The 57671-nt window shown below is 44.9% G+C and carries 30 protein-coding genes (1 of these 30 running past the window's edge); 15 read left to right on the forward strand and 15 right to left on the reverse strand.

Going from position 1 to position 57671, the window contains the following annotated elements; all coding sequences use genetic code 11:
• Nucleotides 1-168: 168 nt before the first annotated feature.
• Nucleotides 169-2331 carry a TonB-dependent siderophore receptor gene (locus tag F9Y84_RS13195; protein ID WP_147390563.1) on the reverse strand — a complete coding sequence of 721 codons (2163 nt, stop codon included), beginning with the start codon at nucleotides 2329-2331 and terminating at the stop codon, nucleotides 169-171.
• A 239-nt stretch (nucleotides 2332-2570) separates the two neighbouring features.
• Between F9Y84_RS13195 and F9Y84_RS13200 the strand changes: the two genes are divergently transcribed.
• The 7 genes from F9Y84_RS13200 to F9Y84_RS13230 all read left to right on the forward strand — a co-directional run bounded on the left by F9Y84_RS13200 (nucleotide 2571) and on the right by F9Y84_RS13230 (nucleotide 28619).
• Nucleotides 2571-7187: a non-ribosomal peptide synthetase gene (locus tag F9Y84_RS13200; protein WP_147390564.1), complete on the forward strand. Its 4617-nt coding sequence runs from the start codon at nucleotides 2571-2573 to the stop codon at nucleotides 7185-7187.
• 142 nt (nucleotides 7188-7329) lie between these two features.
• Nucleotides 7330-16413, forward strand: a complete 9084-nt coding sequence (locus F9Y84_RS13205) for a non-ribosomal peptide synthetase (RefSeq protein WP_147390565.1) — start codon at nucleotides 7330-7332, stop codon at nucleotides 16411-16413.
• Nucleotides 16414-16654: 241 nt separating this feature from the next.
• On the forward strand, nucleotides 16655-17716 hold the full coding sequence (locus F9Y84_RS13210; protein ID WP_125251333.1) for a TauD/TfdA family dioxygenase: 1062 nt from the start codon (nucleotides 16655-16657) through the stop codon (nucleotides 17714-17716).
• Between the two features lie 15 nt (nucleotides 17717-17731).
• Nucleotides 17732-20842 (forward strand): amino acid adenylation domain-containing protein, encoded by a 3111-nt coding sequence (locus F9Y84_RS13215; RefSeq protein WP_147390566.1) that lies wholly within the window; start codon nucleotides 17732-17734, stop codon nucleotides 20840-20842.
• A gap of 253 nt (nucleotides 20843-21095) precedes the next feature.
• Entirely contained in the window at nucleotides 21096-25052 is a 3957-nt protein-coding gene (locus F9Y84_RS13220) for a non-ribosomal peptide synthetase (protein ID WP_147390830.1), read from the forward strand.
• A gap of 60 nt (nucleotides 25053-25112) precedes the next feature.
• On the forward strand, nucleotides 25113-27200 hold the full coding sequence (locus F9Y84_RS13225) for a TonB-dependent siderophore receptor (protein WP_225740787.1): 2088 nt from the start codon (nucleotides 25113-25115) through the stop codon (nucleotides 27198-27200).
• A 51-nt stretch (nucleotides 27201-27251) separates the two neighbouring features.
• The gene (locus F9Y84_RS13230) at nucleotides 27252-28619 is read left to right on the forward strand and encodes a PepSY-associated TM helix domain-containing protein (RefSeq protein ID WP_128729782.1); all 1368 of its coding nucleotides are present in this window, start codon (nucleotides 27252-27254) and stop codon (nucleotides 28617-28619) included.
• Here the strand turns inward: F9Y84_RS13230 and dhbA are convergent.
• The 6 genes from dhbA to fhuF form a co-directional block, all read right to left on the reverse strand.
• Nucleotides 28594-29358, reverse strand: a complete 765-nt coding sequence (dhbA, locus tag F9Y84_RS13235; protein ID WP_128729781.1) for a 2,3-dihydro-2,3-dihydroxybenzoate dehydrogenase — start codon at nucleotides 29356-29358, stop codon at nucleotides 28594-28596. The two genes, F9Y84_RS13230 and dhbA, sit on opposite strands and share 26 nt — an antisense overlap.
• The gene (locus tag F9Y84_RS13240; protein WP_147390831.1) at nucleotides 29348-30652 is read right to left on the reverse strand and encodes a condensation domain-containing protein; all 1305 of its coding nucleotides are present in this window, start codon (nucleotides 30650-30652) and stop codon (nucleotides 29348-29350) included. The genes dhbA and F9Y84_RS13240 overlap by 11 nt, the downstream gene beginning before the upstream one ends.
• On the reverse strand, nucleotides 30652-31518 hold the full coding sequence (locus tag F9Y84_RS13245) for an isochorismatase family protein (protein WP_128729779.1): 867 nt from the start codon (nucleotides 31516-31518) through the stop codon (nucleotides 30652-30654). Before F9Y84_RS13245 ends, F9Y84_RS13240 begins: the two co-directional genes overlap by 1 nt.
• Before the next feature lie 9 nt (nucleotides 31519-31527).
• Nucleotides 31528-33144, reverse strand: a complete 1617-nt coding sequence (locus F9Y84_RS13250; RefSeq protein ID WP_147390832.1) for a (2,3-dihydroxybenzoyl)adenylate synthase — start codon at nucleotides 33142-33144, stop codon at nucleotides 31528-31530.
• Nucleotides 33131-34345 carry an isochorismate synthase gene (locus tag F9Y84_RS13255; protein ID WP_147390833.1) on the reverse strand — a complete coding sequence of 405 codons (1215 nt, stop codon included), beginning with the start codon at nucleotides 34343-34345 and terminating at the stop codon, nucleotides 33131-33133. The genes F9Y84_RS13250 and F9Y84_RS13255 overlap by 14 nt, the downstream gene beginning before the upstream one ends.
• A 79-nt stretch (nucleotides 34346-34424) precedes the next feature.
• Nucleotides 34425-35183, reverse strand: coding sequence for a siderophore-iron reductase FhuF (gene fhuF, locus F9Y84_RS13260; RefSeq protein WP_147390834.1), 759 nt, complete (start codon nucleotides 35181-35183; stop codon nucleotides 34425-34427).
• Nucleotides 35184-35282: 99 nt separating this feature from the next.
• On the opposite strand from fhuF, the gene F9Y84_RS13265 reads away from it, so the two are divergent.
• The 8 genes from F9Y84_RS13265 (at nucleotide 35283) to F9Y84_RS13300 (ending at nucleotide 47408) form a co-directional block, all read left to right on the forward strand.
• A complete protein-coding gene (locus F9Y84_RS13265; RefSeq protein WP_147390835.1) occupies nucleotides 35283-36917 on the forward strand; it encodes a cyclic peptide export ABC transporter in 1635 nt (544 codons plus the stop codon).
• Between the two features lie 359 nt (nucleotides 36918-37276).
• Complete coding sequence (locus tag F9Y84_RS13270; protein ID WP_147390891.1) at nucleotides 37277-37957, forward strand: DNA-3-methyladenine glycosylase I; 681 nt, start codon at nucleotides 37277-37279, stop codon at nucleotides 37955-37957.
• Nucleotides 37958-37977: 20 nt separating this feature from the next.
• Nucleotides 37978-39399 carry a protein adenylyltransferase SelO gene (locus tag F9Y84_RS13275; RefSeq protein ID WP_128731738.1) on the forward strand — a complete coding sequence of 474 codons (1422 nt, stop codon included), beginning with the start codon at nucleotides 37978-37980 and terminating at the stop codon, nucleotides 39397-39399.
• Nucleotides 39400-41178, forward strand: coding sequence for an ABC transporter ATP-binding protein (locus F9Y84_RS13280; RefSeq protein ID WP_147390890.1), 1779 nt, complete (start codon nucleotides 39400-39402; stop codon nucleotides 41176-41178).
• Between the two features lie 151 nt (nucleotides 41179-41329).
• A complete protein-coding gene (locus F9Y84_RS13285; protein WP_147390893.1) occupies nucleotides 41330-42379 on the forward strand; it encodes an OmpA family protein in 1050 nt (349 codons plus the stop codon).
• Between the two features lie 310 nt (nucleotides 42380-42689).
• Nucleotides 42690-45287, forward strand: a complete 2598-nt coding sequence (gene acnB / locus F9Y84_RS13290; RefSeq protein ID WP_147390889.1) for a bifunctional aconitate hydratase 2/2-methylisocitrate dehydratase — start codon at nucleotides 42690-42692, stop codon at nucleotides 45285-45287.
• A 243-nt stretch (nucleotides 45288-45530) separates the two neighbouring features.
• Nucleotides 45531-46163, forward strand: coding sequence for a 2OG-Fe dioxygenase family protein (locus tag F9Y84_RS13295; protein WP_128731741.1), 633 nt, complete (start codon nucleotides 45531-45533; stop codon nucleotides 46161-46163).
• Between the two features lie 9 nt (nucleotides 46164-46172).
• Complete coding sequence (locus F9Y84_RS13300; RefSeq protein ID WP_125251349.1) at nucleotides 46173-47408, forward strand: cysteine desulfurase-like protein; 1236 nt, start codon at nucleotides 46173-46175, stop codon at nucleotides 47406-47408.
• A 450-nt stretch (nucleotides 47409-47858) separates the two neighbouring features.
• Here the strand turns inward: F9Y84_RS13300 and F9Y84_RS13305 are convergent, their stop codons facing one another.
• From F9Y84_RS13305 to F9Y84_RS13340, 8 genes are all read right to left on the reverse strand, one after another.
• A complete protein-coding gene (locus F9Y84_RS13305; protein ID WP_147390888.1) occupies nucleotides 47859-48320 on the reverse strand; it encodes a Crp/Fnr family transcriptional regulator in 462 nt (153 codons plus the stop codon).
• Between the two features lie 22 nt (nucleotides 48321-48342).
• On the reverse strand, nucleotides 48343-49740 hold the full coding sequence (gene ntrC, locus F9Y84_RS13310) for a nitrogen regulation protein NR(I) (RefSeq protein ID WP_125251351.1): 1398 nt from the start codon (nucleotides 49738-49740) through the stop codon (nucleotides 48343-48345).
• Complete coding sequence (gene glnL / locus F9Y84_RS13315) at nucleotides 49737-50819, reverse strand: nitrogen regulation protein NR(II) (protein ID WP_147390887.1); 1083 nt, start codon at nucleotides 50817-50819, stop codon at nucleotides 49737-49739. The genes ntrC and glnL overlap by 4 nt, the downstream gene beginning before the upstream one ends.
• A 291-nt stretch (nucleotides 50820-51110) precedes the next feature.
• Nucleotides 51111-51608, reverse strand: a complete 498-nt coding sequence (locus F9Y84_RS13320; RefSeq protein WP_225740788.1) for a DUF4124 domain-containing protein — start codon at nucleotides 51606-51608, stop codon at nucleotides 51111-51113.
• Nucleotides 51609-52054: 446 nt separating this feature from the next.
• On the reverse strand, nucleotides 52055-53461 hold the full coding sequence (gene glnA, locus F9Y84_RS13325) for a glutamate--ammonia ligase (protein ID WP_128731747.1): 1407 nt from the start codon (nucleotides 53459-53461) through the stop codon (nucleotides 52055-52057).
• A 931-nt stretch (nucleotides 53462-54392) separates the two neighbouring features.
• A complete protein-coding gene (locus F9Y84_RS13330) occupies nucleotides 54393-55115 on the reverse strand; it encodes an ABC transporter ATP-binding protein (RefSeq protein WP_147390087.1) in 723 nt (240 codons plus the stop codon).
• A gap of 26 nt (nucleotides 55116-55141) precedes the next feature.
• Nucleotides 55142-56392 (reverse strand): efflux RND transporter periplasmic adaptor subunit, encoded by a 1251-nt coding sequence (locus F9Y84_RS13335; protein ID WP_225740789.1) that lies wholly within the window; start codon nucleotides 56390-56392, stop codon nucleotides 55142-55144.
• Nucleotides 56393-56542: 150 nt separating this feature from the next.
• A protein-coding gene (locus F9Y84_RS13340; RefSeq protein ID WP_147390088.1) for a sensor histidine kinase crosses the window boundary here: on the reverse strand, nucleotides 56543-57671 show its 3' portion. It continues 167 nt past the right edge of the window; only the last 1129 of its 1296 coding nucleotides appear in the window; its start codon lies off the right edge, out of view; the stop codon is at nucleotides 56543-56545.

Genomic DNA, 57671 nt, shown 5'->3' on the forward strand with positions numbered 1-57671 from the left:
AACGCGTGCTTTCTTCAAAAGCTGAATGAAGAGCTTGTTCTATATTCACAAAAAATCCGTAGTTAGTTGCCTAGCTACGGATTGTGCATGATCATTTTGATCGGTCAACCGATCAACTTCTTAACTGGTCAGCATTAGGCTGTTAGCCCCTTTTTTGGTCAACCGATATTAAAAGCGGTATTTTACGCTGAAGTTATACGCGCGAGGTTCACTATATTTCTTCGGTACGAAGCCGTAAGTATCGTAGAAGCTTTCATCAGTTAAGTTACTGACATTAAGTTTAAAGCTAAGCTGTTTTGAGTAATCATACTTAATATGAGCATTGAGCAAGGTCTGGCTGTCTTGCTCTGCACGCACAGCACCACGACGACCACCTGCTGGAAGGCCAAGGTCAACACCCGGTACGTTAAGAATGTCTACTTTTCTGTCGGTATCCCATGTCGCGTTTAAGCCAAAGCTCCAAGCTTCATATGTATACTTAGTGCTGACATTGAGTGTTTGTCTTGGTGCATATAGGTTAATGTCTTCGCCGTTTTCGTCAACGACATCAAAATCACTGTAGCCAAGGTTAACTTGCCAGTTATCAGTAATATCCGCATTTAGTTCGATTTCAAAGCCATCTGCTTCTGCGCCATCAACAGGACGATATCTTGCCGGTCTTTGATCCGCATATTCAGGAATAACGACACCAAAGTCTTCTTTTAAGCTATCAAAATAAGCCACGTTTAGGCGTAAACGGTCATCAAGTAGATTCGTTTTCACGCCTACTTCGATATTGCGTGCGGTGATTGGATCAAGTTGCTTTAAGTTTACGTCAACTTTGTCTAGCTGAGGTTCATAAGCATCTGTGTAACTAACATATGTACTGACTTGTTCGTTGATGTCATACACAAAGCCTAGGTATAAGCTTTCACCACTTTCATCTCCTTTATCGCTAGAGAAGCCGCTCCACGCAAAGTCACGCTCATTGGTGCGTTCATAATCGAAGAACTTGATACCTGCGATTGCATGTAGATCATCAGTCAGGACCAACTTACTGCTGATAGCCAAGCTTTGTTCTTTTGTTGATTTATCCCAATAACCAATAAATTGCTTGTCTGTTGTGGTCAAGTGTGAAGCTGGGTGGCGGTTATTAATTGACTGAAGTGGATAATAAATAGTGCGGTTGTTTGCGTCTAACTCTTCATAACGATCATCTGTTGAGTCGAAGTCAGCATTGAGATAAGTCACATTGACCTGATGCGAGCGGTCGAATAGCTCAAAGCGGCCCACTAAACCTAAAATAAAGTTGGTACCATCTACTGTTTCTACCCAGCGACGATCACCACCTTGTAAGCCCAACCCTGTTTGCTTGTCAGGGTTACCACTAAAGTAGGTCATGGTAATATCAGCTTCTGTTTTGCTGTACTGCGCACCAAAGTTAAGCGCCCAGTCTAAGTTGAGCTGATGCGATAATTTAAAGTGGTAACTTTGATGAGTATTGCCATTGAAGCTATCCGGTGAAGATAGATTGGTTTTTTTGTCAATTTCCACCGATGAGCCATCAGAATAAAAAATAGGTAGTCCCCAAGGTGACAGCTTTAGTTCACTATCTTGGTAATGTACGGTGAATGACGCTTCAGTATCATCAGAAAAATAATGGTGTAGCTGAGTGTAAGCAACGATTTTGTTGCTATTTTCTTTGTCTACAAAGCTGTCTTTATCTTCATAAGCAAGAATAAGGCGGCCAGCAAGCGCTTTATCATCTGTTAACGCACCAGTTGCATCAAGATGCGAGCGCACTTTATTCCAAGAGCCAACCTCAGCACCGACTTCAACAAAACCATCTCTGTCGGGTTGTTTAGTGATCACATTTAAGGTCGCGGATGGCTGTCCTGCTCCAGCCATTAAGCCTGCAGCACCTCTTAGTACTTCTACGCGGTCATAAACAATGGTATCCAAACGGCTTTCTTGAGGGCCTGCAATAGAGGTTGGTAAGCCATCCTTTACCAAGGCATTGATAAGATAACCGCGAGAGGTAAATTCGGTATTATCACCGGCACCAAACTTATATCGAGAAATACCAGTTGCTTGAACTAAGACATCTTCCAGATCATCAAGCTCAAAATCGTCGATAAAGTCATGGCTTAATACCGTGACAGACTGTGGAGTTTCTTTAATGGTAAGGTCCAAACCTGTTGGGCCTGAGTTACGTTTAATTGGTTGACCAACCACATCAATCCGTTCGATGTTTTTGGTGCTGTTCTGCGTGTTGGCTAAAGTAGTAGGTGAGAAGTATATCAGTGACAGCATAAGAGATAATGCTGCTGATTGATGAGCTTTGCTTCGCATGGGTTTTTTCATTCCTGATTTTGTTATTTTGGCCAGTTATGCCATTTTGACTTAATAGTTTATTAAGCAAATTGATATAAAGCGCACTTTTAGCTAGCGCGCACCCGTAGGACGAAAAATCGAAACAAAAATTTAGTAAAAGGAATCATTTTTATTTGCGACTGTTTTTTTCATTTTTTCACTCGTCTATTTGCCAAGTAAAAATGGCAGTTGCATTGTCCTAAACTGGAGACAAGAAAGTGGAAGCACCAACGAGAAAGCGCCAACGAAAATCACGGCTACACTCGACATCAACCCAACAGCTAAATGACCTAATAAAACAAAGAGCAAATGCGGCTCAGGTTAGCTTGTTAAGTCGCTCAGAGATACAAGAACAAGCTCCCTTGACTGCGGCTCAGCAGCGCCTTTGGTATGCTTGGAAAGTTGCTCCGCATGATAAAGCCTATAATTTAGCTGGCTCTTTATATTTTGATGGACAATTAGATGCGGAGTTGGTCAAACGCAGTTTTGACGTGTTGCAGGGACGCCATGGAGCACTACAGATCCAGTTCTGCGAAACCGAAACTGGGGTGTATCAGCAGCAAAATCCACAACTTAACTTTGAATTTTCAGTGGTCTCAATGGCACAAACAAATGCCAATCAACCAGCTGATAAGTTAAGCCATGCAATGCGTCCATTCGATCTATTATCAGAGCCGCTATTGCGGGTAGTATTGGTGAATCACGACAACCGCTGTGAATTGCTGATTGTGATGCACCACATCATCACTGATGGCACTTCGATGCAAATTTTATTTGATGAGTTTGTGGATGTTTACCAAACATATACGCTTGGAAAAGTGCCTGCGACACAAAAACAAGTCGACTTTATCGATTATGCCCGCTGGCAAGCGACACAAGACAACAGTACAAAGCTCGCGCAGCAAAAGCGCAATTGGGTAACGCAGCTACCGACACAAATAGAGGCCATTACGTTGCCAGCTGCGGAGTCAGCAAGGCGTCTTGAGACTTATACGATGGCGACGCATAGCGCCACATTGACAGAGAACATAGTGCAGGTGGTGAGTAGTACCGCTGAGCGCTTTGGCACCACGCCTTACTTGGTGATGCTGACCGTTTTTCAAATGACACTACAGCGCTTTTGTGGTCAACGAGATGTCTTGGTCGGTGTCCCCGTGGCAAATCGTCATATAGCAGAGACCTTAGGGGTAATAGGCTTTTTTGTGAATACGCAAGTGAGTGCGCTACGTGTTACTGAACACGATAGTTTTTCGACACTCATAACGCAAGCTAAGCAGCATCACCATTTTGCGCAGTCTAACCAAGATTTACCCTTTGAGCAGCTCATCGATGCACTGGCGGTTGAACGAGTGAACGGCACCCACCCTATCTTTCAAGTTATGTTCAACTATCTGCGTCGTGATAAGCAGCGCGCCAAACAGTTACGCGACGCGACGCTCAGCCATGCACAGGCTCATCGATTTACCATGCCTTTTGACTTACATTTGGATGTGATCGATGTACAAAATGAGGAGGTTCAGTGCCACTTTTATTTTGCAGAAGAGCTTTATCAAGAGTCATTTATCGCGCAGTTCCAGAGAGCATTTTTTACCGCACTCAACCACCTGACTTCATGTTCGACGACGCCAATTACACAAGCAAGTTTGTGGCAAAGTGATACAGCAAGCCGTTTGCCCATCGGTGAGTCGACTCAACCGGGCGAGGATCTGCTCGCACAGTTACAATACTATGGTGAACAACAGCCTGAGCAGGTGGCTGTAGTAGGTAAATCCGGTGTACTGACTTATGGTGAACTGGTGCAGCTTAGCGATAAAGTGGCTGCAATACTACAGAGTAAAGGAATACTTGCACAGCGCCGTGTGGGTCTGCGAATGTCGCGCGATATTACCGCACTGGTAAGTATTTTTGGTGTGCTAAAAGCGGGCATGGCATATGTTCCTATTGATGCCTCACTTCCTGAATCGCGACAACGGTATTTGATAGAGAACAGTGAAGTTGCATTGGTTATTTCGGATCTTGAAACGACGCTAGCGATACAATGTGAGCAGGTGCCGTATCAACAGTTAATGGCACAAACGCCTGCGCCATTAACGCCGCCATTACGTCATAGTAAACAACTGGCTTATGTACTTTATACATCAGGCTCAACTGGGCTGCCAAAAGGGGTGGCGGTGACCTTTGTCGGACTAAATAATTACTTAGCCGATACCAGCGAGCGCTACATGGCAACATGCTCACGATCCGTGGTCAGTTCAACGTTGTCATTTGATGCCACAATCACCAGTTTACTAGTACCTATTTATGCAGGTAAACGTGTTGATATGATTGCGCAAGATGACGGACTGCTGGAGCAAGTTGCAGAGTGTATTCAACAGGCAACAGACAATACATTGTTTAAACTCACTCCCGCACACCTTGATGGGTTGCTGAGCTTAGGTCGTCATATCACTTCTTCGCTGCATCATTGCTTTGTTATCGGTGGAGATAAACTGATGTCGGGGACAGTGGCGAAGTTGCAACGTCATCTAATCAATAGTCGCTTTATTAACGAGTATGGGCCAACGGAAACAGTGGTGGGGTGCTCCGCATTTTTAGTGACCCCACAATCCTGTGCCGCGCATACGGTGCAACCTATTTCTAACGCACTGAACAATACCGCGCTGTTTGTTTTAGATGAATATCTTAACTATTGCCCTGCGAATGCGGTTGGCGAGTTATACATTGCTGGCGCTGGCTTGGCACAAGGTTATCTAGGTCGTGCTGACTTAACCGCAGAGCGTTTTATTGCCAACCCTTTTAGTGACGACGGTAGTCGGCTCTATCGGACAGGCGATATAGTGCGTTATGAGGCCGATGGCACTTTGCTTTACCTTGGTCGCAGTGACAACCAAGTGAAAATTCGAGGCTATCGTATTGAGCTGGCAGAAATTGAAGCCCAGCTATGCACGCTACCAAACGTTGACGAGGCGGTGGCGATAGTAGAGGAAGGGGCGACCCACTCTCGGATCATTGGCTATGTGGTTGCAAGCGAAATTGATGTGCCTGCGGCGCTTAGCCATCTCGAAAAGCATTTACCCCAATATATGCTCCCTGCGCATATTATCGCCTTAGACAGCATCCCGCTAACCGTCAATGGCAAGGTAGATAAAACCGCGTTACCTAAAGCCAGCCTCCAAGTAACCCGCGACTATATTGCTCCAGAGGGGAAAATGGAACAGCTGATAGCCACACTTTGGCAAGCGCAGCTTGGCCTTGAGCAGATAAGTCGCCACGATAGCTTCTTTAAACTCGGTGGCGATTCTATTATCGCTTTGCGGTTTATCGCTGCTTTGGGTAAAGCGCTTGGCTATGCTGTACCGCTTAAGACCTTATTGCTGAATCCGGTGCTGGAGCAATTTGCTGACGCGATTAATCAGCCGCAGAGTACGATACTGCCACTGGAAAAAAGGCCGCAAAATATACCTGCTTTGGCATCCCCTGGACAAAGAAGCCTGTGGGTTGCACACCAGTTGGCGTTGAATAAAGGCGAAGCGATGAGTTACAACATGTTCGGAGGGGTGGATCTGCACGGCGAACTTGAGGTAACAAAGCTGCAGCTGGCATTAGATAAGCTTGTTGAGCAACAATCTGCACTACGTACGTGGTTTGCTGAAGTGGATGGTGAAATTAGGCTGAACGCCGCGGCGCACACACGCATCGTCATCGAAGAGTTCGATTTCAGTGCCTTAGATGATGAGGCTAAAGCCAAAGCGCTGGCACATCAGCAACAGCAGTTGTCGTTACATCAATTTGACTTGGCCGCCCCCCCACTTGTGAAAGTGGACGCGGTTTGGCTTGCACCAAAACACCTGCGCTTGTTAGTTAATATGCACCATATTATTTCAGATGGTTGGTCGATTGCGATCTTCATTGAGTCTTTGAGCAATTTGTATGGTGATAGCCATCAAGACAAGGATGCTGAACTGGCATTTGAGTATGCCGACTTTGCACATTGGCAACAGCAGCGCTTACAGAGTGAGGAAGCAAAAACGCAGCAAAGTTATTGGCGTAATACATTACGTGATGCTCCGACTTTGTCATTATTTCCTGCACACAAACCACTGTCAGAGCAATCCAGTGATGTTGGAGCAGAGCTAAGCTTGGTGTTCTCTGAAGCGCAAAGCCAGCAATTACGGCAATTTGCACAATCACAGCATGTCTCGCTAAATTCAGTCATGATGACCGCTTATTTACTGTTTTTGCAGTACGTAACTAAACAGCAAGATTTAGTGGTAGGGACCGACTTAGCGGGCAGAGAGATCCCTGAGTTAGAAAAAATCATTGGTTATTTTGTGAAAGTGCTGCCAGTTAGAACACAGCTATCAACAGCGACCTCAATGGCGAACGCGGTAAAAACTGTGCACCATACACTTGCAACGACGATGGAGCATCAATTACTGAGTTTGGATGAAATCATTAAACAGGTAAATCCACCTCGGGATCAGTTTAATGCGCCAATTTTACAGCAGTTATTTGTGATGCAAAACGCACCCAAAGCGAGCTGGCAAGCACAAGGCGTGTCGTTTACGCCTGCGGTGATCGACTTACCCAAGTATAGTAAGTTTGCGAATGCATTATTTGTCACCCCTAATGATGAGATTGAATGTACTTGGCTTTATAGAAAAGCATTGTATGACGGGTCAGCGATGCGTCTGTGGTTGCAGCAGTGGCGCACATTATTGTTGTCATTGATTGCTCACCCAGATATGGCCATCAGCGAGCACTATCGAACACTTTTGGCTGTCAGTGGACATAAACCCAAGTCAAATAAGTTTGCTAAATTTAAAGCTAAGTAATACCTGCTATAGCACAACAGTAAAAGCCAAGCCTAGCGCTTGGCTTTTATGACAAAAAAGTAAATTTCAACTGCTTTGTACCGTCTTACTGATACTTTGGCCGCCTCGCGGTGTCAACTTTAAAGATAGGCATGGTGTAAATATGCAAGATGATTTTTTAGCGGATATTGATAGTGATATATTGAGTTTACTACTGGAGCAGGCTCCCTCTGATGGGATCCCTCGTACATCCGGCAATGCCGCCCCTTTGTCATACTTACAGCAGCAACTATGGACACTGCAAGCACTTGATGAGTCAAACACCAGTTATCTGATGCCTGTGGTTTTTTCAGTAACGGGTCAGATTGAGCCAAGTAAGCTAGAGCAAGCACTGCAAGCTGTTATTGCCAATCACGGAATATTTAGAACACAATTTGTCACCACTGATGATACACCTGCACAGGTCGAGCTTGATGAGGTCAGCTTTTCTTTAGCGCAAGTACATAGTGATATGACAAGGACCGACTATCTTGCTAGCGAAGCATTAAATCAGTGGCTGTTAGCAGCAAAAGACTTATCACAGGCACCACAACTCAAAGCACAGCTCATCACCTGTGCTGAACAAAAGCAAATATTAGCGCTGAGCTATCATCACCTCGTGTCAGATGGGTGGTCTAATAATCTGATTTTAGCGGATTTAAAAAGTGCGTATCGGGGGCTGGCACTCTCAATGCCAGCGCTGCGCTACCTTGACTTTGCACATTGGCAGCGTCACGCGTTATCACAACAGCATCCTGCGGTGGCATTTTGGCAGCAATACCTTGAAGCGCCGCGACAACCCTTGCGGTTGCATCAGCAGCACACAACCACCACTAAGTTGAAGTCGGTAGGTGGGCGTCAGCAGTTTACGCTTTCAGCGCCTTTATGTGCCAGTCTTGGCGACTTTTGCAAGCGCAATCAGGTTACTCCATTTGCCTCTTTATTGGCAATATGGCAGCTATTGCTATCGCGTCATCATGGTAATGAGCAGTTTGTAGTGGGCGTGCCAAATGCGGGTCGCTCAGAGGAGCAGGTGCAAGATATTGTTGGCTGCTTTATCACCACACAGGCTTATCGCTGCGAAGCGCATTGTGGACGCTCCTTTATAGAAACGGTAAAACAAATACAGCGTCATGCACTGACTTGTACACAATACAGTGATGTACCGTTTGAATACGTGTTGTCGGTGTTACCTGAGCATCGCGGCGATCTGCGCCAAGGTGGCTTTTTTCAAGTTGGGTTTGATTGTCAGCCGCAATTACAAGGGCAGCTCGACTTTGGAGATTTCTCACTCGCTCCAGTAGCAGGTGGCAGTATGCAGAGTAAATTTGCGATTGCGCTATCGGCACAAACCAGTGAAACGAGTGTTATCTGTGAGATAGAATACGATTGCGCACAGTTTGATACACCATACATTGAAGTGCTGCAACGAGAGTTTTGCCAACTACTGACACTGGCACTTGGGCATGATGCTGAAAAAATCGGGAATTGGCTTGATGTCGCCTACGAAAACCAGCCTGCGTATCTTCCTGAAAGCCGCGCGAGTAAAGGAAAGCAACTCGCACCAGAAACGCGATTAACGCATGAGTTAGTTCGCCAGCAAGCGCTTAGTTCACCGACGGACACTGCGCTTATCTTCCAAGACCACCACTTTGATTATCAATGGTTAGAGGCGCACAGTAATTATATTGCGGCACAACTGCAACGTCATCATGTCAAAGAGGGAGAGGTGGTTGGTATTGCCTTGCCACGTACCCCATATTTGATTGCTAGCTTGTTGGCGTGCTTTAAATCAGGTGTGGCGTATTTACCCCTTGATCCTAAGTTGCCACAAGACAAGCTCACGCACATGATAGAAGATAGTCAGTGTGCGCTCATCGTCGGTGAGCAATTGCCTGCGTCTTCATGCGCGGTGATTGCAGAGGCTGAATTAATATGCCCAGACTTATCTGTTTGGTGCCAGCAAGACGCCGCGCTTGCTGTACATCCTGAGCATATTGCGTATCTAAATTATACCTCAGGCTCGACAGGAAAAGCCAAAGGGGTGGCGGTGCCACATGGGGCGCTGAGCCGTTATATTTTTACCGCAGCGGATTTCATTTCGCTTACCCAACATGATGTCGTATTACAGTTTGCAACAGCAAATTTTGATGCGTTTGTAGAGCAAGTTTTTCCTACTTTGGTTGTCGGTGCCGCTTTAGTGATGCGAGATGACACGTTGTGGGACGCGCAAACCCTGTATGAGCAAGCCAGCAAGCACAGTATTAGTGTGATGGACTTAAGTGCGGCCTATTGGCGACAAATTGCCGAAGATTGGTCGTATTTAATGCCAAAGCATCAATGGCAATTACCCGCGCTTAGGCAAGTGCACTCAGGCGGTGAAGCCATGTCAAAACAGGCCATTAGTGCATGGCGAGCAGCAGGGCTTGAAAAGGTGAAGTTGGTCAATACTTATGGCCCGACAGAAATCGTAGTTGAAGCGGCTATTTTTGACTGTAGTGCACTGGATGTTGAGCGTATCAACTCTGTTCCCATAGGTAGCGCGATTGCTGAACGGCAACTGTATGTGCTAGATGAACAGCTCAATCTGTTGCCACATGGGCAGGTTGGCGAGTTGTATGTTGGTGGTGAAATTTTAGCGCAAGGTTATTTAAGACGCCCAGGACAAACTGCGGCGAGCTTTGTCGCTGATCCGTTTAGCGATAGTGGTCAACGTCTATATCGCACCGGTGATTTAGTGAGATGGAATGCTCAAGCGCAACTTGAGTTTATCGGTCGAGTAGACAACCAAGTTAAAATTCGCGGCTTCCGTGTTGAAGTTGAAGAGGTTGAGCTTAAGTTACGTGCAATCGAAGGCGTCAATGATGTTGCTGTGATTGCACAGCAACACGCAGAGTCAACCCGGTTGTTGGCCTACCTTTGTTCAACCCGTGATGTACATGATATTCAAGCAGATACTCGAACTATACTGCCAGAATATATGGTGCCTTCAGTATTTATGCTTTTGGACAGCCTACCGCTTAACGCCAATGGCAAGGTCGACAGAGCTGCCTTGCCAACCCCAGCGGCATCACCGCAGGAGACACAAATAACAGCATGTATTGGTGAAGTGGAAACATTGATCGCTGAGATTTGGTGTAAGTTATTTAGCGTTGAGCAAGTTGGTCGTGATGATAACTTTTTTGCCTTAGGTGGTGACTCTATTATTTGCCTGCAAATGGTGTCACTAAGCCGACAAGCTGGATGGGAAATCAAGCCAGCGGATGTTTTTGAAGCGCAAACTATTATGGCGATTGCACCTTTGGCCACTCGATTGGAAGAGGTCAATAGCAGTGAGGTCGAGCATGTTGCCGGTAGTGCCCCTCTGCTGCCTATTCAGCAGGCTTTTTTCGCGCAGCGCGGACACGCTCCAAACCACTATAACCAAGCCGTGATGCTGCATGTATCGCAAACGATAGACTGTTCAGCGCTACAACAAGTGGTCACACAATTAGTGCAACATCATGACGCCTTAAGGCTGCGCTTTTGCCGCGATAGTGAAGGCAACTGGCAGCAATCTTTTACTGAATATAGTGCGTCAATGTTGGCGCAGATATTTACATTACATGAAGTTGAAAACGCCCAGATAACCGCGTTGGCAGACGATATTCAACGTAGTCTGGATATTCAAAATGGGCCAGTGATGCGGGTCGCGGTGATGCAAGTGGCAGATGGCAGTTACCGCGTCTTACTGGTTGTACATCATTTGGTGATTGATGGCGTGTCATGGCGAATTTTACTGGATGATTTAGCAGCAGGGTATGAGCAGCTTATTGCTGGTAAGACGTGGCAGCCAATTGCTAAATCCAGCAGTGTCAAAAAGTGGGCTGAAGCCTTGCAGCAATACGATGCGCACTTTGCTGATGAAGCTGAGTTTTGGCAAACACAAACCGCCGCCAGATTGCCGTTGCCGTATCAAGATAAAACTGCCAGTGCAGCAGAAACTGAGTTAGCTACCGTTGAGCTGTATTGTCCACAAGCACTCACAACGCAGTTGCTGACACAAGCTAGCCGACCATACCGCACGCAAGTCAACGACTTATTGTTAAGTGCACTGAGTGAAGCACTTTACCGCTGGTTAGGGGCGGATGAATATGTGCTGCATCTAGAAGGGCATGGTCGCGAACCTTGGCAGCCATCTATTGATTTGAGTCGCACCATAGGGTGGTTTACGGCGATGTTCCCGCTGAAATTATCACGCCAAGATAACTGGCAAGAAACGATTCTTGCGACCAAAGAAATGCTGCGTGCTATCCCAAACAAAGGCATTGGCTATGGCGCTCTCAAATATAACAGCGCGAAACCTACAAGTAGCGCACCAGAACTGGCAGATATTGAGTTTAACTATCTTGGGCAACTCGACAATAACTTTAGCAGTGATGGTATATGGCAGCCTGCGCGTGAAGACAGTGGCGCGAATACCAACCATGCAGCAACGGTTGCAAGTGAGTTGTCGATACAAGCCCAAGTCTTGGGTGGGCAATTACAAATACGCACCAGTTTTGTCGCTACGCGATTGAGTAGAGAGACAATTGAGACGTTCACTCAGTTATTCCAGCAGTGCTTGGAAGAGTTAGTGGCGCACTGTGCGTCGACAACGGCAACATTCAGTGCCTCAGATGTCCCGCTAGCCCAATTACCAAAAGATACCTTAAGACAATTAGACGCGACACAGATAAGTAAAGTGTATCCGCTTTCTGCGATGCAAGAAGGTATGCTTTTTCATGCTCAATATAGCGACAACAGTGCGTATGTGAACCAAATGCAGTTTGCGGCTACAGGCCTAGATGTAGTGGCGTTTAGCGAAGCATGGCAGCATGTTACGGATCGCCATGAAGTGCTGAGAACGGGGTTACTCACTAAAGAAAGCCCAGCGCACCAGTTTGTAGTACATACGCATGCGGCAGACATAACGGTACTGGATTGGTCTTCTGAGGGAGGCGACGTAGAAGCAAAACTTGAACAACTTGCAAAACAGCAGGTGTTATTGGGCTTTGATCTAGATAAAGACATAGGTTTTAACCGCGTGCTTATCATCAAGCTAGATACGCACCAACACCGCGTGATATGGACAAACCATCACCTATTTACTGATGGTTGGAGTGCCTCACGCATGATGGGTGAATTATTAAGTGTATATCAAGGCCACACGTTAATGCCTGCGACAGGTCAGTATGAGCAGTATATTGGCTTTTTACAGGCGCAAGATCACACTCAAAATCGTGATTATTGGCAGCAACAGCTGCGCCAATTAGATGAGCCTTGTACTTTGTTTGCGCAACAAAACACGCAACAGACGTCGCAAAATGGTGCGGGACATACCCGTTGGGTCATGGCGCCTGAGCAGACCGAGCATCTTGTCTCGTTCTGTCGCAGTCAGCAAATTACGGTAAACACCTTAATTCAAGCTGCATGGTCATTGGTGTTGAAAGCCAGCATAGGGCACAAAGCCGTGTGCTTTGGCTCAGTAACGTCAGGAAGGCCACCAGAACTTGCTCATAGTGACAGCATGCTTGGCTTATTTATTAATACACTACCGACCATTGTGACCGTGAATCCTGAAGTCAGTGTTGCAATATGGTTACAGCAACTACAGCGCCAAAGTCTGCGGGCTCGTGAGCATGAATATACGCCTCTTAGTGAGGTGCAAAAATGGGCTCGAGAAGGGGGAATAGATTGTCCAAGTGGGTTATTTGACACACTCGTGGTATTTGAAAACTATCCAATTGCTGAAGCGCTTCAGCAAGCAGATAAAGCTACCACACAATTTGAGTTACTGGCCAGCCGAGAAGAAACCGATTATCCACTCACGGTTTCCATTTCGCAACAAGAAACGCTGGACATCGCATTCGATTATCAGCGAGCTGCCTTGAGTGATGCTGAAGCCGAACAATTGCTCGCACGCTTTTTATTGATATTGTCGCAATTACAAGAGCAAGTTACACAACCTGTGGCGCATATTACAGGTCTAAATGATGCACAAACCGCTTCACTGATTGAACTGGGAGCAACAAAATACCATGGTGCAGCGCAGCAGCAGGACATATTAGCGTGTTTATATCAGCAGGCAAGAGTACATAAAGACAGTGTTCGACTCTTCTGTGATACACAGTTTCAAAGTTACCAAGCGCTACTGGCACGCAGTGAAAAAATTGCAGTTGGCTTGCAATTACAAGGAGTAACCAGTCAACAGAGAGTCGCGCTTTATATGTGCACAGAGCTGGATACGCTGGCTTGTATTCTTGCGATTTGGCAGCTAGGTGCTGTCTATGTGCCGCTTGATGTAGAATCACCGGAATCGCGTTTAAATGACATACTTGCAGTAAGTAGCCCACAATTGGTACTGCACCAAGAGCGCGCGCTAACGCACTGTACAATGCAGCAAATATCGCTTCAATGTCTGATAAGTGAGGTGGGTGAGCAGCTATTGCAACGACCAACACCTAACCCTCAGCAGCTCGCTTATTTGGTGTTTACTTCTGGCTCTACAGGCAAGCCAAAAGGGGTGGCGGTAACACAAGAAGCATTATTAAGTCACTGTTTGGCGATTGCTGATGCGTATCATTATGGTACTGAAGACCACGCATTGGCATTTGCATCTTTGGTTTTTGACGCTGGGCTTGAGCAGGTATTCGTCCCCTTATTGGCCGGTGCGAAGCTGACCATGGTGAATGGTAAAGCATTACTACCGGAGCAATGCAGCGAGCTGGTTGTGGCGAATCAAATTAATATCGTTGATTTACCTCGTACTTATTTACAGCATTTGCCCAATCTGGACGGCGTTCGTTTATGTATTGTGAGAGACGAAGCTTGGCCAACAAAAGAGTTATTGCAATGGCGTAAGCGCGCGCCTCAGACGCGTTTTATTAATGCCTATGGTGCGACAGAAACCGTGATCACACCGACTATCTGGGAAGATGATCACAATGTCGAGATAGACAGCTTGTATGTGCCCATAGGGGCGGTGGTTGGGCATCGTCATGCTTATGTGTTAACGGAAGAACTTAACCTAGTACCCGAAGGTGGATTCGGTGAGCTATATATTGCAGGCACTTTGGCGCAGGGTTATTTTGGCCGTGCTGACCTTACGGCTGAACGATTTATTGCTAATCCATTTAGTGACAAAGGAGAGCGTTTATATCGTACTGGTGATTTGGTGCGCTTTAATGAACAAGGACAGCTTGTATATCAAGGTCGTGCAAATCAGCAGGTAAAAATACGTCGCTCTCGGATTGAATTTGCTGAGATAGAAAAACGCATCATGGCGATGGCGGAGATAAATAGCGTATTGGTGCGACTACAGCATACAGAACAAGGGGCACAGTTGATAGCCTATGTGATCGGTGAGAATGTGGATCTGGCTGCGCTGCAAACATGTGCACAGCAGCAGCTACCCGATTATATGCAGCCTGCCCATTGGCTAACATTGACGCAATTGCCATTGACCATCAATGGTAAGGTCGATGTCAATGCGTTGCCAAAGCCGGCGCTACCCAAAGCGGAGACTAAGCATCAAGAGATGAACGCGCAGGCGCGCCAGCTTAGCGTAATATGGAAAACATTACTTGGTATTGACGCAACACCGCAGAGTCAGTTCTTTTATGACGGTGGCGACTCCATTTTAGCGATGCGATTAACGTCACAAATCAACCAAACGTTTGGCTTGCAGTTGAAAGTTAGAGATATTTTTGAGCATAGTGAGTTTAGTGCGCTGGCTCAATACATCACAGCGCAGCGACAAAGCACAGATGATCACCACAGTATTACTTTACAAGCGCAGCCATTCGCTCAGCAAATACCGGTATCAGCAGAGCAGCGCAGTTTATGGGTCACTGACAAACTGAGTGAAGCAAAAGACCGAGCCGCGTATAACATCACCACGAGTGTTAATCTCTTTGGGGCACTTGAACCCCACAGCTTACAGTGCGCTTTTACGCAGTTACTGGCTTACCACAGTACGTTTAGTTATCGCTTTGTTGAACAAGAAGGTGACGTGGTCGCGGTGTATAGTGAGGACAATGAATTACAGTGGCAGTATGTTCAACTTGATGATGACTTAGCGCAAAACACTGCAGCAGCTGCGAAGCTCCGTGAGCATTTTGAGGTGACACCATTTAATTTAGCTGAGGATGTGTTATTGCGTGTGTTGTTGGTGGAAATTGCACCTGAGCACCATCAACTTACCATTAATATGCACCACATAGTGAGTGATGGTTGGTCTATGGGGAACTTGGTACATCAGGTCGGTGAGTTTTATTTGGCGCAAATTGAGCAGCGCCAAGCCCAACTGCCGCCACTGCAAGTGCAATATGGTGACTATGCACAGTGGCAACAGCAGCGTTTAGCAAGCCAAGAAGCAAAGGATGTTGCTCAGTTTTGGCGTACGAAGCTTGCAGATGCTCCAGCGCAAAGCGTGATCCCGTTACATTCTCCACGTCCTGAGCGCACCGATACGCAAGGCGATGTAATAGATTTTCAGATAGCGGCAACAACTCGAGAGGCCATTGAGCAACTTGCGCAGCAACAAAAATGCTCTGTGTTTAGCGTGCTATTGGCAAGTTATGCTGCTTGGCTGTTTGAAACAACAGGGCAGCAAGATATAGTATTAGGTACGGATCTATCAGGTCGAGAACATGCGGATCTTGAACCTCTGATCGGATATTTTATCCGTGTCTTGCCGCTACGAGTTCGTCTTAATGGCGCAGTCGGGTTCACCCAGCTATGTGAACAGGTTCAGCAAACGCTATTGGATGTTCAAAGTAATCAGCTGCTTACACTAGATAGCGTGATAAATGAGGTAGGCGTGCAAAGAACAGCGGGCTTGTCACCGTTATTCCAGCAGCTTTTCGTTATGCAAAATACGCCAAAACCAGATTGGCCTATCGATGGGCTGGAAATGGAAGGTGTCGCTTCGGTGGATACGTCAAGTAAATTTGACTCGGCAATTTTTATTGATGCGCAAGAGCAGGCTTATCATGGTCGCTGTTACTTTAAAACGGCGCTATATCGCCGTGATAAAATCCAAGTCGCACTTGATAGGTGGATGCAATTGTTAACTCAGCTGGTGGAAAGCCCAACAGTTGGCATTGCGACATTGAAACCACACACGCCAAAGCAGGCTGGTCAAAGCAAGTTTAAGTCCAGCAAATTTGCTAAGTTTAAAAAATAGTCAATCCGAGTGCGACTTAAGCCAGCGCTGAACTCCCTTCATTTATTCGACAATAAAGAGACGCATTGAGCGTCTCTTTATTGATTCAAATCAAGTAAATCTTCGACTTTGTAGTAAAGAAAGTACGACTTGCCACGTCATATCGCTAAGCAGACCAACTCAAGGTAGCAGGGCGATGATCTATTGGAGGTCCGATAGAGCATTACCGCGGATTGGTATGAGTCTATGACAGGAGAAAACGATGACGTCCACTGTGCGAAAAGGTAAATTTTCATCTCTTAAAAAAGGGGTAAAACCCACGGCTAGCGCTACTCAAGCCGCAACTTCAACAACATTCTTCAAAGGTGCGCAAGGGTTTCCAGCCGTTATCCAGCCAACCAGTAAAGATTTAGACCCGTATGTATGGGCTGAAACAAATCGAGACTTTATAGAAAGCAACTTACTTAAGTATGCGGGCTTGGTTTTCCGTGGCTTTGGGTTAAAGACCCCACAGGAATTTGAGCAGTTTGCCAATGCAATTCAGCCAGGCTTATATGGCAACTATGGCGATCTGCCTAAAAAAGAGGGTGGTAAAAAGACTTATAAGTCTACGCCTTATCCTGAAAACAAAATGATCCTTTATCATAATGAAAGTTCACATCTAGAGCAGTGGCCGCGTAAACAGTGGTTTTTCTGTGAATTACCTTCTCCTGTTGGCGGTACGACACCCATAGTAGATTGTCGTCGAATGTTATCAGTTTTGCCCAGTGAATTGGTGCAAAAAATAGAAGAAAAAGGCTTGCTGTACCTACGTAATTTCCATAAGAGTGTTGACGTAAGCTGGCAGCATTTCTACAAAACTGACAGTAAAACTGAAGTGGAAGCGAGGCTGAATGCAGCAAATATTGAATATCAATGGCTAGAGAATGACGGCCTCCAAACAAAAACCAAAACCCATGGCGTTATTGTTCACCCAGTGACAAAGGAAAGGTCGTTTTTCAATCAAGTGCAACTGCATCATATTGCCTGTCTAGAGCCGGAAGTCAAAGAGAGTTTGATCGAGTTAGTGGGAGAGCAGCGTTTGCCTCGACACGTGTATTTTGGTGACGGCTCTGCTATCAGTGATGAAGAAATGGCCATTATTGGTGCTGCATATGAAACATGTGCGGTGCGTTTTGAGTGGCAGCAAGGTGACGTAGTGATGCTGGATAATATGCTCGCTGCACATGCCAGAGATCCATTTGAGGGTCCAAGAAAAATTGTAGTTGCTATGGGTGATATCTATACGCAACAAGATCTAAAACAAGCAAATCAAGCACAGTAAAAGGTAGTGCATATCATGATCCAAGAATATATCTCTGCTTATCCACAAGGCCTGTCATTGAGTGAGCAGCAGCAATGTCTAGGTAATACACTGGAGCCATTGGCATATAATAGCGTGCTGGCGCGCATGTCAGAGCAACACAGCACAGAACATCTCCAAGCTAGACTTAATGAAATCATTGATGACAATATCATTTTGAGCTTTACGTTTAGCGAGGTGTCAGGCTTTCGCGGTTTAAGACAGGTACCTCACTTAAGTACCAAGCCCGTCATTGCCACCATGACGTTGGAAGCCGATGCCAGCATTAACTTAGCAACACTTGATAGCTTGCAACCTGTGTCTTTGAACCCTGCTGCGGGTCAAAATTTACAAGTGATCAAAATTAGCCACCAAGATGAAGCATACCTGTTGGTGCGTACCCATGCGCTATGCGTTGATTTGGCCAGTACAGAGAAAATTGCACAGCGCTTGTTAGATCTTAATTTAGCTGTTGAAGAAAGTGTCCAATACCCTGATTTTCTCGCGTGGCTTGAAGAGCTGACTAGCAGCGAAGATTCACTTCAAGGTAAAGCTTATTGGCAGCAGTATATTAGCCAGCTTAATAATGCAAAAAATCACTTTGCATTACCGTATCACAAAGCGCCAGAGCAAGGGGCGTTACAAAACCTACAGTGCGTTGATGAAGCATTAGCTGAGTCTACGACAGAAGCGATCACAGCGCTTAGCGCACAATTAGAGGTAGATGCACAAAGCATATACTTATCATTATGGTGGTTATTACTAGCGCGTGTTTCAGGGCAAAGCTTTGTGACCAGTGTAGGTTATGATCCGCGCCAAATGAGCGAAGAGTTGGCTGATGCACTTGGTGTGTATACGCAGGCATTACCGGTTCAAGTACCACAAGCTAAACAGCAGGTATTAGCAGAGTGGATTAATCAGTTTGCCTTTACCTTGTCTCAGCACATGGAGTGGGCGGAATGTTTTGAGCGCCCTGAAACGCTTGCCAATAGTAGTGTAGTTGCACACTTTGCATCAGAGGTAGTGAGCACAGAAGCAACCGTCGCGATTGCCGATAACGCAGAGTTATCCTTAACTATTGCCGATGACAGAGTGCGACTGCAATTTAATAGCTCAGCTTATTCACATCAAGCCGCAAGTATCTTGTTACAGCAATTTGTTCATTTATTGGCACAAGCCCCGCAATATTTGGCAACAGCCGTGGCTGATATTACCCTTGTTACTGCGCAAGAACAGCAGTGCTTTCTCGCGTTAAATGCAGATCAAGGGCTAACCGCTACCCACGTGCTGGCACAACTTGAATATTTTGCAGACGCTAAAAGTGAGCACATTGCATTGGTAGATGCTGCACACTCACTTAACTACAGCCAACTTACTGTTTTGGTCAATAAGACAGCGCAAGCTCTACAAGCCCATGGAGTAAAGCAAGGCTGTGTTGTGCTGTTATCGCTACCTCGCAGTTGGCAGCAAGTGGTCATGTTACTGGCGGTGATGCGTGCCGGTGCAGCATATTGCCCAATTGACCCAAGTTGGCCAGAGCCGCGCAAACAGCGTGTGATGGACGCGTCTGGTGCAATGCTTCATATAGATGAGCATAATTTTGAGCAGTGGCTACTAGAGGCGCAACAGCTAGAGTTAGACAGTAGTGTGCTACCTGAGTATCAGTTAGCAGACACCGCTTATGTATTGTTTACTTCGGGTTCCACGGGAGTGCCAAAAGGTGTGCCTATTGCACATCAACAACTTGCACAATACTGTACTGCGTCTTCACACGCACTTGAGCTACAGCAAAACCAGCGCTTTGGTCTCACCTCTACCGTTGCCGCAGATATTGGTAATACTACGCTATTCAATGCTTTTTATAATGGTGCCACGCTTATTGTTGCCAGTGAGCAGCAAATGCTCGATGGCGACGCATTTGGTCGCTTTGTGGCCGAGCACGCGGTCGACTGCGTCAAGATAGTACCCTCTCATTTACAAGCATTATTGGAAGTCATGCCAGCCAGTCTGCCAACTAAGCTGATCTTAGGTGGCGAGGCGGCCAAGCCTGCATTAATTCAAAAGGTACATAAGTTAGCGCCGCAAACACAGGTGTTTAACCACTATGGGCCGACAGAAGCAACCGTGGGTGTGATGTCACATTCATATGAAAACAACGCACGCTTTGATGCCGCAGTGCCAAGACTTAGCCAAGTCTTTTCTGGCTCACAAATCTTTATCTTAACTCCACAAGATGGCTTGTGTGCAACTGGTGAGCAAGGCGAATTATGTATTGCGGGTAAGCAATTGTCAGCAGGATACATTAATGCTGATTCCAGCGGTGTTTTTGTCGATAACAGTCAATGGTCTGAGCGCCTTTACCGTACAGGTGACGTAGCTCGTTATTTACCTGATGGCTCTATTAGTTTATCTGGTCGTAAGGATGACCAAGTGCAGATCCGTGGTTTTAGAGTAGAGCCCAATGAAGTGGCACTGGCTATTACACAGCACTTAGACAACGTAGATTGTTTTGTGGCGGTACAACAGTATGGCAATGAAGCTGTTTTGGTTGCTTTCTTAGCTCAGTATTTAGATAAACAAACCGTAGCAAATGAGCTGTTAACTGGAGAGGAAAACCTTACGTTACAGACGCAGTTACGCGATGTATTGCCAGATGCCATGGTGCCTGCTTTCTTTGTCAGTGTGACAGAGTTACCACTGCTTGCTAACGGTAAAGTGGATCGTCAAAGTTTGCCTAAAATTGCCGAGTTGACTTTATCTACTTATGTTGCGCCTAGCAGTCAATTAGAAACCTTACTTGCGTCCACGTTGGCGGATATTTTAGAGGTAGAAAGAGTAAGTTGTGATGCCAGCTTCTTCGATTTAGGTGGGCACTCTCTGTCTGCTATCAAGTTTGCTACACGCATAAAGAAATTACTCTTATTGAATATTGAACCGGGCGTTGTGTTTGATAACCCAAGCATTCAATCTTTGGCTCAAGCACTAAATAACTTAAGTGGTGATCCGTCTAGATTGGAGAAATTAGCATTGACGCAAATTAAGTTGGCGACACTGACGCCAGAACAGCAGGCGGCATTGCGCGAAAAAATGGGTCTGAAAGCCACATAGGTATCAGGGTAAGGGATAACCCAAGATAATTTTGAGACGATAATACCAATTATCTTAATTAAGAGGTCTATTTTGAGGCGGGAAAATCTTGTCGATTACTAGGCAAAAAAAATTTTGCTATTTAGTTGTTCTAAATAAGAAATTTTTAACGCCGTTAGCGTCAGATTTACTCCTTCAAATTGAGCAAGTATTAAGTCTAATTGGTATAAAGTGGGAGCCTGAGGCTCCCACTTTTATTTGAATGGGTATGGGTATGTCAAATAATGAGTTAGCGGATGAACTGGTCGATGGTCTAGATTTGGACTTGTTGGCACAATTATGGAGTGAGCCCGAAGCACAAAGCGACACGACAACTATCGTCGCCACTGAGCACAGCTCAGGTACGCTTTCGTTTCAGCAAAAGCGCTTGTGGCTACTTCAGCAAATTGATCCAACCAGTAACGCCTATGATGTATTACGTGCATATCGTGCGCCTGATGCGTTAGATTTGTTACAGCTCCAGTGCGCACTGGATGCTCTCGTTGAATGCCATGATATTTTCCGCACTTATTATCAGTTTGACGGCGCGGCAACTCAGGTGGTCGCGTCGCAGTGTCAGGTGCCATTAACCCTCATTGAAGTAGACACTGAGCTTGATGGTGATGCGCTTTTTGCACAACAAGAGGTCAAAGCATGGTGTGATAAGCCATTTAATTTAAGCCAAGTGCCGCTATTAAAAGCTGCATGGGTGCGCACGGTTCAAGGCGGATATTTATTATTACGCAATCATCATATTGTGAGTGACGCATGGTCAAAAACCTTGATCTTAAAAGACTTGCTAGCGGCATATCAGGGACAAGCGCTGACTAAACCATCATGTCGTTACCTAGATTATGCGACGTGGCAAAGTGAGTACTTGCTTAATGAAGAGGCCAACAATATTTTAGATTATTGGCAAGGTTATGTGGGTGCAGCACCGCAGCCGATTGCGCTACCTATGGTGGAGCCAGAAACCGAACACCAAGCTCATGCGCTGACATTAAGTTGTCAGTTATCCCGTGTTCAAGTTCAGCAAGTTAACGCTTTTTGCCAGCGCCACGGAAATACTGCCGCAGCGTTATTTATGACGTTATTGCAAGCGACATTGAGCCGCTTTAGTAGTACCGCGCACTTTTTGATAGGCTCGCCTACCGCAGCTCGTAATCTGCCAGAGCTTGCTGATGTGGTTGGGTGTTTTATGAATACCCAGCTGTACAGAAATGAAGTACAAGATGGTGTCACTTTTCTTGATGCGATTGAGTGCAACCAACGACATACGCTGCGTTTAATTAATGAAGATCAAGTACCATTTGAATGGCTTGCGGAGCAATTAGAGTGGCCGGTGCAGGCTGATAGACATCCGTACTTTCAAGTCTTGTTCAACTATTTGCAAAGTGACCCGCAGCCAAGTAGCGACCAAACGATGGCGCTTATCCCCGTGAGCGTAGAAAGCCACACCGCAAAGTTTGAATTATCGTTAGATGTTAGTGTGCAAGAGGGTGCTATTGAGCTTTATTTTGAAGCCGACAGCACGGTGTATAGCCAAGCGCTATTGCAACAATTGCAGCACTGCTATCTCGCTTTATTACACGCTGTGCTGCATGAGCCACAGCAAAGTATAAATAACGTACTTATCCATCAGCCCGATAGCGTATTTTGTGCGCCACAACAAGATAATGATGCTGTCACTATTATTGACCTTATTACTAAACAAGGCAGCCGCCAAGAGTCGTTGGCCATCGCGGATGATAGCGGTGCGCAGCTAAGCTACCAAAAGTTGCTTGAGCTAAGCGCTAACTTTGCCAACTTTCTAATTGCACAGGGAGTGCAAAGCGAAGATAGGATTGCCATTATCACTTCTCGTCAAGCTGACATGGTTATTGCGCTGCTTGGGTGTATGCAGGCGGGGGCGGTGTATGTTCCTATCGACCCGACCATGCCACAACAGCGCCAGCAATTAATTTTCAACTCAAGTGCCGCTGTGGCGATTGTGACGAATATCGACACTGTTCATAACCCCGGGAATTTACCGGTTTGGTCAATTGCTGCGGTGAACGAGCGGCAATATCCGCAGCCTCCGTTTATTGTTCGTATCAGGCCGCAGCAGCTGGCTTATATTCTCTATACCTCTGGTTCAACTGGTCAGCCTAAAGGTGTTGCGATAAGTCATGGTAATTTAGTTAACTTCATTCTCGCCATGCAGTCTCAATTTTCACTCACACATGACTCAAAATGGTTAGCCTTGACTGCACTGGGGTTCGATATTTCTGGTTTAGAGCTTTATCTGCCTTTGGTCAGTGGGGCGCAGACTTATATTGCTAACTCGGTACTAGAACTACAAGCTACTGACTTAATCGGTATTACTCATATTCAAGCGACCCCTGCGGGGTGGCAGGCCTTATTGGCAAAAGAGTTGATTAGCGCTGCGGTTATTGGTCTGTGTGGCGGAGAGGCGCTGCCTCCAGCGTTGGCTCAATCATTACGAGATAAACAAGTCACGCTCTACAACATGTATGGCCCAACGGAGACCACAGTGTGGTCTTCTAGTCACCTTGTCACAGCACATATTCATCTTGGTCATCCTGTCCGAAATACACAGTTATATGTGTTAGATCAGCACTTAAACGCTTGTCCGCAGGGCGTATGTGGAGAGCTGTACATCGGTGGTTTAGGATTGGCACGGGGATACTTTGCACAACCTGCACTGACTGCACAGCGGTTTATCGCCAATCCATTTTCTGACACGGGTGAGCGACTCTATCGCACAGGTGACTTAGTTGAGGTAAACGCCCGTAATGAGCTGCATTTTCTCGGCCGTACAGATCACCAGATAAAAATTAGAGGGCACCGTATAGAAATCGGTGAGATTGAAAGTCAGTTGCTATGTATTGATGGTATAACCCAAGCTGTGGTGGTTGCTCACGATGCCGAGGGGAGCAAGCAGTTGATTGGTTATGTTTGCACCCAGCAGTTGCAAAGTGAAGACATAAAAACAGCGCTGAGTGCACTGGTGCCAAGTTATATGGTGCCAGAGCAACTTATTATACTGGATACTCTACCGCTTAATCACAGCGGTAAAGTGGATAGAAAAGCGCTGCCAGCACCTTCATTACAGCAGACGCAGGGCACATTACCTGTGGGTCATGTTGAGCAAGCATTAGCACGCGTCTGGCAACAGATTTTACAGCGTCAGCAAGTGTTTCGGGAGGATAATTTCTTTGCCCTTGGAGGCAACTCGATTCACGCGCTACGCATGGTGCATCAGTGGCATAAACTTGCCAGACCTGAACCTCTCGTTGCTCAGGCTATCTGGCAAGCGGATAACTTACGTGCCTTAGCTGAGCAAATGGTGGCCTCAAAACAAGCTTCTGTGAGTGATATTTTGCCTGAGTCAGTAGGGGGACGCGCACCCAGTGATTTATTAATATGTCTTCACGATGGCCGTGGATTTACCATGTCATATCGCCCCTTGGCAATGGCGATGCCTGAACAAGTGAGGTGTGTCGGGATCACCCCTGACACTGAGTTATCATCTAGCGATAATTTTAAGACGCTGGCATCTCGTTATGCTCAACAGCTTGGAGACTTGAGCGGCTATGAAAATATTCATGTGTTAGGCTGGTCGTTAGGTGGTGCCTTGGCATTACAGTTGGTCGAAGCGCTCGCATTACATAAATATCATGTAGCTAACGTCTTCCTCATTGATAGCTGGGATCCCTTTGAACCTGCGAATCAAAGCTCGGAGAGTTGGCGTGATTATATTTTAACGCGACTTTCTGAAAGCGTCGCCGCTCCCGAGCGCTTTACTGATTTTGCGCAAGCGGTAAGAGCGTTTCCATGGTCGGACGGTGATTCTAGTGCGTCAAGAGGTGAGGATATTTCGCGTTTTGTGACAGCGCATCTAGCGCTGCTGGAAAAGAATATTGCTGCCATGCCAGTGTCAGAAATTATCCAGACCTTAGAGCAAACTTACTTATTGCGCTGCGCAGGTCGACACGAAGTGGAATATCACACATTAGATACGCCTACCTATTATGCGGTGTGGAGCACAGAGCGCGATGAAGTGCTGACTAACGCGTTCAACCAGCGCTTTGGCATTGAGCATATTGAGTATGTGAATGCCAATCACATGGAGATTATTTCTCATGGGAGTGTCATAGAAACTGTACAAAAAGTGATAAAATTAAAATAAGCATGGATTGTAAGTGATAATTGTTTTCGTTACCATTGCAGGTAATAAGAAAAGGAGATTATGACGATGCAATCAGTAGGTAAGCGATTACTGATATTAGCCAGTATTGTTCCGCTATCCAGTTGGGCAGCAGAGCAATCACTGGCAAGTGAAGATATAGAGGTAATAGAAGTGCTTGGACGAGATTCGGAAAAGCATTTTGCTACGTATACGTATTCCGCAACTAAGACTGCTGCTGATATTTTAGATTTACCGCAATCCATTAGTGCAGTGACCAAAGAGTTAATTCAGCAACAGGGATTGATGCGCCTGAATGATGTAACGCCTTTTGTTAGCGGTGCCAGTGAGTTTTCGGTATACAACGATATTACTATTCGCGGTTTTCGCAGCCAAGATGATCGTCGCCTCAATGGTATGCGCACGTACAATGACTTTTGGTCACAAACAGCCATCGCGCATGTCGAACGGGTAGAAGTGATAAAAGGCCCAGCCTCTGCAATTTTCGGTGATGCCAGCCCCGGTGGTGTCATTAATACGGTAACCAAAAAACCGCTCGCAACCAGTCGCCATGAGCTAAGTGCTCGTATTGGGAGTTATCAAGATAAGTATGTGGCGCTTGATACCACTGGTGCTGCGAATCAATCTGAGTCAATATTATATCGCTTAAATGTTGGTTACGAAGATTCAGAATCTTTCAGAAATCAAGCGTTTAACAAGGGGTTGTTGGTCTCTCCAAGCGTTACTTTTCTTGCCAGTGATACCCTGAAGCTAAACTTGGAGTTTGTCTATTCAGACAGTGAGGGGATTTTAGAACGAGGCCAGCCCAATATTCGTGGTAGTCAACAGTTGGGCGCGGTGCCAATCGAAGTCTCGGCCACCCAGCCTGGGGACCATTTAAATACTGAAAGTTTGATTAGTAGCCTTGCCGTTGATTATCGTTTTAGCGACTCATGGTGGCTAGCTGTACAGTATATGCACCAAGATAGTGACCAAGATTTAATCGAGCATGGTATTGGAAACTATGTTGATGGTTCTGACTCTGTGGTGAATCTGCGTTACATTGATCGTAACTCTGAAGCAGAGTCGGACTCGTTCTCCAGTTATCTAAATGGTAATTTCTATACTGGAAACATCGAACATAACGTTGTCATTGGTTATGACTATATTGACAGGTTTAGAGAATCTAGTCAGCGTGTGGCCAATAATGCAATACAGTTCGATATTCTAAACCCGGTTTACCAACATCGCGATACGGCCAGTTATAATGCAACTCAGCGCCCTGTGTTTGGGGGTAACCTACAAAGCGAAGGGATTTATATACAAGACCGCATCGTGCTTGGACAATGGTCGCTATTAGCCAGTTTACGTGAAGAGCGCTTTGACCTTGATAATACGGGTGGTGGTAGCTCAAAAGACAGCCAGTTACTGCCAAGGCTTGGCACTGTATACAAACTGTCAGATACGCAGAGCTTTTATGCCAGCTGGATGCAAGGGTTTGAGCCACCTCCACTGTATTCAAATAACCCTGAGCAAGGTGGACCATTTAAGCCACAAGATAGCGAATTATACGAAGCCGGTTTTAAGGCACGTTTATTCAATGATAACTTACAAATAACAACAGCAATTTATCAAATTACTCGTGAAAATGTTGTGCTATATGATGCTGAAGCATCAGCTAAAATTGATTTCGCTCGCTACATGTATCGTCAGCGTGGTGCTGAGCGGGCGAGAGGATTTGAGTTTGATCTCAATGGTCAATTGAGCGAACAGTTCTCAATTATTGCTAACTATGCTTACAACTCAGCAAAAGTAACCAAAGATCTGAATGACAGTGAGATTGGGAAACGCAAAGAAGGTGCTGCTAAGCATATGGCGACCATTTGGTCGCGGTATCAATTTAATGATAATTGGTCTGTAGGTATTGGCGCCAACTACGTCGGTGAGCGTCCGACATCGTCAGAAGGACTATTGCTGCCAAGCTATGTGCTGTATAACGCGGGTATTTATTATCAAGCGGATGACTGGAAAGCATCACTGATAGTAGACAATCTATTTGACAAAGTACATTGGACTGGCGGTTACAGCTATAGCCAGCTATTCCCAGGTGATCCGCGTAGCGCGAGCTTAGCGATTAACTATCGATTCTAAACAAGGAGAGTGAAGTACGCGCTGTTGCGACTTCCTTTTTAGGTGAAAAAAATGACAGCAAAACAATGGTTCAGTTGGCATAGTTTAAGCGGCGTTTGGTTCGGCTTACTATTATTCGTGATCTGTTGGACAGGGGCATTTGCTACCATTTCTTATGAGTTAGATTGGCTATTTGATGATACGGTTCGTGCGCCAGAGAGCAGTCCTCAAGTGAGCTTGGCGAGTGCATATGAAAAGGTGCAAGAGACTTATCCGGACGCGCGAATCGGGATTGCTTTTGCAGGTGCTGAGGCACATTTTGCGCACGACTTTGTGGTGCGCTTACCCGACAACCCATGGCAACATATTTATGTTGATCCCTATACCGGGAATATTCAAGGCGAAACGAGCTTTTTGAATATTCAACGGTTTTTCCGAGACTTTCATATGCACTTCTTTGGTGTGTTCGATAGTATCGTTTCTTACTATTTGGTTTTGGCGTTTGCAATTCCGATCACCATATCAACACTGACGGCACTGTACCTTTATCGAGGATGGTGGCGTAAATTTTTTACATTAAAACTCAGTGGAGACACTCGCGCGAAAGTCGCCAGTACCCATAAATTGGCTGGAGTATGGAGTCTATGGTTGGCTGTGGTCATTGCCGTGACCAGCATGTGGTATTTATTTGAGTTTGTTAGGATGGACTTAGCTGATGGCAAAACGGCATATACTGATGTTGGGCAGTTCGCTGTAAATCCATTGCCTGAGTTGGCAGCACAAGATAAACCTCAACTATCAGTGGTGACACTCGCAGCTAAGGTTAAAGAAGCGCGACCAGACTTAGATATTAGAGCCATCCGCTATTCTGGCGGTTACTTTTATGCTGAAGGCCAGGCTAATGATGTATTGGTCAGAGACCGCGCTAACAAGGTTTATGTCAACCCATACACAGGTGAGATAGTCTATAGCCAAACTGCATCTAGCCAAGGGTTATATTGGCGATTATCTGACACTGCGGATCCCTTACATTTTGGTAATTTTGCAGGGGTTTGGGTAAAAATACTGTGGTGTATATTTGGCTTAGCGCTGTCATTTTTAGTGCTTAGCGGAACCTATATGTATGTTAAACGTCAGTTGAAACTGCGTCGCAAAGAAGATCTTCGCGGTGTGAAGGTGTCTCTGGGGTTAAGCGGTGCACTGCTGTTGTGCATTGGATATTATGCCTACCACACACTGATGGGGTATGGCATTGCTGGCCAGTTCCCGGTGTTGCCATTGGGCTCTAAACTATTTTTGGTTGTATGGACATTATTAACGTGCGCCATTATCGCTATCTGGATAAAAGCGTTGCTGAATCTATGTCGCGAAGCAACGCTCGTGAATAAGCCTGAGGCTAAGCCTAAAGCGAAGCCTAAAGTGTCGCACCACCATCTATAGTGAGCACTTGCAAGGTAGTATGCGAACTCAGTGATGAAGCAAAAAATAACACTGAATTGGCAATTTCTTCTGGTGTCGCCAGTTTTTGCAGTGGGATCCCAAGCTTGTATTGGCTTGCAAAACCCTGAATAACTTGGTCGGCACCTGAATCATCTAACCACATACCGGTTTGCATCGGGGTTAATGTTGACCCCGGTGCGATAACATTGGCACGTATGCCATAAGGGGCTAATTCTAACCCCGCGGTTAGGGTCAATTGTGTTGCAGCAGATTTAGAGGCACAGTAGGCGGCCATACTTTGACGTGGTGTATGACTGGCATTTGAGCTAACCGTTACAATACTGCCGAGACCTTGCTGTTTGAAGTGACTTGCACAGGCTTTTAGAAACACAAACACGGCTCCTGCGTTAACGTGTTGACAGTGCTGCCATTGCTCTAATGAGTGCGACTCTAATTCACCTAACTCAAGTACCCCTGCGACATTAAGTAAATTATAAGGGGCAAGACCCTGCTGGATAAGCTCAGTCAATGTAGCTTGTAGTGTTGTTAAGTCTTCGAGATCGCACTGTACTGCTTTAAACAGGTTATGAGTACGGGGAAATTGTTTATCAAAACCAACAACGCGCGCGCCAAGTTGAATGAATTTTTCCGCAATACTTTGACCTATCCCTTGGCCTGCACCTGTGATCCAAACCACCTTATTGCGATACTCCTGTTGCAGCAGACTATCAAACCCCATGTTCTAACTCCTGTGTAATCGCGTTACAAGATAAAGCCGGTGTGCGTGTCCAGCGACTCGCGGTTGAGACGATGGCCTGTGCAATTGCACTAATTTGCTGTGATGAATATCTGGCATGGTTGTAATCAATATCAAACTGCGCTGGCTCATCACCATTTAGGTAGATTTGGATCATCAGGTCATCAGTGGTACCTGCACTGAGAATGTGACTACGCGTTGTTACCTCGCCATAACGAGGATGACTGGTAAACGGTAGAATGTTAATTGTCGGGCCGCTTATTTCAATGGACTTACCTTGTTGTTTACGGTCGCGCTTTAAGTGCTCTACGCGGTAGCACTGTAAGGATTTAAGGCGCTTAATTTGTTTATTGATGTGCTTTGCAACATGCTTTAGCCCATCCGCCGACGGCAAAGTCAATGGTAATGGCAGAACATTGCTTTGTACCGTCGGACAGGAGAACTCAATAGCACAGTGGCGATTCATCATCACAAGCCCTAAGGTGACTTCAAAGGTACTGTGCTTGGCGGCTAACACGGCTGCAATGACGCTCAGTAAAATTTCACTTGGGGCGGCATCCACATAATTTGCGGCAGATTGTAACGTTTGCCATTGGGGACGTGTTAACCCGAAGTGATAACGTTGATTAGGTGCTGTGATCGCGGCTTCACTATGACTAAAACTTTGTGACGGTGGGTGTTGATCCAGCCACTGGTTTAAAGACGCTTTAGCCTCGGATAGACGTTGTTGGTATTTGTCGCTGGTGTGTAAATCAAGTAGCTGTTGTTGCGTGGTAAATTGGCAATGAGGCATAGGTTTACCCGCGTTTAATGCGTTATAACAGCGAGTTAAAGCTTGATGAAATAGCCCAAAGCCATAGCCATCTAGCACGATGTGATGGCCAACAATAAAACAATAATCTTGGCTTGGCGTACGTACTAATTTAAATTGCATTAAGCAGTCAGTAGCCAAATCAAACGATTTGCCGAGCGTTGTGGCAACCTGCTGAGACATAAACTCTGCGACTGAGACAATATCATGGTCAAGATATTCGATGTTCAATGAGGGCTGAATGTTTCCCACAATAATACTGGGGGTAAAGCTGTCATCATGAATAAAGTGACTACGTAATAACTCTGTTTGCTCAAATACATGATGCAGCGCGGCTTTAAACAGCGCGGCATCGATTTTACCGTGAAACTCTAAACACTCGGCAACATTAAACAAATTACCTTGGCCACTGATGGTATGCAGTAGCCACATGGCATGCTGAGAGTCAGTTAATGGCAACGCCATTATTCAGCCATCCGTGTTTCTAACAGCTCCACCCAAGCGGCAAGCGTTGGTACTTGTGCAAGCTCGATGAAATTAGTCTCAATACCTTGTTGCTGCCACAAAGAAATTAAATTCATGACTTGTACAGAGTCTAAGCCGTAATCAATGAGGCTTTCATGTTCATCAAACTCATCAGGTTCACAATCAATTAATGGCAAAATAAACGCTTTTAATCCGTCTAGAGTGGTCAAGTCTGTACTGGCTTCACCAATAAGCTCTGCGGTGGTAAGCACTTTACCTGCACGTTGACTGATGATGTGAAGTGCCATCATATGTTCATCTTTGGTGAAATCTGCGATTGCATCTGCGACAACAAAGGGTTGGATATCTCGCATAAACGCATCTATTGCTGTGGTCATTACACCGATATGACCATAAATACCGACAATCAATAGTTGATCACGCTGCTGAGCTTGCAGTTGGCTTTCAAAATCACATTTTTGAAATGCGCTATACCGCCACTTGGTCAGTACCGTGTCTTTTTCTGTGGGGGCAAGTGCATCAACGATAGGTTGCTGGCTGGGATCTTGTAGTCCAGCTCCCCACATATCAAGTAGTAAGCCGCGCTCATTACGACCTTGTTTAATTGGCTGAGCGGTGTAGTAGACTGGAATATCATGCTCATAACAATACGCTTTTATACGTTGAATATTTTCTATCATGGCGGTGACTAATGGGTTGTCTTGGCCATAAAAAGAAACAAAATAATGCTGGACATCATGGATCAATAACGCTGCACGGTGTGGCTCTAGCTGCCACTCTACGCGATTTGGTGCAAGCTCAGCGGCGCGCGGCAGAGCATAGTGATTTAATTTAGGTATACTCATGTTACTTCTCTAAAATTGTGGGGTAGGTTGCTGAACTTCGGTTTCGTTACGAAGCTGTTTTTTATCGACTTTGCCAACAGGCGTTAACGGTAAGTTGTCTATAAACTTAAACTTATCTGGCACTTTGTAGTCAGCGATACCCTGCTCGCGCAGGTATTTTCGAAGTGCAAGTGCTTTAACTGGTATACCAGTAAGAAAAGCAAAACTTTTTTCACCTAACGTTGCATCTGGCATAGCTACAATCGCGGCTTGTTGAATATTTGGATGCCCGAGTAAAAGGTTCTCGACTTCTTCTGCTGCGATCTTTTCACCACCACGATTGATTTGGTCTTTCACTCGACCGGTGACGATGAGGTGGCCAGATGGTAAACGTTTTACCAAGTCTCCGGAGCTATAAAAACCATGCTCATCAAAGGCACTTTGATTATGTTCAGGTGAGCGATAGTAACCGCGAATTGTATAAGGCCCTCTTGTTAAGAGTCGCCCTTCTTCACCATCTGGTACTAAGTTACCTTGCTCATCGACGACTTTGATTTGATCGTCTTCACTGATTGGTCGACCTTGTGTATGAAGGATATGCCAAAGATCATCATCATAGCGGGTATAGTTAACCAACCCTTCAGCCATGCCAAATACTTGTTGTAGCTGGCAGCCAAGTAGTGGCTTAACTTGCTCTGCAATGGTCAGGCTTAATTTAGCGCCACCCACTTGAATTACCGCGAGGCTTTGTAAGTTATGTGCGCTTTTTGGTGCGTGCTGTAACCACAGTTGTAAGGCTGGAGGAACTAAAGCCGTATGGGTAACTTGGTATCTTTCTATTAACTGGAAGCAACTGCTTGGGCTGGGATCGTTTGCCATCACAACAGTGCCGCCTGCGGCAAAAACCCCAAGTGCGCCAGGGGAGCTTAGTGGAAAGTTATGAGGCGCAGGGAGGGCGCATAAATAAACATGTTGCTCTGTTAATTCGCAAATATCTTTGCTGGCGACCACAGAGTACAAATAGTCATTGTGGGTTCGCGGAATAAGTTTAGGTGTTCCTGTACTGCCGCCCGAAAGTTGGAAGAACGCCACGTGTTCAGGGTTTAAATCAGGGGCAATAAATGCGCGGGGCTGAAGGTAGGCCTGTTTTAATAGGCTATTACCTTTGGGGTGATCCACCAACGTCGTGCGAATACTTGGGTACTGTTGTTGTAATGTTTGAATAAAAGCGTCATCACGATACAGCTCATGCGCTGAAGAGACAATCAGTACTGTTGGTTCAAGTTGCTCGCAGTAACTGTTAATTTCTGTCTGTTTATGGCTAAACAGCGCACATACGGGGGCTGCGCCTAACTTTAGCAAAGCAAATAAGCTAATATAAAATTCAACTTGGTTTGCCAGTTGAATAAGCGCAGTATCTCCTTGCTGGATCCCTTGAGCGGCAAGGTAAGCAGCCAAGTGATCGCTATACGCTTCAAGCTCTTGATACGTCAAACTACGGTGAGCATCAATAACGGCTGGTTTATCGCCATGTTGTGCGAGTTGATCACTGATGACTGAAGTTAGCGGGCGGTCTTGCCAATAACCTTTTTCACGATAGCGCTTTGCTAGCTCAGGGGGCCAAGGGGTAAAATCAATTTGCTTCATGGAGTTTATTTCTCATTGCGTAGTATGTTTGCTTTATTTCGAGTGCATTCAACATGGTATTGAGTTTTGCCTCTGTTTCTAACCACTCCGAGCGGGGATCAGAAGCCGCCACTATGCCTGCGCCAGCAAAGAGTGTCGCAGTGTGTTTATATAGCTGCGCACAACGTATTACCACTACCCATTCACCGTTACCCTGCTTATCAAACCAGCCAATTATTCCTGAGAATAAGCCTCTGCTATGTTGTTCTAGTTCCGCTATTTTTGGATAGGCAACAGAGGTCGGCTTACCGCATAGCGCAGGGGTGGGGTGCAGTTGGTTGGCAATCATCAAGCTGTGAGTTTCAGGGTGTTGTAAGGCACCAGAGATCACAGTGGATAAATGCCACATTGTGGCAGTACTTAATAATTCCGGCTGGGCAGGAATCTTCAACTTACTGCAGAATGGACTAAGTACTTGCTGGATGTCTTCAATGACCACAGCATGCTCATATCTATCCTTTTTCGATGCAAATAATACGCTGCGTCGATGGGCTTCTTCCTTTGGACACGGATCTCGTGGAATAGACCCTGCTAATGGGTTGGTGGTTAACGCTTCAGCTTGCTTTTTGAGTAACAGCTCAGGGCTTACTCCCATTAATGTCGCGCCATCGAGCGTCGGGAATGAAAAGTGATACCCTGACTGACTTTGCTGCAATAAATTACGCAGTACCAAGTGGTGATTTATTGGCTGCTCGAAATCCAGCTGTGTTTGCTTACTGAGTACAATTTTGTCTAGCTGCTCGCTGTCGAATAATTGCTTCGCTTGGACAACCGCTTGCTCAAATTGCGCCTGCGATTGAATGTCTGTAATTGCTGATAGGTGGTTCTTTTGCCCATGAACAGGAGCCAATTCAGCATCAAACCAAGCGTTAAACGCGGCTTTATCCCAGCGCGATACCTTTTCCGGAATGATGACTTGTGCCTGTTCTGTTTTGCAAAACGGCAGTGCTGCAAATGCGATGGTGTCATCAGGCAGGTCACGCATGTTAGCGGTAATGTTGGCAACCAGTTGTGCGGTATCGTTGATCGGTAGCGTAATGCGTTTGCGCACGCCTTGACTGACTAGGCAGTGCGTTCCTGTGGTAAAGAGGCAGTTTTTCTCTGGGTTAAACTGCGCGGCTTTTGTATATTGTTCGAGCTGAATAACTTGACTGAAGTCCATGAGCACACCTCGCTGACAAAGCAGCAGTGAAAACGAATTAATTGACATCAAGACGAAGGTAAACAATAAAGATTTAGATTTATATGCCGTTAGTTGCCATCATTGTTTTATACAGAGCTCGCTGTTGTTGGCGTGCATCGGCATGATGTGGTTGTTTGGGGCAGTCACGGCAAAGCTTGCTATTACTTACCTTGTGTAAAAAGCAACAGGATGCTCTTAATTGATAAGGGCCATGTGTATCACTAAGCTCGATTCGAGGCGCGTAAAATGGGTTACGCAGTTGTCCTAAGTATTTTGACTGGCTGAGGGTCTCAAAGTCTTCCTGCGTCTCTTTGCGCCTGCCAGTATAATGAAGGATTGTGGGGAAAAACTGCCTTAGTCTAAAAGCGCAATTGCTCCATAAAACAGGTTCAGGCACACCAAAGTGCTGTACTAAGAAACGATGTAATGGCACCAAGTGCTCAAAGATGAAGCTGTCGTATTTTTCCAAGGTAGGCTGCGAAGCCATAGCGGTGCCTTGGTGTGGTAATTGTAGCTGCCAATGATTGGTGTCTATGCTTACCTGCTCAGTTGCAAAAGGCAGTTTACGATTTAACACGCTGTGTACAAACAGCACCGAAGGCATGATCTGTAAGGTGTAGTGCATATGCCATACCGAAGCTTGTGCTCTTTTACCTTTCACTCCTTTGGCAGCACTGAATTGCGCAATTGCCTCGCTAAGTGTCACTACGCGCTCGAGTTGTTGAGACAATGGCGTTTGCGTCTCGCTGATTAATGAAACGCCGCGTGCGTATTGTTCAAGTGTTGGTGACAAGTAAGGTTTGAGAATAGGTAACATGATTTAGGCTATCGGGTTTTTAATATATGACGCGATCCAAGTGAATTTTTTTAGTTCAAAGTCGTCCTGTAAGGGATTTGATCATCCTTGGGAGAAATCGTGTTAGTTTTTCTGATAAAAAAGACTTGGCAGCGCTTTGTTGCGACAGCGCTTAGCAGTATTATTTTTGGCATTATCAGTGTTTCATTGGTAGCACTGATCAACGAAATTATTAATGCTAATGGTGAACGCCAAACTGAGTATTTTATGGTGTTTGCTGCGCTTGCCTTAGCGGGTGTTGTGGTACAACTTATTTCCAAGTTGGTCGCTGAGCAGCTCAGTGAGCATAGTCAGGCTGAATTGCGAAAGTTAGTTGCAGATAAAACCATAGAAGCGAAAATCAGCAATATAGAAGCGCAAGGAGACGCAAAGATCAAATCTTGCTTAACTGAGCATAGCCTCAAGGTTGCAGGGTTTTTTATGAGTATGCCAGGGATTTTAACAAATGCCATGATAGTCTTAGGTGCTTTTGTATACATGGCGTGGCTAGATTGGGTTATCTTTCTTTTTGCGCTGCTCACCTTAGTACTTGGCTCGGTGAGTTATAGCTTTGCAAACAATATAGCCTTCAAGAAAATTGCTAATGCAGCGGCGATGCAGGATGGCCTTTTCCATCAGTTTGATGCCATAACAGACGGCATTAAAGAGCTTAAGCTTAATCGCAGTAAGCGCACGTTTTTTAAACAAGAAGTCCTCCATCCAGCCATAGATGCCTTGCGTAAAGAACGTATCGAAGGGGTATCAATATTACACATGGCATCATCGTGGGGTGGCTTTTTAATTTTTACTTTCATTGGTGGCGCACTTTTCTTCCTTTCACAGCAAACCGGTGAAGAGAGTCAGCGTATTATGTCGGGCTTTGCATTATTGTTTTTGTATATGCTTACGCCTCTTGAAACCTTACTTGCCAACATACCCAGAGCATTTGCTGCACAAGCCTCTGCGAACACCATTAAGACACTAAGTGATGAGCTGGTCAATGAGGATGAGAGTCGGGTACCAGCACTTGCAAGCTTTGAACGCATTCAATTACAGTCGCTATGTCATCGCTACTATCATGAGCAAAGTGACGATATATTTTCATTGCAGCCGATTGATATTGGGTTTAAAAAGGGTGAGTTGATTTACCTAGTTGGTGGTAACGGCAGTGGCAAGACTACTTTTGCTAAAGTGCTGTGCGGCCTATATGAAGCTGATGAGGGGCAGATCAAAGTAGATAATCAAGCGATCACATGCACTGATTTAGATGGCTATCGGCAGTTGTTTAGCACTGTGTTTGGTGACTATTACCTATTTGATCGCCTGTTAAACGTGCCATGTGAACAATTGGAGCAAAAAGGTAACGCGCTAATTCGTAAGCTGAATCTACATCATAAGGTAAGTATCGAGGCTGGCCGTTTTACCACGCAGCGTCTTTCTCAGGGTCAGCGCAAGCGCCTTGCACTGGTCGTTGCTTATTTAGAGGATCGACCGTTTTACTTATTTGATGAATGGGCTGCTGATCAAGACCCTGTTTTCAAAGATGTATTTTACCGAGAGTTGTTACCAGAGCTGAGAGACAAAGGAAAAACAGTACTAGTCATCACTCATGATGATAAATACTTTGCTTTGGCAGATAGATTACTCAAGATGGAAAATGGCTGTTTAACAGAGGTAACACAATCACCTGTTACACCAATACCAACGCTCGCTTAATACCAATTTGACTTAATACTTGCTCAATTTGAAGGAGTAAATCTGACGCTAACAGCGTTAAAAATTTCTTATTTATAACAACTAAATAGCAAAATTTTTGCCTTGCCTACACGGATGTAGGTACCTTGGCGATAGCAGGACGCGTTAGCGGGGTTATCGACAAGATTTTCTCGCCTCAAAATAGACCACTTAATTAAGCAAATTGGTATAACTTTCCTATTCCCCTAACTTTAATTGGCCGTTGCGATCCCCAACGGTCAATTATCAACATATCTTGTTGCTATTTGTAGAAAACCTCTGACATCAATATTTCAGATCAGTTACCCTGTAATAACTATCCAGTAAATTCAGTAGCGAGCATGAACGTATTCGACAATATTTATCAAAGAGCTGCTCAGCGCAAAGGTTCGGAAGCGGCACTTGCAGCAAAATTAAGTAAACCGTTAAGTCCAGAAAGCCTACGTGCGCTCAGTGATGACCAATGGCTGGAGGAATTTACCCGAAAAGTATTTCAAAGTGGCTTTTATTGGTCTGTCGTTGACAGCAAGTGGGAAGGGTTTAGAGAGGTTTTTTGGCAGTTTTCTATCGACAAGCTACTGATGATGTCACCAGAAATGTATGAACAGCGTAGTCAAGATGAACGTATCATTCGTAATGCCAAAAAAGTGAAAAGTATCGCTGATAATTGTCATATGATTTTTGAAGTACAGCAGCAGTATGGCCGCTTTAGTGAGTTTGTTGCTAGCTGGCCTGAAGATAATATTGTTGGATTATGGTTGTATCTGAAAAAACATGGTGCGCGTTTGGGGGGTAATACAGGTCCTTACGCACTGAGAGTTTTGGGAAAAGACACCTTTTTGTTGAGTAAAGATGTAGAAACGGTACTGCGCGCAGAAGCTGTTATTGATGGTGGGCTACAAAGCCAAAAGTCATTATTAGCAGCACAACAATTTTTCAATGAAATGCGTCAGTATAGTGGTTTCAGTCTACAAGAATTAAGCCAAATCGTAGCGATGAGCGTAGGTGAAAACGTTCGCTAGTGAAAGAGGGAGAAAGTTGGATGGCGTTTTTTCAGCCCTATCAAGGCACAGAGCTGCTTTTTGATGAGCAGCCTACAAAATTTAATCAACCCGTTTTGCTGTTAAAGCATGCTCCTTTATTGGAGAAGTTGGGTCTTAGTCATGTTGACGATACAGCACTGGCGGCATTGTTGAGTGGCCAGCAACCGCTTGGAGAGATTAAGCCGGCAAGCCTAGCATATAGTGGCCATCAATTTGGTCAATTTAACCCACTGCTAGGAGATGGTCGCGCTCACCTTATTGGTGGGGTTAAACTTGAAGATGGCACACAATATGACCTGCACTTAAAAGGCTCTGGTGCAACGCGCTTCTCGCGTGGTGGTGATGGTTTTTGCGCGCTGGGCCCTGCTGTTAGAGAGTTTATAATGAGTCAGGCAATGGCTGCGCTTGGGGTGCCAACAACAGAGTGCTTATCGGTAGTCACAACCGGCCATCGAGTTTATCGTCAAACTGAGGTGCCTGGTGCTGTGGTGTGTCGTGTGGCTAAGAGTCATATTCGTATCGGCACTTTGCAATATCTTGCCACTCAAGAGAATCAGGCGGGGCTATGGCAACTGTTACAGCAGCTAGGTGTGCAATTATTTGACGGTTTAGCGGTGCGCTCGGAGCGTGATGTGCTTGAACTGTTCCGTGAGGTATGTGAGCAGCTGGTGGACTTGGCGGTAGAGTGGATGCGAGTGGGCTTTATTCATGGCGTTATGAACACAGACAATATTTTGCTCAGTGGTGAAACCATAGACTATGGTCCGTGCGCCATGATGGAAAAGTTTGATTTTAACGCAGTATATAGCTCAATTGATAGGCAGGGGCGTTATGCGTTTGGCAATCAACCAAATATCATGAACTGGAATTGTGCGCGACTGGCGGAGTCCTTGTTGGTGTTGTGGCAAGATGAGCAGCAGGGTATCGCAGCTCTAAGTCAAATATTGACAGAGTTCTCAGAGTCTTTTAATCGTAAATATAAAGACATGTGGGCGGCAAAGTTAGGAATTGACGAGTGGCACGATGCCGATGATGTTTTACTTGCCGACTTGCTCAAGCTAATGACTGAGCATTCACTTGACTTTACTAATACCTTTGCAGCGCTTACGAACACTTTGCTTGGAAATCCAAATAAGACCTTACAAATACCCAGTGAACTGGATAGTTGGCAGCAACGTTGGCAGCAAAGGCGTGCGTCAGATGATGTCGCGACGCACTTGATGAGTCAAGCAAATCCAATTTTGATCCCTCGAAACGCACTGGTAGAAGCTGAGATTGAACAGTTTAATCAGAGTGGGTCGAGTGAATCGCTTGATGATTGGCTACTGGCACTCAACAGCCCTTACGAATATAAGGACTATCCTGAGATGTGGATGAAGGCATCCACACCCGCACACTATAAAACTTTTTGTGGAACCTAAATGGCAAAAAATCAGCTTTCTTGGCAAGAGATCAAAGATAAGGTACTTGAGCAAAAGCGCCCACTAATTTCAGCGCACATTATTGCGTTGTTTGCGGCCTTGGTCAGTGTGCCCATTCCGTTAATGATGCCGCTGCTAGTGGATGAAGTGCTACTTAACACTCCAGGCCCTGCCGTGAATTGGATGAACTCAATACTGCCACAGCATTGGCACCAGCCGAGTGCTTATATCATTGTTATTTTGCTGGCTGTTATTGCCATGCGACTTGCTAGTTTAGTATTGGGGGTGATGCAGTCTCGACAATTCACAATTATTGGCAAGGGGATTAGTTATGAGATCCGTGAACGCTTGCTCTCTCACTTGCCTAAGGTGCAACTCAAAGAGTATGAAAGTCAAGGTGGTGCGGCTATTAGTTCACGTTGTATCACGGATGTGGAAACATTAGATAAGTTTATTAGTCAGACCTTGTCTCGCTTTTTGATAGGGTTACTGACCATCGTTGGTACTGCAGCTATCTTACTGTGGATTGATTGGGTGCTTGGACTGGTTATTTTGCTACTTAATCCTGCGGTTATCTATTTTTCTCGGCAATTTGGTAAACATGTTAAAGAGCTAAAAAAGGAAGAAAATGCAGCGTTTGAGGCATTACAAACAGCGTTAGTAGAGACGTTAGATGCAATTTCTCAATTAAAAGCGGTACGTCGTGAAGGCACTTACTTTGAACAAGTTAAAGTAGCTGCCAAAGATCTCAAACATTTCGCTGTGCAGTCACAATGGAAAACGGATGCCGTTAATCGCCTAAGCTTTACGGTGTTTTTGGTTGGGTTCGAGTTTTTCCGTGCTGTTGCCATGTTTATGGTGGTGTTTTCTGACTTAACCGTAGGGCAGATATTTGCGGTATTTGGATACCTGTGGTTTATGATGGGACCGGTTCAGGAAATCTTGGGTATTCAATATGCTTATTATGGGGCATCAGCGGCATTAACGCGGCTCAATCAAGTATTTAATTTTGCCACCGAGACACAGTATCCTGCAACGCATTCGGTGTTTGATTCTGCTCAAGTGGATATTAAGTTCAACAATATTGATTTTGCCTATGTTGCAGAGCAGCCCGTACTAAAACAAGTTTCGTTACACATTCCAGCAGGTAAGAAAGTGGCTCTGGTGGCGGTCTCTGGAGGAGGGAAATCAACATTAGTGCAGCTGCTGTTAGGGTTATATGAAAAGCAAAGTGGTGATATTCACATTAATGATACACCAGTAGAGCAAATTGGCTATGACGCTGTAAGAGATAATATTGTCACTGTATTACAACAACCCATACTCTTTAATGCCAGTATTCGTGAAAATCTGGCAATGGGAAGAACGGTAGCTGATGATGTGCTTTGGCAAGCGTTACAAGTTGCAGAACTTGCCAGCACTGTAATGATGTTGGAAGACAAGTTAGACGCCCAAGTCGGTCGCAATGGTATTAAATTATCAGGTGGACAGAAACAGCGACTTGCCATCGCCCGTATGGTTGTTGCGGATCCAAAAGTGGTGGTATTGGATGAAGCAACATCAGCGCTTGATATTGAAACAGAAGCCAAAATTCATCGTAATTTACAGGCTTTCTTAGCGAGCAGAACCACGCTGATTATCGCTCATCGCTTGAGTGCAATTAAACAAGCCGACTTAATTTATGTGCTTGATGACGGTTCTGTATCCCAATATGGAGCTCATGATGAACTATTACAGGAACAGGGGCTCTACCGTATCTTGTTTGGCCATCAGCATTAGTGGATATTTGGCGAAAATTCTGGATGTAACGTTAAGTAAACATTAATAGACAAGCTAATATTATCTCTGCAACGTAATCAGTCGGCGCATTTTCTGATAGACTGTCAGAGTCAATACTCAATGCGTTAACTAACAGAGATGGGAAGGAATGATGAAAATTAAAACTTTGAGTTTACTAGTTGCGATGGCTGCATCAGCCACTGCACATGCAAATACCACCGAGCCAACTGAAGGCGTATATCTTGGGGTGTTTGGTGACTACTATGATGCCGACTGGCAAAATCACCGTGACATGGCTGGTTTAGATGTTGAGGACTCAACGGGTTGGGGTGCTGAAATTGGCTACCGCTTTGATAAGTTTTGGAGCGGTCGTATTGAATATGCAGACATGGACTTTGATTTAGGTGGGATCAGTAATGGTTCGCTTGACGCTGAGCGCTATGGTATCGATGGTCTATATCACTTTGATGGTGGCCCATTCTACGGTCTAGTTGGTTTGAAAAAAATGAACTTAGATGCCATTTCAGATAACACCTTCGCAAACTTAGGTGCGGGTGTACGTCACCACTTTACTGAGCACCTATTTTTAAATGCTGAGGCTGCTGTGTATCAGGGGTTAGAAGCTGGTTTTACTGATGTAGGTGGTAAAATTAGTATTAACTACTCGTTCGGTAGTGCAGGTAAATCAGAAGCAGTTGCACCAGCTCCAGCACCTGTTGTTGCACAAGCACCGCAAGACAGTGATAAAGATGGCGTAGTGGATAGCGAAGATAAATGCGCAAATACACCAATGACGGATGCAGTTGACGCGTCTGGCTGTACTTTGTACGAAACGAAAGAAGACAAAGTGAGCCTGCTAGTGCGTTTCCCACACGATGATGCCACTTTCTCTCAGCAATATGTCGATGACATCAATGCTGTAGCTAAGTTCTTAAAAGAACATAAAAACGCAGACGTTTTGATTGAAGGTCACGCGTCAGCTGTCGGTGATGCTGATTACAACCAACAACTGTCTGAGCGCCGCGCGAAAAACGTTGCTGAAAAACTCGTTGATATGGGTATTGATTCAATGCGTATTACCACAGTGGGTTACGGTGAGGAGCGTTTGAAGAATCCAGCAAATACGCTAAAAGCACATGCGGAAAACCGCCGTGTAGAAGCGCACGTTTCTTCTAAAGAAAAAGTAAAAGTTAAGCGTTAATGCTCACTTAACTTATGCGAAAAGGCTCCTATTGGAGCCTTTTTTGATCCAATTAATTGCGCGCTTTTACAAAATTTAAATGATTCTCGTTTGACTAATATTCATCAAAATATACTTGTTTCACTATGCTTATTCATAGTATTTATAGTGACTATAAGGCGAGGTATCGCATGCAAGATTTTCATCTATACTCAAAGACCTTATAATTGTTCATTATATTTTATGGTCAAGGGAATGGTTCAGCCGGTTTCACTAATAACCGCAGCCAGATCATTTACTTGTCTGTCCACGTCACCAAGAGGGCAATATTGTGCTTCAAGAATATCGTAAACACGTAGAAGAGCGTGCCGCGCAAGGTATCGTGCCTAAGCCGTTAGACGCGCAGCAAACTGCTGACCTTATCGAATTATTAAAAACTCCACCGGCTGGTGAAGAAGAGTTTATTGTTGATCTATTCATTAACCGTGTACCGCCAGGTGTAGATGACGCGGCTTATGTAAAAGCGGGCTTTTTGGCTGCGGTAGCGAAAGGCGAAGCTGACTCTCCACTTATTTCAAAAGAGTATGCAGCTGAGCTACTTGGCACCATGTTGGGTGGTTATAACATCGCGCCAATGATTGACCTATTAGACGATGCAGCACTTGCACCTATCGTTGCTAAAGGTTTATCTCATACACTACTGATGTTTGACGCATTCTACGACGTAGAAGAAAAAGCAAAAGCTGGCAACGAGTTTGCTAAGCAAGTTATTGAATCATGGGCAAATGCAGAATGGTTCCTTGAGAAGCCAGCGGTTGCAGACAAAATTTCTGTAACTGTATTCAAAGTAACGGGTGAGACAAACACAGATGACTTGTCTCCAGCTCCAGACGCTTGGTCTCGTCCAGATATCCCATTACACGCACTGGCTATGCTTAAAAACGAGCGTGATGGTATCAACCCAGACAAACCTGGTGAAGTAGGTCCTATCGCACAGCTTGAAGCGCTGAATGGCAAAGGTTTACCGCTGGCATACGTGGGTGATGTTGTTGGTACCGGTTCATCTCGTAAATCTGCAACTAACTCAGTACTTTGGTTCATGGGTGATGACATCCCATTCGTACCAAACAAGCGCGTTGGCGGTGTCTGTCTAGGTGGTAAAATTGCACCTATCTTCTTCAACACCATGGAAGATTCAGGTGCACTACCTATTGAACTTCCAGTTGACGAACTAAACATGGGCGACCAAATCGACATCTTCCCATACGAAGGTGTAGTTAAGCGTCACGGTACAGACGAAGTTATTTCGACTTTCTCACTAAAATCAGACGTAATTCTTGATGAAGTGCGTGCTGGTGGTCGTATTCCACTTATCATCGGTCGCGGTCTAACAGACAAGGCACGTACCTCTCTTGGTCTTGAAGCTGAAGACATCTTCCGTAAGCCAAAACTAGTGGCGGATTCTGGAAAGGGCTTTACCCTTGCACAGAAAATGGTAGGTAAAGCATGTAACATGCCGGGTGTACGCCCAGGTCAATACTGTGAACCAACAATGACAACGGTAGGTTCTCAGGATACCACGGGTCCTATGACGCGTGATGAGCTTAAAGATCTTGCTTGTCTTGGCTTCTCTGCTGACCTGACAATGCAGTCATTCTGCCACACATCAGCTTATCCTAAGCCAATCGACGTAAACACACACCACACACTTCCTGATTTCATCATGAACCGTGGCGGTGTATCGCTACGTCCAGGTGACGGTGTTATCCACTCGTGGCTAAACCGTATGCTACTACCTGATACAGTAGGTACAGGTGGTGACTCACATACTCGTTTCCCGTTAGGTATTTCATTCCCAGCAGGTTCTGGTGCGGTAGCATTTGCAGCTGCAACAGGTGTAATGCCACTTGATATGCCTGAGTCAATCCTTGTTCGCTTTAAAGGTGAAATGCAGCCAGGTATCACACTACGTGACCTAGTACACGCTATCCCTTATTATGCAATTCAGCAAGGTCTATTGACGGTTGAGAAAAAAGGTAAGATCAACGAATTCTCTGGTCGCATCCTTGAAATCGAAGGTGTTGAACATCTAACTGTTGAGCAAGCGTTCGAACTATCTGACGCTTCTGCAGAGCGCAGTGCAGCAGGTTGTACCGTTAAACTTTCACAAGCGTCTATTGAAGAGTACCTAAACTCTAACATCGTGATGCTTAAGTGGATGATCTCTGAAGGCTATGGTGATGTACGTACTATTGAGCGTCGTATCACTAAGATGCAAGAGTGGTTAGCAAACCCAGAGCTAATGACAGCAGACGCGGATGCAGAATACGCGCACACTATTGAGATTGACCTTGCAGATATCAAAGAGCCAATCCTTTGTGCACCGAATGACCCTGATGACGCACGTTTACTTTCAGCGGTAACCGGTGAGAAAATCGATGAAGTATTCATCGGTTCTTGTATGACTAACATCGGTCACTTCCGTGCAGCTGGTAAACTACTAGATAACTTCGGTGGTCGTCTACCAACGCAACTATGGGTTGCTCCACCAACGAAGATGGACCGCGATCAGTTAACTGACGAAGGTTACTACGGTATTTATGGCCGTGTAGGTGCACGTATCGAAACGCCTGGATGTTCACTATGTATGGGTAACCAAGCACGTGTTGCTGATAAAGCAACAGTGGTGTCTACCTCTACTCGTAACTTCCCTAACCGCCTAGGTACAGGTGCAAATGTATTCCTTGCATCAGCAGAACTTGCAGCTGTCGCTGCTATTCTTGGTAAATTACCAACACCTGCTGAATATCAAGAGTATGCAGAGAAAATCAATGCAACGGCTGCTGACACGTACCGTTACTTGAACTTCCACAAGATGCCTCAGTACACTAAAAAAGCAGACTCAGTGATCATTCAACAAGCAGTTTAATTACGCGTTTAGAATACATTGAGATAAAAAGCCAGCACTTGCTGGCTTTTTTTATGCGCATAAAACGCTCAAATTAAATGGTGTTATCAAGCTTTATTTTAAATCTAGATAAGTAATCTATTAAAGTTGCAATTAGTGGGTTTTTATTGCGTTTTAGTGATTAAAATCCCGTTTTTTTAAACAGTAATTTTCTCTAGTTTTATTAGAATTATCGGCAAATTCTCATCAATGGGCGAGAGGATCATGACAACAGTAAACAACCAGAATTTATTACAACTACGCTTTTTACCACAGCAGCATATTGATGCAGTGAAGCCGTATTTTAGCCAGCTTCCAGACAACCCTTATGCTGATGGCGCATTTAGAAAACGTCGCTACTCGGTGGTAAAGTTCATCAATAATGAAGTAACATTACAGCCAACCAAGGCCTTTGTGCAAGACGATTCAATTAATACCTTTCAAGGCAATGTTGAGCGTGTTTACGAAAACCTAGAACAAGAGATGCTAAATACCGATGGTTTCAAGCATATGCTTGCAGAATTTAAAACCATGACAGGTATTGCAGATGACACCGATATTGAGGTGCATCAGTTCCGCATGCTGGCGATAGAAAGTGATACGCCTCCAGCCCCTGAGGGCGTGCACCAAGATGGCTTTGACCATGTGTGTGTATGTGGTGTTTCGCATGAAAATATTGCTGGTGGTGAATTATTGGTATACGAGCATAAAGAAGCCGAGCCATGTTTTAAAATGGAAATCAAAGATGGTCTATTTGCACTGGTGAATGACCGTGAAGTGTGGCATAACGCAACACCAATGAATAAGCTAGATGCCGAGCAAGTCGGTTACCTAGATTGCTTCGTGTTTACAGCCTAAGAGGGTAGTATGGATTTAAATCAAGTGCGTCGTCAGTTTCCTGCGTTGATGCAAAGTGTCGGCGGGACTGCTCCTATTTTTCTAGATGGCCCTGGTGGCTCTCAAGTACCACAATCTGTGTTGAGCGCGATGTCAGCCTACCTTGGTTACTTCAACTCCAACTTGGGTGGCGCATTTTTCTCAAGCGACAAAACGGTCAGTTTAATGAATGAAGCCCGCCAAGCGGTGGCGGACTTTTTGAATGCACCGAGTGTTGAGCAAATCGTTTTTGGTGCCAACATGACTAGCCTTGCATTCAGCTTTAGCCGAGCCGTGTCACGTGATTGGCAAGTTGGCGATGAAGTTATTGTGACCAATGCAGATCACTATTCAAATGTATCTTCATGGCGTCAAGCTGCTGAAGATAAAGGGGCGACTGTACACACAGTTAAGGTAAACGAAACCGACTGTACGCTTGATTTGGCACAGCTAGAAGGGTTATTAAATCATAACACGAAGTTAGTTGCTGTTACGTATGCCTCTAATACCACAGGTTCAATCAATGACATCAAGCGCATTGTCGAGCGTGCGCACCAAGTGGGTGCGTTAGTGTTTGTTGATGCTGTTCACTATGCGCCACATGAATTACTTGATGTTCAAGCACTAGACTGTGATTTCCTTGCATGCTCAGCCTATAAGTTCTTCGGCCCACATGTTGGTATCGTTTATGGCAAACGAGAGCATCTAGAAGGCTTTACACCATATAAAGTAGAGCCTGTAAAAGATATTATCCCTTATCGTTGGGAAACGGGTACTCAGAGCTTTGAAGGAATAGCAGGTGTTGTGGCTGCCATAGACTATATCGCCTCTTTAAGCGAAATGAGTGCCGATACGCCGCGTCGTGATAAGTTAGTGGAAGCTTTTGCACGCATCAAAGCGCACGAGACGCAACTGAGCCAACATTTCTTGACGCGTTTAGCGGAGTTTAAGCAAATTAAGCTATTTGGTATCGCATCGCTCGATAGGTTAGCAGAGCGTACACCAACGTTTGCGCTGACATTTGACGGCATTGCACCTCGTGAGGTTTCTGAGTTTTTAGGTGCAAAACACATGTGTGTATGGGATGGTCACTTTTACGCGCAAGGGTTATGTGAGCAACTAGGCGTAATGGACAAAGGCGGTGTTGTTCGCATCGGCTGTATGCACTACAACACGATTGCTGAGTTAGATCGACTATTTGATGCGTTTAGTGAATTATTAGCGTAAGTCGCATCAACATAATGGGAGCCAAGGCTCCCATTATTTATTTCCCAACAAGATCACATGGAGTCGTGTTTGTTGGAAGCTAATTTGATACGCTCATATTAGCGAACTCAAAGAGAGGGAAGCACTCATTGGTAAAGGATATAAATAATATCGGCAAGATAGTGGCCATACCGGTATGTTGTGGGCTGTTAACCATTTTAATGATTTATGCGTATCAGTTTCCGGTTCCAATGGTTGGGATGGTGAATGAAACGGATTTAACAAGTTCGAATTTTTGGTGGACGGCAGTACTCGGTTATCTCTTTTACGGATTTATCTGCTTTACTATCCCGCTGATGATGCTTATTCAGTATGTCATTTCAAAGTCAAAGTGGATTACAAATCACAGCGGGCAAGACAAGCTGCTTTGGTGTAGTTCCATTCTTTTATGTTTTGCTTGGGCGACGCTGCTTAGTCTGTTGCCTCTTCAATAAAGGCATTAAGCTTTGCAATACGATGACTCATGCCTTCAATCAGCTTGTCTTTAATTTTTTCTCGGATCACATTGGGCAAGCGCGTAAGAGCATCAGGAGTAATAGCTAATATAATGCTGTCTTTTACCGCTTGTGCACTGGTGCTGCGCTCTCGGTTTGTGATAAATGCGCCTTCACCTAAGAACTCTCCGGGTCCGACTTTGCCTAAGTCATGAGCGGCATCTTGTTTAAAAATCAAAAATTCGCCGCTTAATACAATATAAAGACGATTGTCTTTTTCAAAGCGTTTAAAAGCGTGGCGCTGCTGTGGTACCAGATATAGATGGCTAAAAGACTCCAAGAGCACCTGACGCTCTGCCAAGGTAAATTCTTTAAAAAAGGCTAAGCGATTAATAATCTCTAGCTGTTTTATCAGTGGGACATTTTCAAGTAACTTCATGCAAATGATTTATCATCTAAACTTAATCTTGAATATTGCGTTCTTTTAGCTTTCGCGTCAACGTGTTGCGTCCCCAACCTATCTTTAATGCAGCATCTTGCTTGTGACCATGGCATGCATGCAGTGCTGATTTTATTAAACGCGTCTCCAATTGTGCCTGTATATCTGGCCAAATATGATCTTTGCCTTTACGCAGTTCCGTATCAAGCCAAGATTGAAAAGCGTCAAGCCAATGGGCTTGCTCAGCGGCTTCGAGTTGCTGTGGTTGCGCTAGCTCCTCTGGTAAGTCAGCAGCAGTAACAAGCTCACCTGGGGCCATTACTGTTAGCCAACGACAGGTATTTTCAAGCTGGCGAACATTACCAGGCCAATGATACGCCTGCATTTTTTGTAAGGCTTGTGTGGAGATAATTTTAGGATCAGCTTTTAGCTCTTTGGCACTTTTTGCTAAAAAATGGTCGCAGAGGGCTGCAATGTCCTCAGGTCTTTCCCTAAGTGCCGGTAGCTTGAGACGTACAACGTTAAGGCGGTGAAACAAATCTTCACGGAATTTGCCCTGTTTTACCAGTGCTTCTAGGTTTTGGTGTGTGGCAGCTACAATTCGAACATCGACTTTAACACTGTTGTGGCCCCCAACGCGATAAAACTCGCCATCAGCAAGGACTCGCAATAATCGAGTTTGCACATCCAATGGCATATCACCAATTTCGTCAAGGAACAAAGTACCGCCATCTGCTTGTTCAAAACGTCCTCTACGCATGCTATCGGCCCCAGTGAAAGCCCCTTTTTCATGACCGAAAAGCTCAGACTCAACAAGATCTTTTGGTATAGCAGCCATATTGAGCGCAATAAATGCAGCATCTTTGCGCGGACTATGATTATGTAGTGCGCCTGCTACTAACTCTTTACCTGATCCGGACTCACCGTTGATGAGTACACTCATACTCGATGCTGAGAGTTTCCCAATGGCGCGAAACACCTCTTGCATGGCCGGTGCTTCGCCTATGATATCCGGGCTAGTCGCTTTGCTATTTGTGCGTTTGTGTTTTTTAGTCTGTTGACTGGCACGAAATGCTCGTTGCACCAGTGACACTGCTTCGTTTAAGTCAAAAGGTTTGGCAAGATACTCGAAAGCGCCTTTTTTGAACGCATTGACAGCGGAGTCTAAATCAGAATGCGCTGTCATAATGATGACAGGCAAAGTTGGGTGTAGACTCGCTATCTTGTCTAATAAGGCCATACCATCAATGCCTGGCATACGTACATCTGAAATCAGCACTGCGGGTTGCTCATATTCAAGCGCAGTTAACACGTCCTGAGCACTGGCGAAGCTTTCGGTTTCAAACTCTGCTCGCTTTAATGCTTTTTCTAAAACAAATCTAATTGAAGCGTCATCATCGACTAACCACACTGATTTCATTGCACGGTTCCTGTTTCGGTGTTGTCAAAGGGAAGGTAGATACTAAATTCAGTGTGTCCCGGCCAACTATCGCATTCGATAAACCCTTGGTGTTGCTCCACCAGCGTTTGTGCAATAGACAGCCCAAGCCCTGAGCCACCTTCTTTGTTCGTTATCATCGGGAAAAATAACGTTTCTTTTACCTCTTCTGCGATACCCGGACCATTATCGCTGATCCGCACAAGTAGCGCTTTTTTAAGCAGCCGCTCGCCATGATGCAGACGATGCTTAATACGCGTTGTGATGGTAATAGTGCCATCATGTTGTAGTGCTTGTTGAGCATTACGAAGCATATTGAGTAGCACCTGCTGGATTTTCGCCTGATCTATCACTATGGCTGGGATACTGGGATCATAATCCTTCACTAATTTGATCTCTGCATCGCGCTCCAAGGTAGTGAGCTTAATTACCGACTCTAGTGCTTGGTGTATATTACACGGCGCTTTTTGTGGTAATTGGTTTGGCCCAAGTAACTTGTCTACAAGTTCTCTGAGCCTGTCAGCTTGCTCAATGATAAGTGCTGCGCATTCTTCCCGTTCTTGCTGATCAGTTTCATACTGCAATAATTGCGCCGCACCTCTAATGCCACCAAGAGGGTTTTTTATCTCATGTGCTAAACCACGGATCAAATTTCTTGCTGCTTGAAACTGGTGCATCTGATTCGATGCTTGATCATAGCGCAGGGCGTCATCAACACGGCGGCACTCTAGTAATATATATGCTTGATCTGACAACAATATCCGCCTTGCATGAAGGCTTAATGTTGCGACCCGGTTATCGACAAACACCACGTCAACCCTGTGCTGCTGGCAATCAACACCATCTTGGAGTACATATTTGGAGAGCCTTGCTAGGTCAATATGATGATGGTTAAAGATATTATCAATGGCCAATCCAGTGAGGCGCTTCGTACTCAATCCTAACAGCTCACTGCTGCTGTAATTCGCAAAGCAAATAGTAAGGTTATGGTCGAGCACTAAAATTGCAGTCGAAAGAGATTGCCACACTTTGTCTAAGTCAATTGAATTGTTTTGATCCATTTGTGTTCACCGTGCACCAAGTTGGTGCAATGAGAATAGCACAGTGTGTTACACATGTACGAAAATTATTATCCTGCCCAATACATTCATCGTTCTGAGCTTGCTCTTACTTATCCATTAATAAATCATGCCAACTTGATAAGGCGCTAATCCGCAACCGTTTGATTTGTGCTCATAGGGAATATTTTGTGACTCGTTAAATTTCAAAGGGAAGCATTATAGGTAACTTCTTGCTGCCTACCCAAAGGGGTGGTAAGCAACACACGTAGAAGGGGGGTTATTTTTGGAGGATCAGTTATTTACTGTGTTGCGATGTAAATAGAACTTATGCTCATTACTTTGGGCGACAACTTGACCTTTTTGATTGAAGACTTTTAGTACTAGCGCATGTTCACCACGATGTATATTGCGTAGCGAAAACTGAGCATTGGACTGTTTTGGTCCAGTTGCCTCACCATTTAGATAAAGCTGTACATTTAACCCCTGAGTAAACCTAGGTTCTACAGAGCCTGTGACATATACGCTACCGCTGTTGTCACGAATGGTTTGTTCATTTTCAGGGGAGGTTATCTTAGCTTGATAAGTAATGGTTGGTGTAGTGTCAGATTGTGATGCTAAAACTTTTGTATCGATGCTTGGCATGGTTAATATGTTCGAGTGTAGTTTGACCTCTTTAGAGCCAGGTTTCGGTATATCAGAATAAACCCAATGCCCGTTTTTATCTTTCCAGCGATAGATTTTAGGGTTGGACTCGGCAGTAGCATCAATGCTTATTATGGTTAGCATCATGCTAACCGAAAAAAAAATACCCCACTGACGCACCACAACTCTCCAAACTACATAACTCATCATACTTTAGTATAGAGTACTTTGAATTGCGAGTTTAGGCTTATACTAATTAGCCTGAATACTTGCTCAATTTGAAGGAGTAAACCTGACGCTAACCGCGTTAAAACTTCTTCTTTAGAACAACTAAATAGCGAAATTATTGGTTAGTTATCGACAAGGTTTTCTCGCTTCAAAATAGACCACTTAATTAAGCTAATTGGTATAATATGCTGAGTTTTTACTCATCAAATGCGCTTTCGGCCGAATTTGATAGCGGTGAATAAAAAAGCCCGCATAAGCGGGCTTGAGAACACATATGATTAAGAGTGCCAGAAACACATAATGCGTTTAGGCTCTACAAGCTCAATATCTGCACATTGAGCCAAGTAGCAGGTTTACTACAGAGCTTATACGCTGTAGTACATTTCGAACTCAACAGGGTGAGTTGTCATGTTTAATTTTTCAACTTCTTTTGACTTAAGCGTGATGTAAGCATCAATTAAGTCGTCAGTGAATACGCCACCTTGAGTTAAGAACTCGCGGTCAGCATCTAGCGCAGCAAGTGCTTCATCAAGTGAAGCCGCAACGGTAGGGATCTCAGCTGCTTCTTCTGCTGGCAAGTCATATAAATCTTTATCCATTGCATCACCAGGGTGGATCTTATTCTTGATACCATCTAGGCCAGCCATTAACATTGCAGAGAAAGCAAGGTATGGGTTTGCAGTTGGATCTGGGAAGCGTACCTCAATACGACGCGCTTTTTCTGATGGCACCACTGGAATACGGATTGATGCAGAGCGGTTACGTGCAGAGTATGCAAGCATTACTGGCGCTTCAAATCCTGGTACTAAACGCTTGTATGAGTTAGTTGATGCGTTAGCAAAGGCGTTTATTGCTTTAGCGTGCTTGATGATACCGCCGATGTAATAAAGTGCATCTTCAGATAGACCGCCGTATTTATCGCCAGCAAAAATGTTTTTACCATCTTTAGCTAATGATTGGTGGCAGTGCATCCCTGAACCGTTATCGCCAACAATAGGTTTAGGCATAAACGTTGCTGTTTTGCCGTATAGATGTGCCATGTTGTGAATAACATACTTCATTTCTTGGATTTCATCTGCTTTTAGCACCATAGTGTTAAAGCGAGTTGCAATCTCATTTTGGCCAGCGGTTGCCACTTCATGGTGGTGCGCTTCAACTACCTGACCCATTTCTTCTAACACGAGGCAAGTAGCGCTACGCCAGTCTTGCGAAGAATCAACAGGTGCAACTGGGAAGTAGCCGCCCTTAACACCTGGGCGATGACCTGTGTTGCCACCTTCGTAATCTTTGTCCGAGTTCCAACATGCTTCTTCTGCATCGATTTTATACATTGAACCAGACATGTCTGTTTTAAACTTAACATCGTCAAATAAGAAAAATTCTGGCTCTGGACCGAATAAAACCGTATCTGCGATACCCGTTGAGCGCATGTATTCTTCAGCGCGCTTTGATACTGAGCGAGGGTCGCGCTCGTAGCCTTGATGTGTATTTGGCTCAACCACGTCACAACGTACAATAAGGGTTGTTTCTTCTGCGAATGGGTCTAGCTTTGCGCTTTGTGCATCAGGCATAAGCACCATGTCAGATTCGTTGATGCCTTTCCAACCAGCAATAGATGAGCCGTCAAACATCTTGCCGTCTTCAAAGAAATCTTCATCGGCTTGATGGTGTGGGATAGATACGTGTTGTTCTTTACCTTTTGTATCAGTAAAACGTAAATCAACAAATTTTACGTCGTGCTCTTTAATAAAATCTAAAACCGATTGTGACATGTGTCCTCCGACTCGTTGGGTTATTTTGCTGCAATGTACTGCAATTGAACACAGATAAGCTTGATCTGTGCCAAAGTTTTATCAGTATGATAAGTAAAGGCTTTTTAAGTATTTCATGACATGTCAATTGTTGTGTTGCACCAAGTTGGTGCTCTGTTGCTACACGGTGGTGCGCAAGTGTAGTGCTGTTCGTTCCATGCCTTTATTACTTTTACCTATAAATGAATGTGGGTGCTGGCTTTCGCTGTGAGTAACGACCTATTCTGTAATTACCGCCGTTCTCTATCAATTTGCTTTGTAGCACGCTGCTAATTTCGAATTCAGACTAGTTTAAGAACCTCTGTTAAGCAAAATGATTGGGCTAATATTTCGATAAAAAGTGCAACATGCCAACTCACTACTGTTGGTCTCAAGGAGTAGCGAGATCAGTGTGAAATCGCTACATCCTACTGTGTCTCTGATCTATAAGGCGGTTTTAGGAGCCTTAGCGCCGCTTAGCATTTGGATATGGTGGGCAGCGCTTAATTTGCGTGTCTGCTACGCAGCCCCACATAGATGTGGGGGAAGGTGACTTTGCATGAGCACCAAGTCTTTATCATCTGACTCACATAAAATAACTATGCTACGCAAGCTCTGCCTTGCATTGATATCAAGTAAACTGATGCGACAATAATACCAATTTGACTTAATACTTGCTCAATTTGAAGGAGTCAATCTGGCGCTAACAGCGTTAAAAATTTCTTATTTAGAACAACTAAATAGCAAAATTTTTGCTTTGCTTACACGGAGGTAGGTACCTTGGCGATAGCAGGACGCGGTAGCGGGGTTATCGACAAGATTTTCTTGCCTCAACATAGACCACTTAATTAAGAAAATTGGTATTACCCAGCACGCATGCCCGTGTTGAGATACTTTTGATTTCCGAATACTTTTAAAACGCATCAACCAGTGTAGGGTGAGCTGTTTGCGCTTGTGGAGCCAGTATCTTTCCATCTAACAGATGTAGCTTGCGTGTTGCCATATCTGCATACCTGGGATCGTGCGTTACCATGCACAGTGTTGTGCCTTCCAAGTTTAGTGTTTTAAGCATATCCATTACCGCATCCCCATTTTTAGAATCGAGGTTACCTGTCGGCTCATCCACAAGCAGTAAAGCAGGGTTACCTACCAAGGCTCTGGCAATCGCTATCCGCTGCTGTTGTCCACCAGATAATTGATTAGGGCGGTGCTTTGTACGATGTGCCATATCGACTTTTGTTAGGCAGCTCATTACTGCTTGGTCAATGTCCGAGTGACTCATTGGGTTTTGACGGTAGCGTAATGGTAGCGCAATATTGTCATACACAGAGAGTTCGTCGATTAGATTAAAAGACTGAAATATAAATCCAATTTTTTCATTTCTGATATGTGCGGCAGCGGTCAAGCTAAGTTGGCTGACTTCTGTACCTTCAATAACATAACTCCCTGTGCTGGGCATATCGAGTAACCCGAGGATGGAGAGTAGAGTGGACTTACCGCAGCCAGATGGGCCACAAATTGAAACAAAATCACCTTTGTCAATCTCGAGGTTAATTCCACGTAATGCGTGTGTCTCCATTTCTTCAGTGCTAAATACTTTGGTAATATCTGACATCTTTAAAATCGTTTCTTTCATAACTTAGTCCTAATATTGAGGATGGCTTACTGCATGATCCGTACTTGTTTTGCATTTTTATAGGTGCTGGTATCGGATAATATAATTTGTTGATTGGCCGAGATGCCGCTTTCAATTTGCAAGAACTTTCCGGCATCAATACCAAAAGAAACTAACTGAGGCACCGCAATATCCTGCTCTAACACAAACAATGTTTGCTGACTATGAGATTGGGTATTACTGGGGCGTTCCACGTATAAAACGTTTTTGAGTTGATGTGTGTTGATCTGTGCATCAACATTAAGTTCAGGCCTTGCTGAATCAGGCACGCCATTGATAAAGGTGAGCTCAACTTCAATCGTTCCCTCTTGGACTTGAGGGCTGATGCGAGTCACTTTTGCTTGTACTTGTTCACGGCGAGTATTGACCATTGCTGATTGACCAACTTGGATTTGCTCTGCTTTGGATTGTGATACTCGAACTAAAGCTTGGAGATCCTTACTGCTCCCGACTTGTGCCAGCTCTTGACCTGCAACTACGCTTTGACCTAGCTCAACGGCTAAACGTTGTAAAACGCCTTCTGTGCCAGCCCGTACGGTTAGTTTTGCTTCCCGCTCTGCTAATCGAGCAAGGATCGAGTGTGCTTGATTGATAAGCTCTTGTGATATGGTTAAATCTTCAGAATGTACCAACTTTAGCTGCGCTATTCTTTGCTCTTGAAGCTTTACCCGCTCGGCAAGCTGCTGCTCCTCAAGTTCTGCTGTCTTGACCTCAATTGCTGGCACTACACCTTGATCTCTTAATGTTTGCTGGGCTTCACGGCGCATAACAAGTGATTGGTGCTGACTGGTTAGTTCAGCTAATGTAGCCATTTCCATCAGTAGCTCACGCTGATTGGCCAGCTTTTGTCGGCGAAAGTTGGCTTGTTGACGATTAAGCTCCATTTCTGCACTTTCCAGCTGTTGCGTGAGATCTGGATCTTGCATCTTTAGAATAATGGTATCGGGCTTAACAGCTCCACCAGGGCGAACAAGTATTTCATATACGGTTGCTGGGTCTTGTGTAGTGATGAGTTTTTGTTTATTTGAGCGCAGTACCCCATAACCATCAACACTGACATTTAAGTCACCTTGTTTTACTTGCCCCACAATGATCGCCTGTCTTTGCAATTTAAAATCATCTGAGGTTGAAAATAGCTCAAGACTAAGCCAAGCGAATAGGAGCACCATCGACACACCGATGATAAGCCTCACTTTTTGCAAAGGCCTTACTTGCTTTTGCTTTACTACATCCATCATAAGTTACCTTGATTGGTTCGATTAACTTACTTTGAGCAAGCCATATGCCAAATTTTAAACCATTGATCTAGTTGTTATTTTCTATTCTTGTGATGGAGTGGAGTCCGATTATGGACGCTGTGTTATAAAAACTGGACTGTAAGATAAGCATTAATTTATCAAAACAGGAAAGCTCAGCTGGCAAATAGCTCCCGTTTTATCTTGTCGGTTGGTTAGGTTGATCGTGCCCGACATTTGCTCAACAAAGTAGCGACTGATATACAAACCTATCCCTTCTCCTGCTTGTTTTGTTGAGTAAAAAGGCACAAAGAGGTTATCGCTGTTTGCCACCCCGTTTCCTTCATCAATGACTTCAAAATACGCCATATTATCTTTGGTATATATTTTCAGTGTAATGGTGGCGTGAGCAGAGCTTGCCTCTATCGCATTTTTTACAATATTTATTAAAACTTGATTGATAAGCGTTGGATCAACATGAAAATAGGCTGGCGATAACTCAACTTGCCATTGCACCTCTGGGAAAAAGCTTTGAATCGACTGACTCAGCTCTAAGCCTGATATTCGCCGAAGGTCGACTTTGATTGGTTGATTTAATTGGCTGTATTTGTGGATGAAATCCTGCAAGTGAAAACATCGTTCAAGTACGATATTAAATGCCTCATTATCTCTGGGGTCTTTGGCTCGAGTCTGTAAACGCTCAAGTATCGCTGAGACAGGAGTAAGGGAGTTGCGTATTTCATGACTAATGACACGTATTAATCGCTGCCAAGCTTGTAACTCTTGATCGCGCAGCGCTTGATGAATATCAATGCAAGCAACGAGATGGTAAGAGGAATTTTGTCGGGTAAACGTACTGTGTCTCACTTGCCATCGCTTATTCCGCTCAGGGTCGATGAAATGCCAATTAGGTTCAGGTGTTAGCCCGATTGCTTCTGGTGGACTGTATCTTAGTGTTTGCCACGGTTTTTGGAAAAGTTCTACGCATTCGTCATTACCAAAGCATAGTTGCATACGTTGGTCGAAAATAAAGATGGGAGTGTTTAACACGCTGATTAACTCTGCGACTAAAAAGGACTGTACATCTTCATCTGTTTTTTCACTTTGAAGCATTTCAGAAACACCATTTAGTTGCTGGTGCAGATGCGCAACCACCCCTGTTGAGAATGTAGGTTTAGCTCTGAGGCTAAAGTCGCGCTTTAGCCATGCCTCTGCTTGGTAGCTACATCGCTCAAATGAGTGTTTGCAGCGCATGTAGAGTTGTCTGAATAGTAGACCCTGC

Source organism: Pseudoalteromonas peptidolytica, from assembly GCF_012641745.1.
Lineage (GTDB): Bacteria > Pseudomonadota > Gammaproteobacteria > Enterobacterales > Alteromonadaceae > Pseudoalteromonas > Pseudoalteromonas peptidolytica.

What these genes read in the sequence shown, in the direction of transcription:
- F9Y84_RS13195 (WP_147390563.1), bottom strand. Translation starts at nt 2,331, where the DNA reads ATGCGAAGCAAAGCTCATCAATCAGCAGCATTATCTCTTATGCTGTCA.
- F9Y84_RS13205 (WP_147390565.1), top strand. Translation starts at nt 7,330, where the DNA reads ATGCAAGATGATTTTTTAGCGGATATTGATAGTGATATATTGAGTTTA.
- F9Y84_RS13210 (WP_125251333.1), top strand. Translation starts at nt 16,655, where the DNA reads ATGACGTCCACTGTGCGAAAAGGTAAATTTTCATCTCTTAAAAAAGGG.
- F9Y84_RS13215 (WP_147390566.1), top strand. Translation starts at nt 17,732, where the DNA reads ATGATCCAAGAATATATCTCTGCTTATCCACAAGGCCTGTCATTGAGT.
- F9Y84_RS13220 (WP_147390830.1), top strand. Translation starts at nt 21,096, where the DNA reads ATGTCAAATAATGAGTTAGCGGATGAACTGGTCGATGGTCTAGATTTG.
- F9Y84_RS13225 (WP_225740787.1), top strand. Translation starts at nt 25,113, where the DNA reads ATGACGATGCAATCAGTAGGTAAGCGATTACTGATATTAGCCAGTATT.
- F9Y84_RS13230 (WP_128729782.1), top strand. Translation starts at nt 27,252, where the DNA reads ATGACAGCAAAACAATGGTTCAGTTGGCATAGTTTAAGCGGCGTTTGG.
- dhbA (WP_128729781.1), bottom strand. Translation starts at nt 29,358, where the DNA reads ATGGGGTTTGATAGTCTGCTGCAACAGGAGTATCGCAATAAGGTGGTT.
- F9Y84_RS13240 (WP_147390831.1), bottom strand. Translation starts at nt 30,652, where the DNA reads ATGGCGTTGCCATTAACTGACTCTCAGCATGCCATGTGGCTACTGCAT.
- F9Y84_RS13245 (WP_128729779.1), bottom strand. Translation starts at nt 31,518, where the DNA reads ATGAGTATACCTAAATTAAATCACTATGCTCTGCCGCGCGCCGCTGAG.
- F9Y84_RS13250 (WP_147390832.1), bottom strand. Translation starts at nt 33,144, where the DNA reads ATGAAGCAAATTGATTTTACCCCTTGGCCCCCTGAGCTAGCAAAGCGC.
- F9Y84_RS13255 (WP_147390833.1), bottom strand. Translation starts at nt 34,345, where the DNA reads ATGGACTTCAGTCAAGTTATTCAGCTCGAACAATATACAAAAGCCGCG.
- fhuF (WP_147390834.1), bottom strand. Translation starts at nt 35,183, where the DNA reads ATGTTACCTATTCTCAAACCTTACTTGTCACCAACACTTGAACAATAC.
- F9Y84_RS13270 (WP_147390891.1), top strand. Translation starts at nt 37,277, where the DNA reads ATGAACGTATTCGACAATATTTATCAAAGAGCTGCTCAGCGCAAAGGT.
- F9Y84_RS13275 (WP_128731738.1), top strand. Translation starts at nt 37,978, where the DNA reads ATGGCGTTTTTTCAGCCCTATCAAGGCACAGAGCTGCTTTTTGATGAG.
- F9Y84_RS13280 (WP_147390890.1), top strand. Translation starts at nt 39,400, where the DNA reads ATGGCAAAAAATCAGCTTTCTTGGCAAGAGATCAAAGATAAGGTACTT.
- F9Y84_RS13285 (WP_147390893.1), top strand. Translation starts at nt 41,330, where the DNA reads ATGAAAATTAAAACTTTGAGTTTACTAGTTGCGATGGCTGCATCAGCC.
- F9Y84_RS13295 (WP_128731741.1), top strand. Translation starts at nt 45,531, where the DNA reads ATGACAACAGTAAACAACCAGAATTTATTACAACTACGCTTTTTACCA.
- F9Y84_RS13300 (WP_125251349.1), top strand. Translation starts at nt 46,173, where the DNA reads ATGGATTTAAATCAAGTGCGTCGTCAGTTTCCTGCGTTGATGCAAAGT.
- F9Y84_RS13305 (WP_147390888.1), bottom strand. Translation starts at nt 48,320, where the DNA reads ATGAAGTTACTTGAAAATGTCCCACTGATAAAACAGCTAGAGATTATT.
- ntrC (WP_125251351.1), bottom strand. Translation starts at nt 49,740, where the DNA reads ATGAAATCAGTGTGGTTAGTCGATGATGACGCTTCAATTAGATTTGTT.
- glnL (WP_147390887.1), bottom strand. Translation starts at nt 50,819, where the DNA reads ATGGATCAAAACAATTCAATTGACTTAGACAAAGTGTGGCAATCTCTT.
- F9Y84_RS13320 (WP_225740788.1), bottom strand. Translation starts at nt 51,608, where the DNA reads ATGATGCTAACCATAATAAGCATTGATGCTACTGCCGAGTCCAACCCT.
- glnA (WP_128731747.1), bottom strand. Translation starts at nt 53,461, where the DNA reads ATGTCACAATCGGTTTTAGATTTTATTAAAGAGCACGACGTAAAATTT.
- F9Y84_RS13330 (WP_147390087.1), bottom strand. Translation starts at nt 55,115, where the DNA reads ATGAAAGAAACGATTTTAAAGATGTCAGATATTACCAAAGTATTTAGC.
- F9Y84_RS13335 (WP_225740789.1), bottom strand. Translation starts at nt 56,392, where the DNA reads ATGATGGATGTAGTAAAGCAAAAGCAAGTAAGGCCTTTGCAAAAAGTG.